This window comes from Frondihabitans sp. VKM Ac-2883 (genome assembly GCF_015350875.1).
Classification (GTDB): Bacteria; Actinomycetota; Actinomycetes; order Actinomycetales; family Microbacteriaceae; genus Frondihabitans.
Window position 1 is genome coordinate 1 of record NZ_JADKSF010000008.1, and the last position, 57,671, is coordinate 57,671.

At 67.7% G+C, this 57,671-nt stretch carries 52 protein-coding genes (1 of these 52 running past the window's edge); 41 read left to right on the forward strand and 11 right to left on the reverse strand.

What is annotated here, in order from left to right:
* Positions 1–366 precede the first annotated feature (366 nt).
* From ITJ49_RS14175 to ITJ49_RS14190, 4 genes are all read left to right on the forward strand, one after another.
* Positions 367–2,835 (forward strand): hypothetical protein, encoded by a 2,469-nt coding sequence (locus ITJ49_RS14175; protein WP_194606270.1) that lies wholly within the window; start codon positions 367–369, stop codon positions 2,833–2,835.
* Positions 2,836–2,955: 120 nt separating this feature from the next.
* A complete protein-coding gene (locus tag ITJ49_RS14180) occupies positions 2,956–3,336 on the forward strand; it encodes a hypothetical protein (RefSeq protein WP_055957423.1) in 381 nt (126 codons plus the stop codon).
* Positions 3,337–3,513: 177 nt separating this feature from the next.
* Positions 3,514–5,670 (forward strand): alpha-galactosidase, encoded by a 2,157-nt coding sequence (locus ITJ49_RS14185; protein ID WP_370544533.1) that lies wholly within the window; start codon positions 3,514–3,516, stop codon positions 5,668–5,670.
* Positions 5,671–5,745: 75 nt separating this feature from the next.
* Positions 5,746–7,206, forward strand: coding sequence for an NCS2 family permease (locus tag ITJ49_RS14190; RefSeq protein WP_055957428.1), 1,461 nt, complete (start codon positions 5,746–5,748; stop codon positions 7,204–7,206).
* Positions 7,207–7,324: 118 nt separating this feature from the next.
* Here ITJ49_RS14190 and ITJ49_RS14195 read toward each other — a convergent pair whose 3' ends face one another.
* Positions 7,325–7,867 carry a YbhB/YbcL family Raf kinase inhibitor-like protein gene (locus tag ITJ49_RS14195; protein ID WP_194606271.1) on the reverse strand — a complete coding sequence of 181 codons (543 nt, stop codon included), beginning with the start codon at positions 7,865–7,867 and terminating at the stop codon, positions 7,325–7,327.
* A gap of 197 nt (positions 7,868–8,064) precedes the next feature.
* Between ITJ49_RS14195 and ITJ49_RS14200 the strand changes: the two genes are divergently transcribed.
* The 3 genes from ITJ49_RS14200 (at position 8,065) to ITJ49_RS14210 (ending at position 10,923) form a co-directional block, all read left to right on the forward strand.
* Entirely contained in the window at positions 8,065–8,982 is a 918-nt protein-coding gene (locus ITJ49_RS14200; RefSeq protein ID WP_194606272.1) for a DUF559 domain-containing protein, read from the forward strand.
* A 137-nt stretch (positions 8,983–9,119) separates the two neighbouring features.
* Positions 9,120–9,788, forward strand: a complete 669-nt coding sequence (locus ITJ49_RS14205; protein ID WP_194606273.1) for a DUF1345 domain-containing protein — start codon at positions 9,120–9,122, stop codon at positions 9,786–9,788.
* Between the two features lie 130 nt (positions 9,789–9,918).
* Complete coding sequence (locus tag ITJ49_RS14210; RefSeq protein WP_194606274.1) at positions 9,919–10,923, forward strand: aldo/keto reductase family protein; 1,005 nt, start codon at positions 9,919–9,921, stop codon at positions 10,921–10,923.
* Positions 10,924–10,981: 58 nt separating this feature from the next.
* Here ITJ49_RS14210 and ITJ49_RS14215 read toward each other — a convergent pair whose 3' ends face one another.
* The 3 genes from ITJ49_RS14215 to ITJ49_RS14225 all read right to left on the reverse strand — a co-directional run bounded on the left by ITJ49_RS14215 (position 10,982) and on the right by ITJ49_RS14225 (position 13,441).
* Positions 10,982–11,383 carry a DUF3224 domain-containing protein gene (locus ITJ49_RS14215; protein WP_194606275.1) on the reverse strand — a complete coding sequence of 134 codons (402 nt, stop codon included), beginning with the start codon at positions 11,381–11,383 and terminating at the stop codon, positions 10,982–10,984.
* 155 nt (positions 11,384–11,538) lie between these two features.
* Positions 11,539–12,423, reverse strand: coding sequence for an aldo/keto reductase (locus ITJ49_RS14220; RefSeq protein ID WP_194606276.1), 885 nt, complete (start codon positions 12,421–12,423; stop codon positions 11,539–11,541).
* A gap of 46 nt (positions 12,424–12,469) precedes the next feature.
* A complete protein-coding gene (locus tag ITJ49_RS14225) occupies positions 12,470–13,441 on the reverse strand; it encodes an aldo/keto reductase (protein WP_194606277.1) in 972 nt (323 codons plus the stop codon).
* Positions 13,442–13,545: 104 nt separating this feature from the next.
* Between ITJ49_RS14225 and ITJ49_RS14230 the strand changes: the two genes are divergently transcribed.
* The gene (locus tag ITJ49_RS14230; RefSeq protein ID WP_199726209.1) at positions 13,546–13,920 is read left to right on the forward strand and encodes a TIGR02611 family protein; all 375 of its coding nucleotides are present in this window, start codon (positions 13,546–13,548) and stop codon (positions 13,918–13,920) included.
* Here ITJ49_RS14230 and ITJ49_RS14235 read toward each other — a convergent pair.
* Entirely contained in the window at positions 13,917–14,471 is a 555-nt protein-coding gene (locus ITJ49_RS14235) for a hypothetical protein (RefSeq protein WP_194606278.1), read from the reverse strand. The genes ITJ49_RS14230 and ITJ49_RS14235 overlap by 4 nt on opposite strands.
* Before the next feature lie 122 nt (positions 14,472–14,593).
* Here ITJ49_RS14235 and ITJ49_RS14240 point away from each other — a divergent pair, with 122 nt between their 5' ends.
* The 3 genes from ITJ49_RS14240 (at position 14,594) to ITJ49_RS14250 (ending at position 17,026) form a co-directional block, all read left to right on the forward strand.
* The gene (locus ITJ49_RS14240) at positions 14,594–15,526 is read left to right on the forward strand and encodes a J domain-containing protein (RefSeq protein ID WP_194606279.1); all 933 of its coding nucleotides are present in this window, start codon (positions 14,594–14,596) and stop codon (positions 15,524–15,526) included.
* Between the two features lie 159 nt (positions 15,527–15,685).
* Positions 15,686–16,093: a hypothetical protein gene (locus ITJ49_RS14245; RefSeq protein WP_194606280.1), complete on the forward strand. Its 408-nt coding sequence runs from the start codon at positions 15,686–15,688 to the stop codon at positions 16,091–16,093.
* A 63-nt stretch (positions 16,094–16,156) separates the two neighbouring features.
* Positions 16,157–17,026 (forward strand): NUDIX domain-containing protein, encoded by an 870-nt coding sequence (locus ITJ49_RS14250; RefSeq protein ID WP_194606281.1) that lies wholly within the window; start codon positions 16,157–16,159, stop codon positions 17,024–17,026.
* Between the two features lie 325 nt (positions 17,027–17,351).
* Here ITJ49_RS14250 and ITJ49_RS14255 read toward each other — a convergent pair whose 3' ends face one another.
* Positions 17,352–18,980: a S1C family serine protease gene (locus tag ITJ49_RS14255; RefSeq protein ID WP_228514531.1), complete on the reverse strand. Its 1,629-nt coding sequence runs from the start codon at positions 18,978–18,980 to the stop codon at positions 17,352–17,354.
* 185 nt (positions 18,981–19,165) lie between these two features.
* Here ITJ49_RS14255 and ITJ49_RS14260 point away from each other — a divergent pair, with 185 nt between their 5' ends.
* From ITJ49_RS14260 to ITJ49_RS14270, 3 genes are all read left to right on the forward strand, one after another.
* Positions 19,166–19,642, forward strand: coding sequence for an FHA domain-containing protein (locus ITJ49_RS14260; protein ID WP_194606282.1), 477 nt, complete (start codon positions 19,166–19,168; stop codon positions 19,640–19,642).
* A complete protein-coding gene (locus ITJ49_RS14265; protein WP_055957478.1) occupies positions 19,642–20,340 on the forward strand; it encodes a MerR family transcriptional regulator in 699 nt (232 codons plus the stop codon). Before ITJ49_RS14260 ends, ITJ49_RS14265 begins: the two co-directional genes overlap by 1 nt.
* 243 nt (positions 20,341–20,583) lie before the next feature.
* On the forward strand, positions 20,584–21,066 hold the full coding sequence (locus ITJ49_RS14270) for a MerR family transcriptional regulator (RefSeq protein ID WP_123944210.1): 483 nt from the start codon (positions 20,584–20,586) through the stop codon (positions 21,064–21,066).
* Between the two features lie 84 nt (positions 21,067–21,150).
* Here ITJ49_RS14270 and ITJ49_RS14275 read toward each other — a convergent pair whose 3' ends face one another.
* Entirely contained in the window at positions 21,151–21,966 is an 816-nt protein-coding gene (locus ITJ49_RS14275) for a ParA family protein (RefSeq protein ID WP_055961752.1), read from the reverse strand.
* 75 nt (positions 21,967–22,041) lie between these two features.
* Here ITJ49_RS14275 and ITJ49_RS14280 point away from each other — a divergent pair, with 75 nt between their 5' ends.
* Positions 22,042–25,440 (forward strand): pyruvate carboxylase, encoded by a 3,399-nt coding sequence (locus ITJ49_RS14280; RefSeq protein WP_194606283.1) that lies wholly within the window; start codon positions 22,042–22,044, stop codon positions 25,438–25,440.
* Between the two features lie 32 nt (positions 25,441–25,472).
* Complete coding sequence (locus ITJ49_RS14285; RefSeq protein WP_055957485.1) at positions 25,473–25,964, forward strand: peptide deformylase; 492 nt, start codon at positions 25,473–25,475, stop codon at positions 25,962–25,964.
* Positions 25,965–26,131: 167 nt separating this feature from the next.
* On the opposite strand, the gene ITJ49_RS14290 is transcribed toward ITJ49_RS14285, so the two are convergent.
* Positions 26,132–27,340, reverse strand: a complete 1,209-nt coding sequence (locus tag ITJ49_RS14290) for an AMP-binding protein (RefSeq protein ID WP_194606284.1) — start codon at positions 27,338–27,340, stop codon at positions 26,132–26,134.
* Between the two features lie 128 nt (positions 27,341–27,468).
* On the opposite strand from ITJ49_RS14290, the gene ITJ49_RS14295 reads away from it, so the two are divergent.
* The 3 genes from ITJ49_RS14295 to ITJ49_RS14305 all read left to right on the forward strand — a co-directional run bounded on the left by ITJ49_RS14295 (position 27,469) and on the right by ITJ49_RS14305 (position 30,604).
* Entirely contained in the window at positions 27,469–28,434 is a 966-nt protein-coding gene (locus ITJ49_RS14295; RefSeq protein ID WP_194606285.1) for an ROK family glucokinase, read from the forward strand.
* Between the two features lie 47 nt (positions 28,435–28,481).
* On the forward strand, positions 28,482–29,171 hold the full coding sequence (locus ITJ49_RS14300; protein WP_055957495.1) for a 1-acyl-sn-glycerol-3-phosphate acyltransferase: 690 nt from the start codon (positions 28,482–28,484) through the stop codon (positions 29,169–29,171).
* A 98-nt stretch (positions 29,172–29,269) separates the two neighbouring features.
* Positions 29,270–30,604, forward strand: coding sequence for a class II 3-deoxy-7-phosphoheptulonate synthase (locus ITJ49_RS14305; protein WP_194606369.1), 1,335 nt, complete (start codon positions 29,270–29,272; stop codon positions 30,602–30,604).
* Positions 30,605–30,770: 166 nt separating this feature from the next.
* Here ITJ49_RS14305 and pknB read toward each other — a convergent pair whose 3' ends face one another.
* A complete protein-coding gene (gene pknB / locus ITJ49_RS14310; RefSeq protein ID WP_194606286.1) occupies positions 30,771–32,747 on the reverse strand; it encodes a Stk1 family PASTA domain-containing Ser/Thr kinase in 1,977 nt (658 codons plus the stop codon).
* Between the two features lie 78 nt (positions 32,748–32,825).
* Positions 32,826–34,148 carry a LysM peptidoglycan-binding domain-containing protein gene (locus ITJ49_RS14315; RefSeq protein ID WP_194606287.1) on the reverse strand — a complete coding sequence of 441 codons (1,323 nt, stop codon included), beginning with the start codon at positions 34,146–34,148 and terminating at the stop codon, positions 32,826–32,828.
* Between the two features lie 171 nt (positions 34,149–34,319).
* Here ITJ49_RS14315 and ITJ49_RS14320 point away from each other — a divergent pair, with 171 nt between their 5' ends.
* Positions 34,320–34,676 (forward strand): Rv2175c family DNA-binding protein, encoded by a 357-nt coding sequence (locus ITJ49_RS14320; protein ID WP_370544534.1) that lies wholly within the window; start codon positions 34,320–34,322, stop codon positions 34,674–34,676.
* A gap of 104 nt (positions 34,677–34,780) precedes the next feature.
* On the opposite strand, the gene ITJ49_RS14325 is transcribed toward ITJ49_RS14320, so the two are convergent.
* Positions 34,781–35,902: a polyprenyl synthetase family protein gene (locus ITJ49_RS14325; RefSeq protein ID WP_194606288.1), complete on the reverse strand. Its 1,122-nt coding sequence runs from the start codon at positions 35,900–35,902 to the stop codon at positions 34,781–34,783.
* Between the two features lie 143 nt (positions 35,903–36,045).
* Between ITJ49_RS14325 and ITJ49_RS14330 the strand changes: the two genes are divergently transcribed.
* The 21 genes from ITJ49_RS14330 to dnaE all read left to right on the forward strand — a co-directional run.
* A complete protein-coding gene (locus ITJ49_RS14330; RefSeq protein ID WP_194606289.1) occupies positions 36,046–36,447 on the forward strand; it encodes a DUF3040 domain-containing protein in 402 nt (133 codons plus the stop codon).
* A gap of 316 nt (positions 36,448–36,763) precedes the next feature.
* Positions 36,764–37,195 (forward strand): division/cell wall cluster transcriptional repressor MraZ, encoded by a 432-nt coding sequence (gene mraZ / locus ITJ49_RS14335; RefSeq protein ID WP_123943673.1) that lies wholly within the window; start codon positions 36,764–36,766, stop codon positions 37,193–37,195.
* 101 nt (positions 37,196–37,296) lie between these two features.
* On the forward strand, positions 37,297–38,250 hold the full coding sequence (rsmH, locus tag ITJ49_RS14340) for a 16S rRNA (cytosine(1402)-N(4))-methyltransferase RsmH (RefSeq protein WP_194606290.1): 954 nt from the start codon (positions 37,297–37,299) through the stop codon (positions 38,248–38,250).
* Positions 38,247–38,879 (forward strand): hypothetical protein, encoded by a 633-nt coding sequence (locus tag ITJ49_RS14345; RefSeq protein WP_194606291.1) that lies wholly within the window; start codon positions 38,247–38,249, stop codon positions 38,877–38,879. Before rsmH ends, ITJ49_RS14345 begins: the two co-directional genes overlap by 4 nt.
* 82 nt (positions 38,880–38,961) lie before the next feature.
* On the forward strand, positions 38,962–40,743 hold the full coding sequence (locus ITJ49_RS18260; RefSeq protein ID WP_370544535.1) for a peptidoglycan D,D-transpeptidase FtsI family protein: 1,782 nt from the start codon (positions 38,962–38,964) through the stop codon (positions 40,741–40,743).
* A 66-nt stretch (positions 40,744–40,809) separates the two neighbouring features.
* Positions 40,810–42,372 carry a Mur ligase family protein gene (locus tag ITJ49_RS14355; RefSeq protein WP_194606292.1) on the forward strand — a complete coding sequence of 521 codons (1,563 nt, stop codon included), beginning with the start codon at positions 40,810–40,812 and terminating at the stop codon, positions 42,370–42,372.
* Positions 42,369–43,787, forward strand: coding sequence for a UDP-N-acetylmuramoyl-tripeptide--D-alanyl-D-alanine ligase (gene murF / locus ITJ49_RS14360; RefSeq protein WP_194606293.1), 1,419 nt, complete (start codon positions 42,369–42,371; stop codon positions 43,785–43,787). The genes ITJ49_RS14355 and murF overlap by 4 nt, the downstream gene beginning before the upstream one ends.
* Complete coding sequence (mraY, locus tag ITJ49_RS14365; protein ID WP_123943681.1) at positions 43,784–44,875, forward strand: phospho-N-acetylmuramoyl-pentapeptide-transferase; 1,092 nt, start codon at positions 43,784–43,786, stop codon at positions 44,873–44,875. Before murF ends, mraY begins: the two co-directional genes overlap by 4 nt.
* Positions 44,875–46,437 carry a UDP-N-acetylmuramoyl-L-alanine--D-glutamate ligase gene (gene murD, locus ITJ49_RS14370; protein ID WP_194606294.1) on the forward strand — a complete coding sequence of 521 codons (1,563 nt, stop codon included), beginning with the start codon at positions 44,875–44,877 and terminating at the stop codon, positions 46,435–46,437. The genes mraY and murD overlap by 1 nt, the downstream gene beginning before the upstream one ends.
* Complete coding sequence (gene ftsW / locus ITJ49_RS14375) at positions 46,394–47,680, forward strand: putative lipid II flippase FtsW (RefSeq protein ID WP_194606295.1); 1,287 nt, start codon at positions 46,394–46,396, stop codon at positions 47,678–47,680. Before murD ends, ftsW begins: the two co-directional genes overlap by 44 nt.
* Positions 47,677–48,777, forward strand: coding sequence for a UDP-N-acetylglucosamine--N-acetylmuramyl-(pentapeptide) pyrophosphoryl-undecaprenol N-acetylglucosamine transferase (locus tag ITJ49_RS14380; protein WP_194606296.1), 1,101 nt, complete (start codon positions 47,677–47,679; stop codon positions 48,775–48,777). Before ftsW ends, ITJ49_RS14380 begins: the two co-directional genes overlap by 4 nt.
* Positions 48,774–50,192 carry a UDP-N-acetylmuramate--L-alanine ligase gene (gene murC / locus ITJ49_RS14385; protein ID WP_194606297.1) on the forward strand — a complete coding sequence of 473 codons (1,419 nt, stop codon included), beginning with the start codon at positions 48,774–48,776 and terminating at the stop codon, positions 50,190–50,192. Before ITJ49_RS14380 ends, murC begins: the two co-directional genes overlap by 4 nt.
* Before the next feature lie 25 nt (positions 50,193–50,217).
* Positions 50,218–51,288: an FtsQ-type POTRA domain-containing protein gene (locus ITJ49_RS18265; protein ID WP_194606298.1), complete on the forward strand. Its 1,071-nt coding sequence runs from the start codon at positions 50,218–50,220 to the stop codon at positions 51,286–51,288.
* A gap of 191 nt (positions 51,289–51,479) precedes the next feature.
* On the forward strand, positions 51,480–52,631 hold the full coding sequence (ftsZ, locus tag ITJ49_RS14395) for a cell division protein FtsZ (protein WP_055957541.1): 1,152 nt from the start codon (positions 51,480–51,482) through the stop codon (positions 52,629–52,631).
* Positions 52,632–52,634: 3 nt separating this feature from the next.
* Positions 52,635–53,369, forward strand: a complete 735-nt coding sequence (locus ITJ49_RS14400; RefSeq protein ID WP_370544536.1) for a YggS family pyridoxal phosphate-dependent enzyme — start codon at positions 52,635–52,637, stop codon at positions 53,367–53,369.
* 34 nt (positions 53,370–53,403) lie between these two features.
* On the forward strand, positions 53,404–54,009 hold the full coding sequence (locus ITJ49_RS14405) for a cell division protein SepF (RefSeq protein WP_123943694.1): 606 nt from the start codon (positions 53,404–53,406) through the stop codon (positions 54,007–54,009).
* Between the two features lie 72 nt (positions 54,010–54,081).
* A complete protein-coding gene (locus ITJ49_RS14410) occupies positions 54,082–54,402 on the forward strand; it encodes a YggT family protein (RefSeq protein ID WP_235480896.1) in 321 nt (106 codons plus the stop codon).
* Between the two features lie 201 nt (positions 54,403–54,603).
* Positions 54,604–55,443, forward strand: coding sequence for a DivIVA domain-containing protein (locus ITJ49_RS14415; RefSeq protein ID WP_194606299.1), 840 nt, complete (start codon positions 54,604–54,606; stop codon positions 55,441–55,443).
* Positions 55,430–56,074 carry a signal peptidase II gene (gene lspA / locus ITJ49_RS14420; RefSeq protein WP_228514533.1) on the forward strand — a complete coding sequence of 215 codons (645 nt, stop codon included), beginning with the start codon at positions 55,430–55,432 and terminating at the stop codon, positions 56,072–56,074. Before ITJ49_RS14415 ends, lspA begins: the two co-directional genes overlap by 14 nt.
* The gene (locus tag ITJ49_RS14425; RefSeq protein ID WP_194606300.1) at positions 56,071–56,994 is read left to right on the forward strand and encodes an RluA family pseudouridine synthase; all 924 of its coding nucleotides are present in this window, start codon (positions 56,071–56,073) and stop codon (positions 56,992–56,994) included. Before lspA ends, ITJ49_RS14425 begins: the two co-directional genes overlap by 4 nt.
* A 17-nt stretch (positions 56,995–57,011) precedes the next feature.
* Positions 57,012–57,671, forward strand: partial view of a DNA polymerase III subunit alpha gene (gene dnaE / locus ITJ49_RS14430; protein ID WP_194606301.1) — the beginning only. It continues 2,910 nt past the right edge of the window; only the first 660 of its 3,570 coding nucleotides appear in the window; the start codon lies at positions 57,012–57,014; its stop codon lies off the right edge, out of view.

Below are 57,671 nucleotides of genomic sequence, written 5' to 3' on the forward strand. Positions count from 1 at the left end.
CCCCCCCCCCCCCCCCCCCCCCCCCCCCCCCCCCCCCCCCCCCCCCCCCCCCCCCCCCCCCCCCCCCCCCCCCCCCCGCTGGCCCGGCCGGCGAAGTGACGCGGATCGGCCAATCCGACGCGGCGACCCACGCCGGATTGGCCGAACCGCGTCGGGTCTCAAGACGCGCCGGTAGCAGAGTGGCACCCAACCCCACCCAGAACGCCACAGTCAAGGATCCGCACCTCACCAGCCCCGGCGCTCGCAGCGGGCACCCGCCCCGGGCGCGGAGTTTCGAGAGAATCTCAGACTCCCCTAGACTCGAGGGCATCGTCGGGGGGCGCAGTGTGACGGATCGCATGGGTGACCTCGACTCGAGAGGACACCATGAGCGACACCCCCTACCCGCCGAAAACCGGCGCCGACGACACCGGAACGCCGGGCACCACCGCGCCCGCTCTCGGCCGGCTGGACCGCGCCGTCCGCGATCTCCGACCGGTCGACTGGATCGCCGCGGCGCTGACCGGGGTCGGCGCGTTCGTTGTCGCCTACCTCGTCGCGGTCGTGTCGCTTCTGCTCACCACCGCTCTCGTCGTCGCCAGCTCCGGCTCGTCGGGATCGACGGGGTCCGGCAGCGCCGGCGGATCGATCGGTGATACCGGAGGCGACGGCATTCCGGCGATCTCCGGTCTGATCACCGCCGTCACGGTGATTTTCGGCGCACCCGCACAGCTCGTCGCCCTGGCCGACTTCGGTCGTCTGTCCATCCACGGCAGCGTCACCGTCATTGCATCGGTCAGCGGGTCGATTCACATTGGCGTCGTTCCGGTTCTAGTGCTGGTGGCTCAACTCGTCGCACTCGTGCTCGGCGTGCGCCTGTTCCGCAGCCGACGGCTCGACCTCCTCCAGAGCGCAGTCGCCTCGGCGGTCACCGGAGCTAGCCTCGCCCTCGTCGCACTCGTCGTCGGGCTCGCCCTGGCCATCCGCCTGCCGAAGGCGACGGGCTTCGACATCTCGGGCATCACCGCGGTGAATGCGCTGGCCGTCATTGCGGCGTTCGTCCTCGGATCCTTCGTCGCGCTCCTCGCTCGCCCCGCCTGGTTCGCCCGGATGCACCCGGTCCTGTCGCAGCTGCTCGGAACGGTGCGTGTCGCAGCCCTGCATTTCGGCGTCCTCCTCGTCGTCGTCATGGTCGGCGTGATCATCTACGCGGCCGTCGCTCACCCCGACGGCGCGTCCGCTCTCCCGCTCGTGATCGGCAACGTCGCCGTGATAGCGATCGCGATCGGGTTCTTCGGTGGAGTCTCGGTCTCCGAATCGGCTGGGTCGCTCATGTCGACGCTGTCGGGAAGCTCGAGCGGCGCGGGTGCCGGAAGTGGCACGGCGACCGTCTTCTCCGGAGGATCCGTCACCGCCTGGCTGCTCGTCCTCCTGGTCGTTCTGACCGCCGTCGTCTCGGGCCTCGCACTCGCGGTACGACGCAACCGACGCGATCGCACGGTCGCCGACTGGGTCGCCACCGCCGTTGTCTACGCACTCCTCGGCCTGATGCTCCAGGTGTTCGGCACGGCTGTCTTCTCCGTTCAGATCGCCGGGGTCGGGGGCGCAGGATCCGCGGGAGTCACACCGTGGACGATCGCCGTTCTGGCCGCCTGGGGCATTGCCATCGAGGCCGTCGCTCGGTACCTGGCGCCGCTCGTGCTCCCCGCTGCGACACCCGGTCTTCTCCGCGTCACCCGGAGGTTCATCGGGCGAGACCTTACGGCGTCCGGGCCCGGTGCGTCGGCTGGCACGGGGCAGATGGGCGCCGGCCAGATGAGCGACGGCCAGATGGGCGCTGGCGAGGCAGGTGCGGAGCCCGCGATCGCGGCCGAGCCGATGTCGCCGCGGAAGCGTCGGATCCTTGTTCGCTCGCTCATCGCCGGGGGAATCGTGCTCGTCCTCGTCGTCGGGGGAGCGATCACCGCCGGCACTCTGCGTTCCACCGTTTACGGCCCGGGCCACGCCGCCGAGGCGTATCTCGCGGCACTGAGCTCGGGCGACGCCGACGCGGCCGGCCGTCTGTCAGGGGCCACCGGAACCGGCAAGGGCATGCTCACCACCAAGGTGCTCTCGTCGGCGAAGGATCGGATCCGCGACGTCGCCGTCGGAAACGCGACCGTCTCCGGTGACCTCGCCTCGGTGAAGGTCAGCTACCGTCAGGGCGGCGAATCGCACGACTCGACCCTAAAACTGACCCGGACCGGCACCTCGTGGCTGATTCACGACAAGTGGGCGGTGACGAGCTCGCTCGCCGCGCCGGTCTCGATCGCCACCGCCAGCGCACTCGGCGACGCGGACGTCACTGTCGACGGCGTCAAGGTCGGAACGACCAAGGAGGGCACGCTCACCCTCTCCGCCTTCCCGGGAACGTATTCGATCGCGGTCGCCGGCACGAAGTACTTCGAGGCCTCCTCGAAGAGCGTGACCGTCACGGCAGACGGGTATGCGGGCAGCCGCCTCGAGTTCGCCGCGGCACCCACCTCCGAGCTGAAATCCGATGCCAAGACGCTCGTGACCGATCTCATCGCGAAGTGCGCCAAAGCCACCACCGGTGAACTCGACGATGCCTGCCCGTTCTACGGCCCGGGAAGCGACGCCACCAAGGTCTCGTACAAGGTCACCTCGAAGCCGACCCTCTCGGTCGATCTGACCTACGACGGCACCGTCGTCGTCACGGGTGACGGGGGCAAAGTCGACATGAAGTACACGAGAGACTTCTTCGGTTCGAACTACAAGGGCGGCTACGAGCAGTCGATGTACATCTACAAGTCGCTGACGATCCAGGGTGACAAGCTGGTGCTCATCGACCGCTGACGCTGCGGCGGGGGCCGGCCCTGAGACCGACACGACGAGGATCCGCGACTCACTAGATTCGGCCGGCACTGGAGACCCAGCCGGCACAGGAGACCCAGCCGGCACTGGCAGAGTTGCACCATGCCCCGTCAGAACCCCCGCCGCACCGCCCTCATCCTGAGCACCGCGCTCGCCGTCAGCGGCGCCCTGCACTTCGCCCGTCCGAAGACCTTCGACGGCATCGTGCCGGAGTCGCTTCCCGGCGAACCGCGCACCTGGACCCTCGTCTCCGGCGGGGCCGAGCTCGCCTGCGCCGCGGCCCTGGCGATCCCGCGCACCAGGTCGGTCGGGGGGATCCTCGCCGCAGCGCTCTTCGTCGCGGTGTTCCCGGCGAACGTCAAGATGGCGCGCGACGCTCTGCGGAGCCGTCGAGCCGCACCGCGCCGCAAGGTCATCGCTGTCGTTCGGCTGCCGTTGCAGGTGCCGCTCGTTCTCCTCGCTTTGCAGGCGCGACGCGGCTGACGCCCGACGGCACACGCCCGACGGCACACGCCCGACGGCACACGCCTGACGGCACACGCCTGACGCTCCTCAGCTGAGGGGCGGTACGCCCGGATACCGCGCGAGCCTCTCGCACCCCGATGCTGACGTCGCCATACTGGATGCGACCGCCACCGCAGCCGATCCACAGGAGTACCAGTGCCGCAGTTCGTCCACCTCCGCGCCTCCGGCGTGAGCCTTCTTCTCGACCTCACCGACCGGCAGCTGCCCGCTATCGTGCACTGGGGTGCCGCCCTCGGCGACCTCTCGCTCGATGAGGCCCGTGCTCTCGCGCAGGGCGACGTCGAGCCGCTGGCCGGAAACGCCGTCGACGACCCGGTGCGCCTGTCGATGCTGCCCGAGCACCACATCGGCTGGGTCGGCAAGCCGGGCGTCGCCGGGCACCGCGAAGGCCGCGGCTGGTCGCCGAAATTCGAGGTAACCGACGTGCTCGTCGACGGAAGCAGCGTCGAGGGCGACTTCGTCGAGACCGGTGCCGGTCTCGTCACGGTGACCGCTCAGGATCCTGAAGCGGGGCTCCAGATCCACCTCGACGTCGAGATGCTGCTCTCCGGTCTCGTCCGGGCGCGCGCTGCCCTGCGCAACAAGGCGGCCGGCCCGTACACCGTCACCGAGTTGACGGTCGCTCTGCCCATTCCTCCCCGGGCGCGCGAGATCCTCGACTTCGCCGGCCGCTGGGGCAAGGAGCGCACACCCCAGCGCAGCCAGCTCGTCGTGGGCATCCACGAGCGGGAGGGCCGCAAGGGGCGCACCGGTGCCGACGCGGCCACCGTGCTGAGCGTCGGCGAGCCCGGCTTCGGCTTCGCCCGCGGCGAGGTGTGGGGCGTGCACACGGCCTTCAGCGGCAACCACCGGCACTATGCCGAGCGTCTGTTCTCGGGCATGCAGGTGATCGGCGGCGGCGAACTGCTGCTGCCGGGCGAGGTGCGTCTGGCCGAGGGCGAGACCTACACGGCTCCCTGGATCTACGCCGCCTACGGTGACGGGCTCGACGATCAGGCGCACCGGTTCCACCGCTACCTCCGGTCGCGTGACGAGCACCCGACCAGGCCCCGCCCGATGACCCTCAACGTGTGGGAGGCCGTGTACTTCGACCACGACCTCGCGCGCCTCACCGACCTCGCCGACCGTGCCGCAGCCCTCGGCGTCGAGCGGTACGTGCTCGACGACGGGTGGTTCCGTGGTCGGCGTGACGACTTCCGCGGGCTCGGCGACTGGTACGTCGACGACGAGATCTGGCCGAACGGGCTGTCGCCGCTGATCGACCGCGTCACCGGCCTCGGCATGGAGTTCGGGCTCTGGTTCGAACCCGAGATGGTCAACGAAGACAGCGACCTCGCTCGGGCGCACCCCGAGTGGATCATGCAGACGGGGGGCCGCCTGCCCATCCGCAGCAGACACCAGCAGGTGCTCAACCTCGGCATCCCCGAGGCCTACGAGTTCGTGCTCGAGCGCATGACCGCGATCCTCGGCGAGTACGACATCGCCTACATCAAGTGGGATCACAACCGCGACCTGATCGATGCCGGCACCTGGCCCACCGGAGTCCCGGGCGTGCACGAGCAGACGCTCGCCACCTATGCCCTGATGGACGAGCTGAAGGTGCGATTCCCCGGTCTCGAGATCGAGTCGTGCTCGTCCGGCGGCGCGAGGGTCGACCTGGGTGTGCTCGAGCGAACCGACCGGATCTGGGTCAGCGACTGCATCGACCCGCTCGACCGCCAGCAGATGAACCGCTGGACCATGCAGCTACTGCCGCCCGAGATCCTCGGCTCGCACATCGCCTCCGGGGTCAACCACACCACCGGGCGCTACCACGAGCTCTCGTTCCGCGCCGGCACGGCGCTCTTCGGGCACCTCGGCATCGAGTGGGATCTCGCCAAGGCCTCCGAGGCGGAGAACCGCGACCTCGCGGCGTGGATCGCGCTCTATAAGGAGAAGCGCGCCCTGATGCACTCGGGTGACATGGTCCGGGCCGACGCGCTCGACCCGACGGTCAACGTCTACGGGGCTGTCGCCGCCGACCGATCCGCCGCGCTCTTCTTCCTCGCGACTCTGGGCCGCAGCGAGGTGTCGCCGCGGGGTCGATTCACGCTGCCCGGTCTCGACCCGGCTCGTCGCTACCGAGTCGCCCCGATCGTCGTCGGCGATCCCGACGATGGATTCGTCGCGCCCGCCTGGTGGAACGGCGGCTCCGGCACTGTGCTGTCGGGCCGGTCGCTCGGGGTCGTCGGCCTCCACCTTCCGGGGCAGTACCCCGAGCGTGTGACCGTTCTGAGCGTCACGGAGGAGTAGTCGCGCGGGCTTATGCTGTGACTTTGCGTTTTGCGGCCTTGCACGTCGCGCACGTTCAGTTTCAGAGCTCGAGGAGTGACTGTGTCGAATTCGACGACCACCCGGATCCTGCCCACCCTCGATCGGTTCTTCGAGATCACGAAGAGGGGCAGCACCTGGGCGACCGAGGTGCGTGGCGGTCTCGTCACGTTCGTGACGATGGCGTACATCGTCATCTTGAACCCGCTGATCCTCGGCGGGTTCTCGGCCGACCAGGCGGCGAAGGACATCGCCGGCAACTGGCTGCAGAACGCCCAGGTCGGTGCCGTCACGGCACTCACCGCCGGTGTGATGACGATCCTGTTCGGTCTCGTCGCGCGTCTTCCGTTCGGCCTAGCTGCGGGGCTCGGCATCAACTCCTTCCTGGCCGTCAGCGTCGTCAAAGACGTCACCTGGCCCGAAGCGATGGGTCTCGTCGTCATCGAGGGCCTCATCATCGTGATCCTCGCCGCGACCGGCCTGCGCACGCTGATCTTCAAGGCGGTGCCGCAGGCCCTCAAGACCGCGATCAGCGTCGGCATCGGCCTCTTCATCGCTTTCATCGGGCTCGTCGACGCCGGCTTCGTGCGCACGTCGGGGGAGGCGTCGCCGCCGGTCCAGCTCGGAATCGCAGGATCCGTCGAGACGTTGCCCACCATCGTGTTCGTCATCGGACTCGTCGTGATCGGCGTCCTCGTCGCTCGCAAGGTCCGTGCCGCGATCCTCATCGGCATCGTCGTCACCACGGTCATCGCGATCATTCTCAATCTCATCTTCAAGGTGCCCGAGTCGCTCGGCACGAACCCCGCGGGGTGGAACCTCAACGCACCGGGGCTCCCGACCAGCATCGTGTCGCTGCCCGACCTCTCGCTCGTCGGTCAGTTCGACCTCTTCGGCGCTTTCTCGCGTATCGGCGGAGTCGCGGCGACGATGCTCGTCTTCACCCTGGTCTTCACGAACTTCTTCGACGCGATGGGCACGATGACCGGCCTCGCCCGCCAGGCCGGAGTCGCCGCCCCCGACGGCACGTTCCCGCGCCTTCGCCCCGCCCTGATCGTCGAGGGCATCGGAGCTGTCGCCGGTGGCGCGTCGAGCGGTTCGTCGAACACGGTGTTCGTCGAGTCGGCATCCGGCGTCGGCGAGGGCGCGCGGACGGGGCTCGCCTCGGTCGTGACCGGCCTGCTGTTCGTGCTCGCGATGTTCTTCACGCCGCTGACGCAGGTCGTTCCGCTGGAGGTGGCCGCGGCATCCCTCGTCGTCGTCGGTGCGCTCATGGTGTCGCAGATCAAAGACATCGTCTGGACCGACTTCAGCGTCGCGCTCCCGGTCTTCCTCACCATCATCGTGATGCCGCTCACCTACTCGATCTCGAACGGCATCGGTGCCGGATTCATCTCGTGGGTGCTGCTCCGGTCGCTCTCGGGCAAGGGCAAGGAGATCAGCCCGTTGCTGTGGGTCGTCGCTCTGGGCTTCGTAATCTACTTCGCGCGCGGCCCGATCCAGGCCTGGATCGGGTAGCTTTCAGCCCTGCCGATGCCTTCGCCTGCAGTTCGGCAAGCCCTTCACCGTCGCGACGGCCGCCGAATGGACGGCCGCCGCGGGGGTCGAGCGGAACAGCAGGTTTACTGCTCGGTGACTACTTCGCCTCCCACCACGGCGCGATGACGGCGCGCGCGAGGGTGTGCGAGAAGAGGTTGAAGCCGAGGAACGCCGGCGACGCGGTGTCGTCGATGCCGAGGGTCTCGACGTCGACGGCGTGCACGGCGATGAAGTAGCGGTGCGGGCCGTGCCCGGCTGGCGGTGCGGCTCCGAGGAAGTGCGCTAGACCACCGTCGTTCTTCAGCTGGAAGGCACCGTCGGGCAACCCGGAGCCCTCGGCGTCGCCCGCTCCCGACTCGAGCGAGGTGACCGACACGGGCACATCGACGACGGCCCAGTGCCAGAAGCCTGCAGCGGTGGGCGCATCGGGGTCGTACATGGTGACGGCGAAGCTCTTCGTCTCATCGGGGAAGCCCGACCACGACAGCTGCGGGCTGACGTCGCCGCCGCCGGCCCCGAAGATGCCCGAGACCTGAGGCGTCGAAAGCGGGGCGCCGTCCTGAACGTCGCTCGAGGTGAGAGTGAAGCTCGGAACGTCGCCGATGGCGTCGTACGGCGAGGGGGTCGAGGTGCTGCTCATGAAAACTCCTTCTGTTGCGTCTGTCGCCTTCGTTCTACACGAGCCCCCCGGCTTTCCGCTCAGCTGCTGCGGCCCCGCCGCGAGATGGCCCAAAAGACAAGGATCCCGGTGGCTGGCTGCAGACTGAGCCATCTCGCGATGTCGGCACCTGTGGAGAACGTCCCCGTCGGATCCTTCACCTCGGTCATCCTGTCGGCATGAAACCGGACGCCTTTCCCTCTCCGCTCGCTCAGGAGTCGTTCCGCGTCGGCGGTGGCCTGGAGCATGTGCCGTACTCGCGGTTGCGCCGGGTCGACTTCGTCGCGCTGGCCCATGGCCTGCGGGTCCATCAGAGTCGACTCGATCTCCAGCGAGCTCGACTCGCCGCTCCGCTGCTGGGAGCCAATCAATTCTTCAGTCACACCACAGCGGCTGAGGTGTGGGGGATGCCCGTGCCGTTCGATGCGGCCCTGCATACGACCACGATCGGGGCAGGCTCGGTGACTCGTCGTCCCGGTTTTGTCGGTCACCGGGTCTCGCCTGAAGGCGTCAGCGTGGAGGTTGTGCGAGGCATACGGGTTTCGCCGCGCCTGCAGACATGGGGCGAGTGCGCAACCGTTCTCACTCAGGAGGAGCTGATCATCGTCGGCGACTACCTCGTGGGGCCGAGATGCGGTCACTCTCTTGACGAGCTGGAGGCCGAGGTGGCACGCCGCCGGGGCCAGCGAGGGGCTCGAGGCCTGCGGCGTGCCCTCGCGTCGGTGTGTGTCGGCGCAGAGTCGCCGCGCGAAACGCGGCTTCGGCTCCAGTTGCTCGACGCCGGCTTCCGCCTTCCGTTGCTCAATTGCCCCATCCACGACGAGCCAGGGCGCTTCATCGCTCGTCCTGACATCATCTACGGCCGAGAGCGCGTTTGCGTCGAGTACGACGGTGATCATCACCGGACGGATCGCAAGACGTACCGAGACGACAAGCGACGCCGTGAAGCCCTTGCCGACGCAGGATGGCGCGTGCTGTATCTCTCCGACGACGACCTCTCCGGTCGCAACTGGGAGGCGTTCGTCGTCCGCTTGGGCCGCGCGCTGGCACAGGGCGAATCGGACTATCTGGCGCGGCGGGCCGTGCGGCACTCGTAACGGCCAGCGAGATGGCCGAATCTACGCCTGACGCGCTGCAAAGACGTAGGCTTGGCCATCTCACGGGCCAGGGCGGTCTCGGGTCTGCGCGCCAGGCGACGCCGGCCACACTTGCCCGCACGTGCCACGATCAGACCATGAGCACACTCGCGACCGCAGCAGCAGCCGACGCCGTCAAGGGCCGCTCCCGGCTCCGGTTCGCCGCGATGATCGCGATCGGCGTCGTCGCCGGAGGAGCCGCGGGCCTGCTCGGAGCCGGCATCTCCTCGATCGTGATCGGCTGGGCCGCCGCGTGCCTTAGCTATCTCGTCTGGGTGTGGCTCGCCGTCGGCCGCTTGAGCGGCGAGCAGACCCGTCAGCATGCGACGCGCGAAGACCCCTCGCGTCCGACCAGCCACCTGCTTCTGATCGTGGCGTGCACCGCGTCGTTGGCCGCGGTCGCCACGCTCGTCGTGTCGGCCAACCGCGCCACAGGCGGGGAGGCCGTGCTCCTCGCCGGGCTCGCGGTCGTGAGCGTGGCGCTCTCGTGGTTCCTCGTGCACACGCTCTTCATGCTCCGTTACGCCGTGCTCTATTACAGCGGCACCGCCGAGGGCGGAATCGACTTCAACCAGCCCGAGCCGCCCGACTACGCCGACTTCGCCTACCTCGCGTTCGATCTGGGGATGACGTTTCAGGTGAGTGACACCACGGTGTCGTCCAGCGCGATTCGCCACGTCGTGCTCCGGCACTGCCTCCTGTCATACCTGTTCGGCACGGTGATCCTGGCGACCTTGATTAACCTGGTCGCCGGTCTCGGATCCTGACGGGCGACGCACGGAGTATCGCTCCATCCGCTCCTGTCAACCCGTGCGGCCGCACCCGAGTGAGCGCTCACCCGCGGAGTAGCGTTGGCGCGGGCGCACCGACGCGCCCACGACAAGGAGCATCGTTCGCATGGAATTCAGGTATCTCGGCAACTCGGGCCTCAAGATCTCCGAGCTCACCTACGGCAACTGGCTGACTCACGGCTCCCAGGTGGAGAACGACACGGCGACCGCGTGCGTGCGCAAGGCGCTCGACGTCGGCATCTCGACCTTCGACACCGCCGACGTGTACGCCAACACTCAGGCCGAGACGGTTCTCGGCGAAGCGCTGAAGGGCGAGCGCCGCGAGTCGCTCGAGATCTTCACCAAGGTCTACGGGCCGACCGGGCCGAAGGGTCACAACGACACCGGTCTGAGCCGCAAGCACATCACCGAGTCGATCAACGGGTCGCTGAAGCGCCTCCAGACCGACTACGTCGACCTCTACCAGGCGCACCGCTACGACGTCGAGACGCCGCTCGAAGAGACGATGCAGGCGTTCGCCGATCTCGTCCGCCAGGGCAAGGTGCTCTACATCGGCGTCAGCGAGTGGAACGCCCAGCAGCTGCGCGACGGGTCCGCCCTCGCGAAGGAGCTCGGCATCCAGCTCATCTCGAACCAGCCCGAGTACTCGCTCCTCTGGCGTGTCATCGAAGACGAGGTCGTCCCGGCGTCGAAAGAGCTCGGCATCTCGCAGATCGTCTGGTCGCCCGTGGCTCAGGGAGTGCTCACCGGCAAGTACAAGAAGGGCGCAGAGCTGCCCGCAGGATCCCGCGCGACCGACGAGAAGGGCGGCGCCGGCATGATCTCGCGTTGGATGGGCGACGACGTGCTCGACGCCGTGGCTCAGCTGGAGCCGATCGCGAGCGATCTCGGTCTAACCCAGGCGCAGCTGTCGCTCGCCTGGGTTCTTCACAACGACAATGTCGCGTCGGCGATCATCGGCGCGTCTCGCCCCGAGCAGGTCGAGTCGAATGCGGTCGCGGCCGGCGTGAAGCTCGAGGCCGACGTCGTTGCGCGCATCGAGGCGGTGTTCGAGGGGCTGGCCGAGACCGACCCATCGAAGACGCAGATGCCGGCGGGCCGCGAAGCCTAGCGAGTTCGGGTTCGGCCCCGGCGCATGATCCGGGGCCGAGCCCGAGGATCCTTCGGGGTCACGAAGAAAGAAGGCTCAGCACGAAGAACGGACCGCCGTTGTCGTGCTGGATCGCCGCACTCCCCGCAAACCGAGCGAAGTCGCCCGTGCCCGAACCCGGCACGATGTTGCCGAACTGGCCGGAGTCGCTCGGAGTCTGCATCGCGCCGTGATGGATTGTGATGGCACCCGCTCGACCGTCGTCGAGGGTTCCCGACAGGCGCTCGACGGCGACGTAGCCACGACCGGTCTCTTCCTCGCCCGAGGTGAGAAAGACTAGGTCGCTCTGCCCGACGAGCCCGGCCGTGAACGTCTTGTGCATGGCCAGGCCCTGCACCCACGACGCGTCGGCGCCCGGGATCTCGACCGGTGTCGCGGCCGTGACGTCGAAGCGGAGGGTCAGGGTCTCGACGATGTCCATGCGCTCACGCTACCCGACACCACAATTCGACCCCGACGGCGAATCAGGCCCGATGGCGAACTGGGCGCGACACCACAATTTGGCCCTCACACCGCAAATCGGGCCCGACCCCGCCGAAAGGCGGTGCCGGACCCGAGTCACGGTGCCGTGCGGAGCTACGCGGGAACGTTCGCCGCTTCGAGGCGGCCGAACTCCTCGTCGCTCAGCTTGATCGACGCGGCTGTCGCCGAGTCCATGATCGACTGCGGACGCGACGACCCAGGGATCGGGATCACGACCTCCGACTTCTTGAGCTCCCACGCGAGCGTGAGCACCTGCGGGCTGACCCGGCGGGCGTTCGCGATCTCAGCGAACACAGCGTGGTTCTGACCGAGGTCGGCCGCGTTGGTGATGCCGCCGAGGGGGCTCCAGGGGAGGAACGCGACGCTCATCTCGTCGCAGAGCTCGAGCTCGGCCGTCGACGACAGGAACGCCGGCGAGAACTGGTTCTGCACGCTGACCAGTCGACCGTCGAGGATGTCGTTCGCCTCGCGGATCTGGTCGACGTCGGCGTTCGAGATACCGGCCATCCGGATGACGCCCTCGTCGAGCAGTTCGACCAGTGCGCCGATCGAGTCGGCGTAGGGCACCGAGGGGTCGGGTCGGTGGAACTGGTAGAGCCCGATCGACTCGACGCCGAGCCGCTTAGCCGAAGCCTTCGCGGCCTCTTTCAGGTGCTCGGGGCGGCCATCTTGATCCCAGCCGCCGTCTTTGTTGTGGACGCGGGTGTGGCCGCCCTTGGTCGCGACGAGGATCTCGTCGGTGTTGCCGTGCCAAGTCTTCAGGGCTTCGGCGATGAGGATCTCGTTGTGGCCCTCGTCATCCAGCTTGCCCGACAGGCTGTAGGCGTCGGCAGTGTCGATGAACGTGATGCCGGCTTCGAGAGCGGCATGGATCGTGGCGATCGACCGCTTGCGCTCAGGGCGCCCCTCGATCGACATGGGCATGGCGCCCAGTCCGATGGCGCTGACGGTGACGTCTCCGATGGTGCGTGTCTTCATGAGTTCTCTTTCGACGATGAAAAGAAGGGGTTGAGGATCCGGCTGGTCACCACGCGTAGTCCTCGGGAGCGGGCTGGTGGCCGGGGAAGATCGCGTCGAGCTTATCGAGGGCGTCCTGGTCGAGCTTGATGTCGACGGCGGCGACGGCCGAGTCGAGCTGCGCCATGGTGCGCGGCCCGGTGATCGGGCCGGTGACTCCGGGCTGGTGCAGCAGCCAGGCGAGAGCGAGCTCGCCGGGCTCGTGGCCGAGCTCTTTCGCCAGGTTCTCGTACGATTCGAGCTGAGTGCGGTGGCTGTCGACGAACTCCTTCGATCGGCCTTCGAGACGACGCTTTCCGCCGTCTTCTTTGCCGATGATGCCGCCGAGGATCCCGCCCTGCAGCGGCGACCACGGGATCACGCCGAGGCCGTAGTGGCGCGCCGCCGGGAGCACCTCGAGCTCGATGTCACGGGCGATGAGGTTGTACAGCGACTGCTCGCTGACCAGCCCGAGGAAGTGCCTCGACTTCGCGGCCTCCTGCGCCTGGGCGATGTGCCAGCCGGCGAAGTTGCTCGACCCTGCGTAGAGGATCTTGCCCTGGGCGACGGCCACTTCGATGGCGCCCCAGATCTCGTCCCAGGGGGTGTCACGGTCGACATGGTGGAACTGGTAGACGTCGATGTAATCGGTCTGCAGTCGCTTCAGGCTTGCGTCGAGAGCGCGACGGATGTTGAGGGCGGAGAGTTTGCCGTCGTTCGGCCAATCTCCCATGTCGCCGTAGAGCTTTGTGCCGAGCACCGTCTTCTCACGACGTCCACCGCCCTTGGCGAACCAGCGGCCGATGATCTGCTCGGTAATGCCCTCGCCCTTGGCCCAGCCATAGACGTTGGCCGTGTCGAAGAAGTTGACGCCCTTGTCGTGGGCGGCATCCATGATCGCGTGGGAGTCGTCTTCGGTCGTCTGCGGGCCGAAGTTCATGGTGCCGAGAATGGTTCGGGAGACGGAGAGTCCCGTGCGTCCGAGATGTGTGTAGTCCATAACCTCCTGCCTAGACCCTCGGGTCGGCGTTCGCCCGTCTCGCGCACAGGCGCTGTTCACCCGGCGTGCCGGTTGTTCCCACGCAGGATCGGTACGATCCCCGAATGTCGATGCACGAGGAGAACCACCCCGCGCACCACCACCGACTTCGCAACTCGAAGGTGGCGAAGCGGGGTCGCCTCTTTCGCGCGCGCCTCAACCTCTACCCGCGCCTTCGTCTCGCCTACAAGATCCTCATCGGCGTGCTCGGGGTCACCGTTGTGATCATCGGGCTGATCCTGATCCCGCTTCCCGGTCCGGGCTGGCTCGTCGTCTTTCTCGGCCTGGCGCTGCTCGGCACCGAGTTCCCTGCCGCCCACCGGTTCAACATGTGGGTACAGCGCAAGGTCAAGGCGGTCATCGCCTCTTTCCAGGCCCGGCGTCGCCGTCGGGCGGCCGAGCGAGCGCAGCGCTCTCAGCGGGCCACTGCCCAGCGCTAGACCTCAGCGGTCGCTTCGGTGCCCCACGTCGTGATCTCGCGGGGAACGGCGAGTTCGTGGCCGCCGGCCTCGGCGAGCACTTCGACGGCCCGCACCCGGTCTGACACCACTCCGCCCGTCGACACCATCCACGATCCGACCAGCACGCTGTCATCGACGGTCGAGTGCACGGCGACACCGGCGATGTCGAACACCCCGTAGGCGGGTTCCGCGAACGTGACGCGCAGCAGCGCCCCGTGCGCCACGGTGTCGCCCACCGCGGGTGGCGAGGTCGGCAGTGCCTCTTCCGCCGCTGCGCGTTCGGCCGAGTGGTACGTGCGCAGCAGCTGAAGGGTGCGCTGCGGCTTCTTGTTCGAGTCGAGCGGGTGGCTGCCGAGCGTCGAGCCGGCGAGCGACGTCGAATACATGACCGAGCCCCGCACGGCGAACACGCCGTACCGCTCGGTCGAGAAGGTCGCGACGACGGCGTCGCCCTGCTCGAGGTCGGCGAGGAATGCCGTCAGAGCCTTGACGTTGCGCTTCGCCGGGGGAGTGAGGTCGTCGTCAGTCACGGAACGAGCCTAACGAGAGATCGGTGGGCCGCGCTGACGTCGGGCCGGATCCTCGGTGTTGGCAGACTCCCGGGCTGCGCGCCGATGGTTACCAGCGACCGCCCGGTATTCTCTCGATACTCATGTCTGACAGCCCCGCCGCCGCCACCCCGTACGAGGTTCTCGGCGTCCACGCGAGCAGCAGTCAAGACGACCTCCGCAAGGCCTACCGGCGCCTGGCCCGCGAGACGCATCCCGACCTCGGCGGCACCCCCGAGCGGTTCCGGCAGGTGCAGATCGCCTGGGAGCGCATCGGCACTCCCGAAGACCGGGCTCGCTACGACAACGGCACCGCGCGACCTCGCTCGTCGGCGTCATCCGAGGGCTCCGGCCACACCTGGGCTCCGCGACCCCCGCGACCGCGCGCCGAGTCGAAGCCGCGTGCCCGCGCCTTCGGGCACCCGGGCGGCCAGGAGCGCGTGAGGTTCCTCGAGCTGATACGCGAGTGGGTCGGCCGAGGAGAGCCGCTCGACGATCCGTACGATCCGGTGCTCGTGCGGTCGGCCCCCTCAGAGATCCGCAGGATCCTGGCGAAGGCCGTTGCCGAAGAGACCACCGCGACCGCTGTCGTCGACCTGGGCATCGCTTACACGATCTGGAGCAATGTCGCCTGCGGGCGCGAGCCCGAGCTCGACCACATCGTTCTCGCCCCTACGGGCCTCTATGCGATCAACTCCGAAGACTGGGGTTCGTCGGTGCGACTCGTCAAGGGGGAGGTCGAGACGGCCAACCTGGTGGCGGGGGAGCAGCCGGTGCGAACTCTCACCCGCAGTGCGCGGGCCTTCGAGAAGTCGAGCCGGGTGCCCTTCACGGCGCAGCTCATCGTCGTGCCCGACGAGGCTCTCGACGACCCGATCGAACCGGCGGGCAAGGGTCGGCGCAACTCGACGTTCCTCGTGCGACGGTCCGTGCTCCCGCATGTGCTCCGTGGCGCTCTCACCGGCGGCGAGAGCACCGACCGCGTCGACGTGTTCGAGCTGCGGGACCGACTCCAGCAGGCCGTGCGATTCGTCTGATCCGCCTCTGGCTCGCAACGCTCCGCCCTCGGCTCTTCGGCACCGCCACGGTCCGGTGAGTGGCCCCGATCTGCTGGTGTGAAGCGAGCCGCATCATCAGATCCAGCACAATCACCCGGTGGAGCGACGGGTAGCCTGGAGGGCGAACCAGGAGGATCCGTGCCAGACGCCGACGACGAGCTCGCCAGCAAGCCCGCCCGGCCCGTGACGTCGATGACGCTGCGTGCCGAGAGGCTGCGCCGACAGTTCGCGCAGGCCGCGGGGGCGAAGGTCGACGCGTCGGATCCTGGTCTGTCGGTGGCGCCGACTCCCCGCGATCCCGAGCTCACCAACGTTTTCGCCGTGATCGGCTTCGTCGCCGGGATCGTCGCCATCTTCCTCGACTTCTACTTCGTGCCGACAGTCGTCGCGGCGGTGTTCTGCGTGCTCGCGCTCCGCCGTGCGCACGAGCTGGACGCTCGGGGCAAAGGCCCGTTCGGCCGCCGTCGCGCTCTCTGGGGTTTCGGCCTCGCCGGTTTCGGGGCGCTCGGCATCCTGTTTCAGCTGTTTGTCCGTCCGCTCTTCTAAGACCACGGGAGCGGGAGGCTTCGGGCGGCTTCTGCCTCTCCCGGAACGTGGCAAGCTCGTGTCGTGAGCATCCACGGACCCGCCGACGGTTGGGTCGTAGCGCCCGACGGCCGTAAATTCTGGGGCAAGGCCGGTGCGGCCGGTTTGCTGATCGTCGATGCGTCCGGTCGCGTTCTCCTTCAGCACCGCGTCGAATGGAGCCACTTCGGTGGCACCTGGGGTATCCCCGGCGGGGCGAGGGCGTTCGACGAATCCGCTGTCGACGGTGCCCTGCGCGAGAGCGCAGAGGAGGCGAGCGTTCCGGCGTCGGCGCTTCGGCTCCTGTTCACCTCGGTGGTCGACCTGGGCTTCTGGTCGTACACGACGGTCGTGGCCGAGGCCGTCGTCCCGTTCGAGCCGGTCATCGGCGACGGCGAGAGCGAGGCGCTCGAGTGGGTGCCGATCGACTCCGTCGACGATCTGCCCCTGCACCCCGGCTTCGCGTCGTCGTGGGCTCGGCTTCGGCCCCTGCTCTCGTCGCGGCTGACGCTCGTCGTCGATGCCGCGAACGTCGTCGGATCCACCCCAGACGGCTGGTGGAAGGATCGCGCCGGGGCCACGTCTCGCCTGGTCGGGCGGCTGTCCGCGCTCACGTCTGACGGACTCCCTGCGGCTTCGGTGGCCGACGACGACTCGGTCGCCGTCCGCTGGCCGTCGGTCGTCGTCGTTGTCGAAGGGCAGGCGAAAGACCTCGAGGATCCGCCGGCCAACCCCGCTTTCCGCATTCTCCGGGCCGCCTCAGACGGCGATTCCGCTATCGTCGCCGAGGCCGCTCGTGCTGTCGGCTCGGCGCGCACCGTCGTCGTCACCGCCGATCGCGGCCTCGCCGTGCGTGTCGAGGCCCTCGGTGCCGCTGTTATGGGCCCCCGCGCCCTGCTCGACCTGCTGCCCTAGCCCTGCCCTTGGGCCCGGGCCCGGGCCCAACGTCGCTGACGCACCCCTGCCTGGCCAGATCGACCCCGGCATTCGGGGGTTATTTGGCCATCCGGGGGTGCCTCACGCTCATGAGGATGCGGGTTAGCCAGTTCGCCGCTGGTTTCACCGCCGCTGCCCGCGAGCATCGCCGCGAGACTCCGCAAATGGCCCATGGCGGCCGCCCGCATGGGCACATTGGGGAGTCTCGCGAGCAGGAGCAGGAGCGGAGTTGCGGCATCGACCCCAACACACAACACGAGGCCGCCCTCCCGGCAGGGAGAGCGGCCTCGGAGCGACGCGGGGGTCAGGCGGCGGGGCCCTCACCGAGCGTCACGGTGACGGTCTTGCTGGCGCCGTTGGCGTCGGTGTAGGTCACCTTGACCGAGTCGCCCGGGTTGTACGACTGGATGGTGGATGTGAGCGAGTCGGCGTCGGTGACGGCCTTGGAGTCGATCGCGGTGATCGTGTCTCCGGCGACGAGACCCGCCTTGGCGGCGGCGCTGCCCGAGACGGTGCCCGCGATGGTGACACCCGAGCCGGTCGTGCCGGTGCCCGTCCCCGATCCGGTACCCGTCGACGAGATCTGCGCGCCCAGGAACGCCGGGAGCCCGATCTGGATCGTGCCCGACTCGTTACCGTCGAGGATGTTGCTGGCGATCGACAGCGCGCTCGAGATCGGGATCGCGTACCCGGTCGTGTCGGAGGTGCCCGACGACGCGGCCGTGATGATGCCAATGACGTCGCCGTCGGCGTTGCGCAGCGGCCCGCCGGAGTCACCCGAGACCACGTCGGCGCTGACCTCGATGAGGTTCTTCAGCGACTCGGTGCCGGAGCCCGATTCGCTCTGCACGGTGATCGACTGGTCGGTGGCGAGCACGGTGCCCTTAGCCGTGACGAGGCTTCCGGTGCCCTCGGCGTTGCCGGTCGAGTGCACGGTGTCACCCGCGGCGACGGTGTCGTTCTCCCCGAACGAGACCGTCTGCAGCCCGCTGGCGTCTTCGAGCTTGAGCACGGCGACGTCGTTCGTGGCATCGGTGCCGACCACCTTGGCCGTGTACGTCTTGCCAGTCGAGACAACGGTCACCTGGATGCTGGTGGCACCCTGCACGACGTGGTTGTTGGTGAGGATCTCACCGTCGCTGGTCATGACCATGCCGGTGCCGGCCGACTTCGACGACTCGTTGTAGTCGAGCGTCGACACGATGGTGACGACACCCTGCTTCTCGGTCGCGGAGGCGCTGGTGGCGTCGCTCGGGGTGGTGCCGGTTCCGCTCGAACCATCGGAACCAGAGGATCCGTCGGTCCCGTTGCCCTGGCCGAAGCCGTAGGCGCCGAAACCGCCCGAGGAGTCGCTGCCGCTCGAACCGGAGCCGCTCGAACCGCCCGGCAGCTGCAGGGTCTGGCTCTGACCGGCCGCATCGGCCGCCTTCTCGCCGGTCGAGTGACCGATGGCGTAGGCACCGCCGCCGGCGGCTCCGGCGATGATCACACCGGCGGCTGCGGCGCCGGCGATCGTCATCCAGCGCTTCGGGCGTCGCTTCGGGTTCTGGAACGCCGGGGGCACCGGTCCGGTGCCGTACGGCGACTGTGCGTACGGGCCGGCGGGGGAGCCACCCTGGTTCTGCGTGGCGTAACTGTCGTGGCCCATCTCGGCCCACTCGGATCCTGGTGTCGCCGACTGGGTCGGGTGCGCCTCGCTGACGAAGTGAGCGGGCGTCGGTCCGGTGCGGTACGGAAGCGTGTGCGCCCTCGGAGCCTCGACGGTCGGAGCCTCGACGGTCGGGGCGTCGTCGCCCGGCGTCGCTGCGAGGGGCTCGGTCGCCTGGTTCTGCTCGTTGGTTACGTTCTGGTCGTCGCCGGTGCCGTGGGATTCGGGGGTTCCAGGTGCACCGGGAGTGGTGTTGCCGCTGTCGTTCTTGCTGCTGTCGGTCATGATTGCCTTCCTGGGGCGGGGTGGTGACGTGCATTCATCCAATGCGCCCATGCATGGAAATCCCTATGACGACTCTGAGTGGCAGTGGTGAAGAGCGCAATAAGAGCCTTGGAGCCCAACCCGTGAATTGGGTGCTGAAGGCGCGTAACGATTCCGCTACGCTTGGTGGCCACAGGAGGTCCACGATGGCAGAGTCAGCCACCCCACCGAACGACGCGCACGATCAGCGTCGAGAGGTAGACACGACCCTCAGCTTCAATGAGGAGTTCCAAGCCCAGCTCGCCGCGCTCGAAGGGGGCGTCTCGTCCGACGAGCGCGAGGCGGTTTCGTCCCTCCCGTCGGGCTCAGCGCTTCTCGTGGTCCGCCGTGGGCCGAACATCGGTGCGCGGTTCCTCCTCGACGCCGACGTCACCGTCGCCGGTCGTCACCCCGATGCGGGCATCTTCCTCGACGACGTCACCGTCAGTCGCAAGCACGCCGAGTTCCACCGTCACGGCACGTCGTTCAGCGTCAAAGACCTTGGTTCGCTCAACGGCACCTACTTCGACGGCGTTCGCATCGACGAGGCCCTCCTCAGCGATGGCGCCGAGGTCCAGGTCGGCAAGTTCCGCCTCACCTTCTACGCATCTCGAGTCGATCTCGCGAACCTGGCGACGAGGTAGTGCCCCGCGCACTGGCTCGGGCGGTCTCGGCTCCGGGCTCCTCCGACCTATTGACGATCGGTCAGGTGCTGGCCCGTCTGAAGCCCGATTTTCCTGATCTGTCGAACTCCAAGCTCCGCTTTCTTGAAGAGCGCCAGCTGGTCACTCCGGTTCGCACCGAGTCCGGTTACCGCAAATTTTCGGGCGACGATGTCGAGCGGCTGCGTTTCATCCTGGGTCTGCAGCGAGACCACTACCTTCCGCTGAAGGTCATCCGTCAGCACCTCGACGACCTCGATGCCGGTCGCCCGCTGTCTCTGCCCACCGGTGCGGCACCAACGTCGATGCTTTCAGGCGGTCGCCGACTCGGTCGCGACGAGCTGATCGCCGAGTCGGGTGCCTCCGCGGCTCTCGTCGACGACGCCGTCCAGACCTCCCTTCTTCCGGCCGCCGACTACTACGGCGACGATCACGTCAAGGTCATGACCGCGCTCGTCGAACTGGCTAAAACCGGTATCGAACCGCGGCACCTCCGGCCGTTCCGAGCGGCCGCCGAGCGTGAGATGGGTCTTATCGAGAGCGCTGTCGCACCGACGGCCAGACGCCGCGATGCGGCGGGTCGCGCCCGCGTGGCCGAGATGGCCCGCGAGATCTCCGAGCAGCTCGAGATCGTCCGCACTTCGCTCATTCGCTCGGCGCTCGGCCGCCTCGACGCTTAGACTTCGTTCGGGTTCGAGCCAATCCGAAGACACGCCGTTGTGTCGGAGCGGATGTGGCCCGGTCGGGTCGGGGTTGTCGCTACGGTTGACCTCGGTACAACCATCAACCCGATGTTGAACCTTAAAGTTGGAAGGCGCTTAATGAGTGAGTCAGGTTCCCCCGAGGAGTCCCTCGGCGACGCGCCGCACCAGGCATCAGCGCCCCGCTCGTCGTACGGCGAAGAGCTCCTCTTCACCGACGGCATGATCGAGCTCGAAGACGACCACGGCTACCGCGGCACCGCCGCCGCTCGCGCCGCCGGCATCAGCTACCGTCAACTCGACTACTGGGCTCGCACCGGTCTCGTCGAACCGACCGTCCGCGGAGCGGCAGGATCCGGCACGCAGCGTCTCTACGGATTCCGCGACATCCTGGTGCTGAAACTCGTCAAGAGGCTCCTCGACACCGGCATCTCCCTGCAGCAGATCCGCACCGCGGTCAACCAGCTCCGCGAGTCGGGCGTCAATGACCTTGCACAGACCACCCTCATGAGCGACGGTGCCTCCGTGTACCTGTGCACGTCGAACGACGAGGTCATCGACCTCGTCTCGCGCGGTCAGGGCGTCTTCGGCATCGCCGTCGGCAAGGTGCTGCGTGAGGTCGAGAACAGCCTTGTCGAGCTCGACTCGACGCCGGCCGCCGACCCCGCCGACGAACTCGCAGCAAGAAGAACTCGCGCCTCCTAGCGCAAGACCTCAAAAAAGACCGCCCGGCGAGCTGCCAGGCGGTCTTTTTGGAGGTCTCGGCGCGCGAGCGCGAGGCCCGAGGCGCTAGCGCTGAACGGCAGGCTCGGCGTAGTCGCCGATCTTCGCCGTGCGCATGATGCGCTCGAGCAGCTGGTCGAAGTTGCGCGCCATCTCTTGCGCGCTCTCGCCCGGCCACACGTGGAGCGGCTTCGCGGCTCCCTGAGCCTGCTGAAGCGAGGTGCGCTCCGGCAGCTGGGGGGAGAGCACGAGGGGCCCGAACATGTCGCGCAGCTCTTTGATGCGGAACTGGTGCTCAAGCGACTGCACGCGAGCGCGGTTCACGATGATGCCGAGAGGCTGAAGACGGGGGGAGAGGCCGCGACGGATTTCTTCGATGGCGCGGAGCGCGCGGTCGGCTGCGGCGACGGAGAAGAGGCCGGGCTCGGTGACAACGGTCACGCGGTCGGAAGCGGCCCAGGCAGTCCGTGTGAGCGCGTTCAGCGAGGGAGCGCAGTCGATCAAGACGAGGTCGTAGTCGGCTTCGACGTTCGCGAGAGCCTCTTCGAGCTTCCAGATGTCGCGGATCGAGGGGTGGGGCCCGTCGAAGTTGATCGCCGAGGGGCTGCCGATCATCACGTCGATCTTGCCCGTGCGGCCCTTCGTCCAGCCCGACGGAGCGATGGCCGCGCGGACCGTCTTCTCCTTCGGCGAGGCCAGGACGTCGGCCACGTTGAGGTGCCCGGCTACGTTGATGTCGAGACCCGTCGACACGTCGGACTGGGGGTCGAGATCCACCACGAGGGTCCGGAGACCCTTGGCGAAGGCAGCCGACGTGAGTCCGAGCGTCACGGTCGTCTTGCCGACGCCGCCTTTGAGAGAGCTGACGCTGAGTACATGCACGAACAAGACGATACCTTCACTACTGTTGAAGCACCTAAAAGCGGGCCGCGAGGCGCGGCGAAGAAAGGCTCCTCCTTGTTCTCCAAGATCCTTGTCGCAAACCGCGGAGAGATAGCGATCCGGGCCTTCCGAGCCGCTTTCGAGCTGGGTGCGAAAACCGTTGCTGTGTATCCCTGGGAAGACCGCAACTCCATGCATCGGCTCAAAGCCGACGAGGCCTACCAGATCGGCGAGGTCGGGCATCCGGTCCGCGCGTACCTCGACGTCTCCGAGATCATCCGGGTGGCCGTCGAGTCCGGCGCCGACGCGATTTATCCCGGCTACGGCTTCCTGTCCGAGAACCCCGAGCTGGCCGAAGCCGCGACGAGGGCGGGCATCACGTTCATCGGACCGGGCCAGCACGTGCTCGAGATGGCCGGCAACAAGGTCACCGCGAAAGAGAAGGCCATCGCGGCCGGAGTACCGGTCTTGAAGTCGACGCCTGCGAGTCGCGACGTCGAGGCTCTGATCATCGGTGCCGACGAGATCGGCTTCCCCGTGTTCGCCAAGGCCGTCGCCGGCGGCGGAGGGCGCGGCATGCGCCGGGTCGACAAGCCGGAAGACCTCCGGTCCGCCCTCGAGGCGGCGATGCGCGAGGCCGACAGCGCCTTCGGCGACCCGACTATGTTCATCGAGCAGGCGGTAGTCCGCCCCCGCCACATCGAGGTGCAGATCCTCGCCGACGCGACCGGCGAGACGGTTCACCTGTTCGAGCGCGACTGCTCGGTGCAGCGGCGACACCAGAAGGTCGTCGAGATCGCCCCGGCACCGAACCTCGACGAGACCACCCGCCAGGCGATGCACCGCGATGCGATCGCCTTCGCCCGATCGATCGGCTACGTCAATGCCGGCACCGTCGAGTTCCTGCTCGACACAGCGGGGGAGCGCCGCGGCGAGCACGTCTTCATCGAGATGAACCCGCGCATCCAGGTCGAGCACACCGTCACCGAAGAGGTGACCGATGTCGACCTGGTGCTCTCGCAGATGCGCATCGCGGCAGGGGAGACCCTGCACGAGCTCGGCCTCACCCAGCCCGAGATCCACCTCCGCGGCGCCGCTCTCCAGTGCCGCATCACGACCGAAGACCCGAACGCCGGTTTCCGCCCCGACACGGGTCGCATCACGACCTACCGCTCGCCGGGCGGCGCCGGCATCCGACTCGACGGCGGAACGATCAACCCGGGCACCCAGATCAGCCCGCACTTCGATTCGATGCTGGCCAAGATGACGGCCCGCGGCCGCGACTTCCCCGCCGCCGTCGTGCGAGCCAAGCGCGGTCTCGCCGAGTTCCGCATCCGCGGCGTCTCGACGAACATCCCGTTCCTCCAGGCGGTGCTCGAAGACCCGGCCTTTGCTGCGGGCGACCTCAGCACCTCCTTCATCGAGGAGCGCCCCCAGCTCTTCGAGGGCCACGTCTCGAAAGACCGCGGCACGAAAATCCTCACCTGGCTCGCCGACGTCACCGTCAACAAGCCGAACGGCCCCGGCGAGGGCGCCATCGACCCGGCTGTGAAACTCCCGTCGATCGACCTGCGGTCAGAACCGACCGAAGGATCCCGGCACCGCCTGCTGACCCTCGGCCCGGTCGGCTTCGCGTCGGCCCTCCGCGCTCAAACCGCCCTCGCGGTGACCGAGACCACGATGCGCGACGCCCACCAGTCTCTGCTCGCGACTCGTGTCCGGTCGAAAGACCTCCTCGCCGTCGCGCCCCACGTGGCGCGCATGACGCCGGAGCTGTTCAGCGTGGAGGCCTGGGGTGGTGCGACCTACGACGTCGCTCTGCGGTTCCTCGGCGAAGACCCCTGGCAGCGTCTGGCGAGCCTCCGGGAGGCCCTGCCCAACATCGCCATCCAGATGCTCCTGCGCGGCCGCAACACGGTCGGCTACACGCCGTACCCGGTCGAGGTCACCGACGCCTTCGTCAAGGAGGCCGCGGCGACCGGTGTCGACATCTTCCGCATCTTCGACGCCCTCAACGACGTCTCCCAGATGCGTCCGGCCATCGACTCCGTGCTCGACACCGGCACGACGGTCGCCGAGGTGGCGCTCTGCTACACCGCCGACCTTCTCGACCCGGCGGAAGAGCTGTACACGCTCGACTACTACCTCCGGCTCGCCGAACAGATCGTCGAGGCCGGCGCGCACATCATCGCCATCAAAGACATGGCGGGCCTGCTCCGAGCCGGCGCGGCTGAGAAGCTCGTCGGCGCCCTCCGGGAGCGCTTCGATCTCCCGGTGCACGTGCACACCCACGACACCGCGGGCGGCCAGCTCGCGACCCTCCTCGCCGCCAGCCGCGCGGGCGCCGACGCCGTTGACGTCGCAAGCGCGCCGATGGCCGGTACGACGTCTCAGCCCTCGGCCTCGGCGCTGGTCGCCGCCCTCGCCCACACCGAGCGCGACACCGGCCTGTCGCTCGACGCCGTCAGCGATCTCGAGCCGTACTGGGAGGCCGTCAGGCGCGTCTACAAGCCGTTCGAGTCGGGTCTCGCGGGCCCGACCGGCCGGGTGTACAAGCACGAGATCCCCGGCGGGCAACTGTCGAACCTGCGGCAACAGGCGATCTCCCTCGGCCTGGGTGACCAGTTCGAGAAGGTCGAGGACTGGTACGCCGCGGCCAATCGGATCCTCGGCCGCCCGACAAAGGTCACGCCGTCGTCGAAGGTGGTCGGCGACCTCGCTCTGCAGCTCGCCGCGGCAGACGCCGATCCGGCCGAGTTCGAGCGCGATCCGGCGAAGTTCGACATCCCGGACAGCGTGATCGGGTTCATGGCCGGTGAGCTCGGCGACCTGCCGGGCGGGTGGCCCGAGCCGTTCCGGAGCAAGATGCTGGCGGGCCGCGACGTGAAGATCGGTGTGGAGCCCGTGGATCCTTCGGATCTTGCTCTGCTCGCGGAGCCCGGCCGCGTTCGCCAAGAGACGCTGAACCGTCTGCTGTTCGCGGGGCCGACGAAGCAGCACCGCGACATCGTCGACTCGTACGGAGACCTGTCGGTCGTCTCGACGCCCGACTACCTGTATGGGCTCAAGCCCGGTGTCGAGCACACGGTGCCGGTCGCGAAGGGCGTCAACCTCTACATCGGGCTGGAGGCGATCGGCGAGGCCGACGACAAGGGCGTGCGCACGGTCATGACGACGCTTAACGGGCAGCTGCGGCCGGTGTTCATCCGTGACCGGTCGATCGAGGTGTCGGCCCGTGCCACCGAGAAGGCCGATCGCACTGCTGCCGGCGAGATCGCCGCGCCCTTCTCGGGCGTCGTCACGCTCAAGGTGGCTGCGGGAGACCGCGTCGAGGCAGGCGCCCCGGTCGCTACCATCGAGGCGATGAAGATGGAGGCGGCAATCACGACACCCGTCGGCGGAATCGTGGAGCGTCTCGCGATCCCGACCACCCAGCAGGTCGACGCCGGCGATCTGCTCGTCGTCGTCAAGTAGCCCCGCACCACCAGCACCAGGAGAATTCTGCAGTGACCGACCGCCCCATCCGCCTTTTCGGCGACCCGATCCTCCGCTCGCCCTCCGACCCGGTCAAGCTCGATGACCCCGGGCTCGCCGGCCTCGTGAAAGACCTGATCGACACCGTGACCGTGCCCGGCCGCGCCGGAGTCGCTGCCTGCCAGATCGGCGTCGGACTCCGCGCCTTCAGCTACAACGTCGACGGTGAGATCGGTTACGTGCTGAACCCGGTGCTCGTCGAGGTGCGAGGCGAGGCCGATCTGGTCGACGAGGGCTGCCTCTCGGTGCCCGACTTCTACTTTCCGCGCCGTCGATACCCGTGGGCGCGAGTCGAGGGGGTCGACCTCGACGGCAACCCGGTCGTGCTCGAGGGCGAAGGGCTGATGGCTCAGGCGCTACAGCACGAGACCGACCACCTCGACGGAAAGCTCTACGTGATGGGCCTCGACCCCGAGATCAAGCGCGATGCGATGCGTCAGATCCGCGAGTCCGACTGGTTCTGATCGGACCGATTCCAAATCAACGGGTTCTGAGCCGAACCGGGCCGGAAGCACCCTTCGAAAAAGCCTGATTGACTCCAGAGTCAATTAGGAAAAACGACGAGCGCCTTCCCGGCCAGCCCACCGAATGCGGCGACGCAGCCAACGTGTGGCGGCGCGCTGCGAAGAGCTCAGGCCTCGTCGCGCTCCGGAGAAGGCCCGTCGTCTTCATCGGCGTCCTGCGCGTCCACGATGACGAGGCTCTCGCCCACGAGAGTCACCTCGAGCGGCACGACGTCGAGACCCCGGATGACCCTGCGGAGCGGCTGAGGCAGTAGCGGATTACTGCCGATGGGCCCGCCGATCACAACGGCGGCACGAATGTGTCCGCCCACGGTCTTGCGGAGGCCCCGCAGCACGAGTGTGTCGGCCACGGCGTAGCGAGTCTTGAGCCCGCGTGACGCCGAGCCCTCGGCGTTGGCGTCGGCGTACTCGATCGCGACGTCGAGCGCCTGCCGGAGCGCGGGCCCCCGACCGGCCTGGTCGGCGCGCTCGTACGTCGCCGTTTCGATCTCGACGTAGGTGCCGGGGTGGGCGACGAGAAGCGTGGGGCGGAACGACGCCAGCGAGGCGATCAGCTCGTGGCCCAGCGCGAGATGACCGAGCCGGGTAGACGTCGCAACCGCGAGAGTGGCCGTCAGACGAGCGAACGGGTCGGTCGGAGCGAGAATCTGCAGGATCCCGGAGTCGTCTGCATCAACGGCGCCGAGCCCGTCGAGGGCGACTGCGAGGTCGGCCACTCGCGTGAGGATCGTCGAGTGGCTGACGGCCACGAGTCGATCGGCTTCGCGGACGAGCGCCGCAGCGGTGTCGGGCGTGACTATCAGGATTCGCGCGTCGAGGATCTCGTCGGCGACCGTGCGACCGAGGTCGGCGAGCTTGTCGAGGTCGGCGAGGCCGACCTGCCAGACGTCGGAGACGAGCGGGAGGTCGCCCTGGATCTCGTCAACCCGGGCGAAGTCGCGCACCGACTCGACGATCACGGCTCGGGTTCGGCTGCTCTCGAGGGTGGCGACGAGTTCGGCCTGCTCGGCCTCCGGCTCGAGCGGGAGGACCGAGACGCCGATCGCGGCCGCGGCGAAGTCGATCAAGGTCGTCTCGTAGCGGTTCGAGCAGAGCACCGCGACGGTGTCGCCCACCTGGAGCTCGGCCGCCAAGAAGCCCTTGGCCAGCGCCCGCACCCGAAGCACGAACTCGGCACCGGTTAGGTCGAACCAGCCGCCGAACGAGTCGGGGATCGAGAAGAGCCGAGCCGCAGGATCCTGCTCGGCCGTTTCGAAGAGAAGGTGCGTCAGCGTTCCGGCGGCTGCCGTTTCGGCTGCTGTCTCGTGATGCTCCACCGGTGGCTCCTCCCGGGTCGGTGACGGGTCGACTCACTGTACCGAAGGGGGTGACCGGAACGTGTCCGGCCCGAGCTCTGCGGTCCGCGAACCGGTCGCCGTGGCGCTCGGAGGTAGAGTGTCTGCTCGTGCAGGCCATCGGAATCGACATCGGCGGAACCAAGATCGCGGGGGGCGTGGTCACCGAACTCGGTGACATCGTTGCCGAGCGGAGGGTTCCGACTCCCGCCGGAGACTCCGAGTCGATCGTCGCGGCGGTCGTGTCGATGATCCGCGAGCTGCAGGACGCCGCTCCGGCGTCGGGTGGCGAGGTCGTCGCCGCTGGGGTCGCAGCACCTGGCTTCATCGACGCCGCTCAGTCGACCGTCTACTACACGCCGAACATCCCCTGGCGGAACGAGCCGCTTCGAGCGCGCCTCAACGACCAGCTCGACCTGCACATCACGATCGACAACGACGCCAACGCGGCCGGCTGGGCGGAGTTCCGCTTCGGCGCCGGGCGCCTCGTGAGTGACATGACCATGTTGACCATCGGCACGGGCGTCGGCGGCGCAATCGTCACCCAGGACCGCCTCCTTCGCGGAGGCTTCGGCACGGGTGGCGAACTCGGGCATATGCGCATCGTCCCCGGGGGCATCCTGTGCGGCTGCGGTGCTCGCGGTTGCATCGAGCAGTACGGTTCGGGCCGCGCCCTGCTCCGGATGGCCGGCGAGGTCGCCGATCGCGGGGGTGCCGCAGGCAAAGCTCTGGCCGACATCCGCGCAAAGAACGGCGTGCTGACCGGGCACGACGTCGCCGGGCTGATGAGCGCCGGAGACGCGGGCGCCCTCGAGGCTCTCCGCGAGCTCGGCTCCTGGCTCGGGCAGGCGGCGGCCTCCCTGAGCGTCATCCTCGACCCCCAGCTGTTCGTCTTCGGCGGCGGCGTCGCACAATCGGGCGAGCTGCTGCTCGGCCCGATCCGAGAGGCCTACGAAGCGCACCTGCCGGCCCGGGGCTTCCATCCCGAGCCCGACTTCGTGATCGCCGAGCTCGTCAACGATGCCGGGGTCGTCGGGGCAGCCGATCTGGCCCGTCTTCACGTCGCCGCGCTCTAACCGGTGCTCCCGATAGACTTCGACCGTTCGGGCAGGAGGAGACGCCGTTGTTCTACTGGATCATGAAGACGTTCTTGTTTCGGCCCATCCTGCTTTCGGTCTTCCGACCCTGGGTCGTCGGCAAAGAGAACGTTCCCGAGTCGGGCCCGGTGATCTTCGCGAGCAACCACCTCTCGTTCGTCGACTCGATCTTCCTGCCGCTCGTGCTCGAGCGTCGGCTCTCGTTCCTCGCGAAGAGCGACTACTTCACAGGCCGCGGCATTCGGGGCATGGCCACGCGACTCTTCTTCAACGCGACCGGCCAACTCTCGATCGACCGCTCCGGTGGCAAGGCCTCCGAGGCTTCCTTGAACACGGGGCTCGCCGTGCTGGCTCGGGGCGAGCAGCTCGGCATCTATCCCGAGGGCACCAGGAGCCCCGACGGGCGGCTCTACCGCGGACGCACGGGAGTCGCGCGGATGATCCTGGAGGGCCGGGTCCGGGTGATCCCCGTAGCGATGATCGACACTCAGAAGGTCATGATCACCGGATCCAAGCGGCCGCACCTGCACCGTATCGGCGTCGTGTTCGGCGAGCCCCTCGACTTCAGCCGATTCGAGGGTCTCGAGGGCGACCGGTTCATCCTCCGGTCGATCACGGACGAGATCATGTACGAGCTCAACGTCCTCTCCGGCCAGGAGTACGCCGATGTCTACGCCTCGTCGGTCAAAGAGAGGCGAGCCGCCCTTTCGCGATAGGCTCCCAGGGTCGCGATCGATCGATCGCCGACCTTCAGCCACGCGATGAGGACACAGTGCTCCAGACCGACTACCCAGTTATTTCTGCTGATCCCGATGTGATCGCCGGACTGGATTATTGGCGCACCCTGCCCATCAAGCAGCAGCCGGAGTGGGCCGACCCCTCCGCGGTCGAGGCGGCCTCCGCCGAGATCGCCACATACCCTCCGCTCGTCTTCGCCGGAGAGGTCGACACCTTGCGAGATCGGCTCGCCGATGCCGCCGCCGGCCGGGCCTTCCTCTTGCAGGGCGGTGACTGCGCCGAGACCTTCGCCGGCGCGACCGCCGACAACATCCGCAACCGGGTCAAGACGATCCTGCAGATGGCCGTCGTCCTGACCTACGGCGCGAGCGTGCCGGTCATCAAGATGGGCCGCATGGCCGGTCAGTTCGCCAAGCCCAGGTCGAGCAACTTCGAGACCCGCGACGGCGTGACGCTTCCGGCCTACCGGGGCGACATCATCAATGGCTACGACTTCACGCCCGAGTCGCGACAGCCGGATCCTGCTCGCCTCGTCCGTGGCTACCACACGAGTGCCTCGACCCTGAACCTGATCCGCGCCTTCACGCAGGGCGGTTTCGCCGACCTCCGCCAGGTGCACTCCTGGAACAAGGGTTTCGCATCGAACCCGGCCAACTCGATGTACGAGCACCTCGCTCACGAGATCGACAAGGCCGTCCGGTTCATGGAGGCGGCCGGTGCCGACTTCGATGAGATGCGGCGCACCGAGTTCTACACCTGCCACGAGGCGCTCCTGATGGACTACGAGCGGCCCATGACGCGCATCGACTCGCGGACGGGCGCGCCCTACGCGCTGTCGTCGCACTTCCAGTGGATCGGCGAGCGCACCCGAGACCTCGACGGCGCTCACGTCGACTTTCTGTCGCGCGTCCGCAACCCGATCGGCGTCAAGCTCGGCCCCACCACGACGCCCGACGACATGCTGCGTCTGATCGACAAGCTCGACCCCGAGCGCGAGCCGGGTCGTCTCACTTTCATCACGCGGATGGGCGCCGGAAAAATTCGCGAGTCGTTGCCGCCGCTCCTCGAAGCGATCAAGGCGGCCGACGCCACGCCGCTGTGGGTCTCCGACCCGATGCACGGCAATGGAATGACGACTCCGTCGGGCTACAAGACGCGTCGCTTCGAAGAGATCGTCGACGAGGTCAAGGGGTTCTTCGAGGCGCACCGTGCGGTCGGCACCCACCCGGGCGGCATCCACATCGAGCTCACGGGCGACGACGTCACCGAGTGCCTGGGCGGGTCGGAGCACATCGACGAGGCCACCCTCGCAACGCGCTACGAGAGCCTGTGCGATCCGCGTCTCAATCACATGCAGTCGCTCGAGCTCGCGTTCCTGGTCGCCGAAGAGCTGTCGGCCGCAGCCGAATAGTCCTATTCAGCACTACCGAGAGTGCCCAGATGGTCGCTGTCCCTGCGGGTCAGCGACTACCTGGGCACTCTCGTCGCATCCGGCGTGGCAGCCCCATGCGCCACGGCGACTGACCGGTGGCGCGACGGCGACTGACTGGCGCCGCAAGCCGCCGGTGTCGCTACGCCTACTGGTTGTAGCTGAGCTTGACGGTGTCGCCCTTGAACGCTGTCGTGCCGGCACCCGGCTCCATCGACGACACTTTCAGCGTCGACTTCCAGTCGATCACGGCGCAGAGGATGTTGGTGCAGGTCGGGTACGACGCGATCAGGCCGAGCCCTTCGAGTTCGGTCTGGGCGCTTCGCAGGGTCTTGCCCGAGACGTTCGGCACCTCGATGGGCACTGGCCCCTTGGAGACGACCAGGTTGACGGTCGCTCCCTCGACGACCGGGCCGTCGCCGGCCATACCCTGCCGGATCACGAGGCCCTGCGAGACGCTGTCGCTGTATTCGCTCGACGTCTCGACACCCTTCAGGCCGACCTCGCTCAGAGTCGCTATGGCGTCCGAGAAGGCCTTGCCGCTCACGTCGGGCACGGGTCCGAGAGACACCGTGAGCGTGATCGGTCGTTTCTCTCGATACGTGGACGCGGATCCGAGATCCACCGTCGCTCCCGCCGAGTTCTTTCCCGAGATGGCCAGGACGGTGCCTTTTGCGGCCGCATCGAATCGATGGTTCGACTGCTGGAGGGTGAACGACGAGGAGAGTTTTGACTTCGCTGCGCTCTCGGACGAGCCGACGACGTCGGGAAGCGGAAGCGAGCGGGGCCCCTGCGAGACGATGAGAGTCACCGTCGAGCCCTTGCCGACGACCGCCCCACCGCGCGGCTTCGTGCCGGTGACCTTGCCCGAGGGGATGACGGCGTCGTAGGTTCTTGCGCGCGTCTTCGCGACGGTGAATCCGCGACTCTCGAGCACGGACGTCGCATTCGCGACGCTCGCATCGGAGATCGAGGGCACCGAGGCATGAGCGCCCGGGCCCGTGCTGAACCACCACGCCGTTCCTCCCGCGCCGAGGGCGAGTACGAGCAGAATGACGAGCCACACCACGCCGCGCTTGCGGCGGGCAGTGGCCTTCCGCGACAACGCGTCGGCGTTCGACGACCCCGCCGGGAGAACCGGCCCCGTGCGGTGACGCGCCCCCGAGAGGATCTGCGTGTCGCCGGTGGGCCCCTGGCCCGCCGTATCGCGCCCCGACGGGCCCACAGGAGCCATGGCCGGCGGCAGCACCATCGTGCGGTTGATCGCGGTGGCACCGGGCTCGACCCCGCCGCGCTGCAGCTCGAACAGGTGGTCGAGCATGGCGCGGGCGTCGCGCGGTCGCTGATCGGGGTCACGGGCCGTCGCCCAGAGGACGAGCTCGTCGAGCTCGGCGGGAACGCGGGGGTTGACTGCACTCGGCATCGGCACGGTGTCGTTCGCGTGCTGATAGGCGATTTGCATAGGCTGGTCGCCCTTGTATGGCTGCTCGCCGGTGAGCATCTCGTAGAGCATGATGCCGAGAGCGTAGATGTCGCTGCGGGTGTCAGCGATGCCGCGGGTGACGAGCTCGGGGGAGAGGTAGGCGATCGTGCCGAGCAGGGCCGCACCGGTGGCGGTGTTGGCCGAGGCGGCCCGAGCCAGACCGAAGTCGCCGATCTTGATGCGGCCGTCGTCGGCCAGGAGCACGTTCTCAGGCTTGAGGTCGCGGTGCACGATGCCGGAGCGGTGAGCGGCAGCCAGACCGGCGAGGACGGCCTCGAGGATGTCGGTGGCCTGCTCGGGCGTGAGGACCTTGTGGTCGTGGAGGAGCTCACGGAGGGTGATGCCCGGCAGGTACTCCATCACGATGTAGGCGGACTCGTCGTCTTGCCCCTGGTCGTAGACGTTTACGACGTTGGGATGCGCAAGACGCGCGGCGGAGCGTGCCTCCTGGATGAACCGCTCTTTGAAGTTCTCGTCGTCGGCGAGGTGGCCGTGCATGATCTTGACGGCGACGGGCCGTTCGAGCCGCAGGTCGGAGGCGAGATAGACCGTCGCCATTCCGCCGCGGGCGATGCGTGAGCGGACCTGGTATCGAGCGTCGATGAGACGTCCGATCATCGGGTCGGTTTGATTGGCACTCACCCGAGGAATGTTACGGACGCCACGCCGGGAGAGAGCAGAGGCTCACCGGATCGGCGCAAACCGTTATCGACCTGTCGACTAAAGAGTGGCGAGCCACAGGCGCGCTGAGCGCTCCCACTTGGCGTACGCGGTGGGGTAGGCCGAGATCTGGACTGCCTGTGCGGCCTGCGTGACGGTCATGCGAGACCAGCCGCTCACGTCGAGGAGGCCGGAGGTCTTGCCCGCGTTGGGGTTGTGAGCTCCGCCGAAGAAGAGTCGCGTCGCGTGGGCCGTGTCGAGCAGCTTGGCGCGCGAACCCCACCCCATGCTCGGGCGCTGCTGGAACAGCCCGACGGAGTCGCGGTCTCCGCGATTCAGGTTGTACAGGCTCGACTCCTGCGCGGCGGCCGAGAGAGCGATCACGATGCCGTAGTCGCTCACTCCGAGGGAGCGACCGACCGAGATGATCGTGCGGGCGTTTCCGCGCTGTTCGGCGTCGAGCGCGGAGGCCGAGACCGAGCCACTCGAGGCGATGGGCTTGGCGGGCGAGCTCGAGGCCGGGGCGACGCTGCCTCCGCGCCCGGGGATGGTGAGCTTCTTGCCGGCGTAGATCGTGCTGGTCCAGCTGAGACCGTTGGCCTTCAGCAGCTTCTCGACCGTGGTGGAGTGCTTCTTCGCGATCGACGAGAGGGTGTCGCCCGACTTGATCACGTAGGAGGAGGCACTCGACGACGATGCCGAGCCGCCGGATGCCGACGACCCGGAGCTCGCCACGGGCGAGGCTGTACCCGAGGATCCGGGGATCCTGATCTTCTGACCGGGGTAGATGATGCTCGTCAGCCCGAGACCGTTGGCCTTGAGGAGCGCCTGCGTCGAGACCCCGTGGCGGCTCGCGATGGCCGACAGGGTGTCGCCGCGCACGACGGTGTGGGTCGACGCCGTTCCGGTCGAGGAGGCGGGCTTGGCGGTCGACTTGGCGGGCGCCTTCGCCGGCGCCTTCGACGAGAGGTGGAGGGTCTGGCCGGGGAAGATCGTCGACTTCCAGCTGAGGCCGTTGAGAGCCAGAACCGAGGCGGTCGACAGGCCGTAGCGGCCGGCGATGGCCGAGACGGTGTCTCCGGCCTTCACCCGGTAGGTCGTCGGAGCGGAGGCGGTCTCGATGGTGGCGTCGCTCGTGACGGCGGTCAGCTCGATCGCGGCTCGCTCGTGCTCGACGGTGTTGAGGTCGATCGTGGTCTTGGGCGCCGGGCTGATACCGGGCTTCTTGGGCTGCGGCTGAGCCTGGTCGTGCAGAAAGAGGGGGCCGGTCAGATTCGCGCTGATCACCATCGACGAGGCGATCACGATCGGAACCGTGCCCAGCATGCCGCGACCGATGCGGTAGGCGGCGCTGCGGTTGACGGGAAGGTCGTGCTCGGTCATGTGATCCCCTGATCGTGGCGGTGCCGGTCGGCCGGGTCGGCGTGTCGTCGAAGGTCAACGCTGGCACACATGTATAGGCAAGTCAATTAACGAGGCTGGTGTGACTGGAGTGATCGAGGCCCCAAACCGGGGGAGTACAACACGCGACGCAGTCCGTGGCACAGTTATCGAGTGACAGACATCTCGACGCGCCCCTGGTTCTCCGACATCACCTGGTTGACCCTCCCCGACGCCGCAGACCGACTCGGCACGACCGCGAGCCGCGTGCGACGAATGCTCGACGAGCGGGTGCTCGTAGCCGCCTACGTCGACGGAGTCCGCAAGATCCCTGCGCTGTTCATCGTCGACGGCGAGCCGATGCACGAACTCCGCGGCACCCTGACCGTGCTCCACGACAACCACTTCAGCGACGACGAATCGCTCGACTGGATGCTCTCCGACGAAGAATCGCTCGGCACATCGCCCGTCGCCGCGCTGCAGGCGGGGCGCAAGGCCGAGGTGCGGCGCATCGCGCAGTCCTTGCTGTAAAGGCGTAGGTCAGCGCCGCTGAGAAGGAGTGACAGCCGGGCTTCGCCCGATGCGGAGCCCGTCTCGTGGTCGTGCTGAAGAAACGACAGCTCAGGATCCGGGCGCTACGCCGTGCGGGCCGTCACCGTCTCGGCCAGCTGCGACAGCTGGGCCCGGGCGCTCGGCGCGAGCGGAGCAGCGTCGATTGCCTGTCGCGCCTTCGACACCTGGTCGGCGATCGACTCCTCGATGGCGTCGACGGCCCCCGACTCGCGGATCGTCGCCTGGAGCATCGCAATCTGATCGTCGTCGAGCTCGGCGTCGCCCAGGAGCTCGTCGAGAAGCCGGACGGCGCTCGGCGGCAGGTTCTCGCGAGCGGTCGCTATCAGCACCGTGCGCTTTCCTTCGCGCAGATCGTCGCCCGCGGGTTTTCCGGTGACGGAGGGGTCGCCGAAGACGCCGAGGAGGTCGTCGCGGAGCTGGTAGGCGATGCCGAGAGGGAGTCCGAAGTGGCGGAGGGCCTCGAGCTGGTCGGGTGTTCCGCCGGCCATGGCCGCGCCAATGGTGAGGGGCGCCTCGATCGAGTACTTAGCCGACTTGTAGACGATGACCCGCTGCGCGCGGCCCAGGAGCATCTCGTCGTCAACGCTCCGCCACGCGTTTTCTTCGAGGATGTCGAGGTACTGGCCCGCAGTGACCTCGGTGCGCATGCGGTTGAACTCGCGCCGCGCGGCCTTCGCGGCGTCGCGGGAGGGAAGCGAGTCGAATGCGTCGGAGACGAGCTCGTCGCTCCAGGAGAGGAGCAGATCGCCGAAGAGGAGTGCCGAGTTGGTTCCGAAGGAGGCGGCGTCACCAAGCCAAGATTCGTCGCGGTGCAGAGATTCAAAACGTCGATGCGCGGCCGGGCGGCCGCGACGGGTATCCGAGTTGTCCATGATGTCGTCGTGCACCAGGGCGGCAGCGTGGAAGAACTCCAAGCCGGCCGACGCGGTGATGACGGTCGCCAGGCGGTCCGCACCGGGGGCGGGGGCGAGGGGATCGTCTGCAGTGTCAAGACCCGCGACGGACTGCCAGCCCCAGTAACAGAAGAGGGCCCGGAAGCGCTTGCCACCGTGGAGGAGGTCGGCCGAGAATCGGGCGAGCGGGTCGAGGTCGGATCCGATGGCGGCGAGATGCGGTCGCTGCCCCTCGAGGAAGGTGTCGATCCGCTCTTGAACGACGTCTACTAACCGCGTACTCTCAGCCACGCGCCTAGCCTAACCACAGGGGGCGGTCGTAAGATTCGTAGTTAGTCGGTACGCGTGAATCTCAGGCGTAGCCGGCCACCGCAGAAGGCGGAATCCGTTCCCTCCCTTCTAGTGAGTGGGCACAGCTTTTGAAGGGAACCAAGATGCCTCTTTCCGAACAGGAGCAGCGGCTGCTCGAAGAGATGGAGCGAAGCCTCTATAACAACGACTCCGATTTCGTCACCACGATGAACTCGCGGCGAGGGCGCCCGAGTTACACGCTGGTTGTTGTCGGGATCCTCGGGGCTCTCGCGGGTATCGCCGTCATCGTCGCCGGTGTCGCCTTCCGTCAGCCTCTCATCGGAGTAGCCGGTTTCGTTCTCCTCCTCGCGGGTGCACTTTTCGCAATCGCCCCGCCGCGTCGCCGCGGAAACCTGGGCCCCGCCCCGATCCCTCCCTCGTCCTCCACCGGAGGCTCCGGTCGTGCCAGAGGGTCCTCGGGTGGAAGCATGATGGACCGCCTCAACCAGCGGTGGGAGCGCCGCCAGAACCCCGACGAGCGCTGAGCGCGTCCGCGTAACACCAGTTCGATAGAGAGAGCCGACCTTCGGGTCGGCTCTTTTTTGTGCCCTCGGGCGTTCGATCACTTGCGGCGAAATGGCCGTATGTGCCGAGAATGCGGCGAAACAACGTCGAACGCGCCATCTCGCGCGGCGAAACCTCCCATTTGAGCCAAAAACGCTCCCTTTTCCTCCACCCCACGGATCCTTGTATTCGTGGGCTTTTTTATTCTCCTAAACCCCCTCTTTGGGGCAAACACTCGAATTGGTGGGGGAGCGTGGAGTAAAGTGGAGGAAACGGCGGGCGAGTGGGGGTGGTGGCATGTTCCTCGGCACCTATGCGCCCCGTCTCGACGAGAAAGGCCGCATCATCCTTCCTGCCAAGTACCGCGACGAGCTGGCCTCAGGCCTGGTCATGACGCGCGGGCAGGAGCGCTGCGTCTACGTGTTCAGCCAGCGCGAGTTCGAAGACGTGCACACGCAGATCCGCAAGGCACCGATCACGAGCAAGCAGGCGCGGGACTACCTGCGGCTGTTCCTCTCCGGTGCGTCCGACGAGATCCCCGATAAGCAGCACCGCGTGACGATCCCGGCGAACCTCCGCGAGTACGCCGGCCTCGGCCGCGACCTCACGGTGATCGGCGCGGGCAATCGGGCTGAGATCTGGGCCACCGAGGCCTGGAACGCCTACTACACCGAGCAAGAAGCGCACTTCTCCGACACCACGGAGGAGGTGATCCCCGGCGTCTTCTGACCCTTCGGCCCTGACTCCCAGCCGTCCACCCCTGGCGCACCTTCCCCGGTGCCAGGTGGGATGGATGGGGATCAGGGCCCAAGGATCCAGAGCCGGTCACCATGGCAGATGAACAGATCCACACCCCCGTGCTTCTCGAGCGATCGCTCGACCTGCTCGCCCCGGCCCTCGAAAAGCCCGGTGCCGTCGTCGTCGACACGACGCTCGGCATGGGCGGCCACTCGCACGCAATGCTCACGCGCTTTCCGGGCCTCACGCTCGTCGGGCTCGATCGCGACACCGAGGCCCTGGCGCTGGCGGGGGAGCGGCTCGCCCCGTTCGGCGAGCGCGCGAAGCTTGTCCACACGGAATACGACGGCATCGGCCGCGCGCTCGACGAGCTCGGCATCGACGAGGTGGAGGGCGTCTTGTTCGACCTCGGCGTCTCGTCGCTCCAACTCGACCGCGTCGACCGCGGGTTCTCGTATTCGAAAGACGCCCCGCTCGACATGCGGATGGATCCCACTCAGGGCGTCACCGCAGAGACGGTCCTCGCGACCTACTCCGAGGCGGAGCTACGGCGCATCTTCTACCAGTACGGCGAGGAGAAACTCGCCCCGCGGTACGCGCGCTTCATCGTCGAGCGCCGTGAGCAGAAGCCACTCGTGCGCAGCGGCGAACTCGTCGACCTGCTTCAAAAGGCCACTCCCGCCGCCCTGAGCCGAGCCGGCCACCCCGCCAAGAGGGTGTTCCAGGCCCTTCGAGTGGAGGTTAACGCCGAACTGGCGTCCCTCGAGTCGGCGCTTCCGACCGCACTCGACCGCATCCGTGTCGGCGGTCGCATCGTCGTGCTGTCGTACCAGTCGCTCGAAGACCGCCTGGTCAAGCGCGAGCTGGCGGCGCGATCGAAATCGACGGCACCGGCCGGTCTGCCCGTCGAACTGCCCGAGCACCGGCCCGAGTTCTCCCTGCTCGTCCGCGGAGCCGAACTGGCCTCCGATGAGGAGAAAGACCTCAACCCCCGAGCGACCCCCGTCCGCCTCCGCGCGGCCGAGCGAATCCGGAGACACGCATGAGCACGAACCTCGCCCTCGCGCACCTCGACGACGAACGCGACGAGCACGACGTCCTCTCCGATCTCGGGCCGCGGCGCCGGCTCATCGAGATCGTCACGTCGAGGGCGCAGCGTCAGTCGCGCCCGCGCCTCGTCTACGCGCTGATCGCGACTGCGGCGCTGTTCGCGCTGTTGCTCACCCAGCTCGGGCTGAGCATCGCGCTGAGCCGCGGTGCCTATCAGATCTCCTCGCTGCAGGGCGAGCAGACGTCCCTGGCCCGCACCCAGCAGAAGTACTCCGAGAAGCTCGGTGTGCTGTCGTCGCCCCAGAACATCGCCAATAACGCCACGGCGCTCGGAATGGTGCGCAACCAGAACCCGGTGTACCTCGACCTCTCGAACAACCACGTCTACGGAACGCCGACTCCTGCCGCGACCGACAAGGCGACTTCCGACAACCTGATCACGAACAGCCTGCTCGACGGCGTACCGGTCGTCACGAAGAAGGCTTCCGACCAGACCTCGTCGAAGAAGGAGTCGGGCACATCCACAGCTTCTACTTCGGCGACTTCGGGCGCGGCAGCCTCGAAGTCGACCGGTGACTCGGTAGCGTCGCGCACGAATCAGCTCGCGGCTCCCGAGACCCGCTAGCGACACGCGGCCAGAAGCACCGGCTCGCGTGTGACCCAGATGTGCGGCCCCGCCAGTCGGCGGCCGCGGTGAGGAATCTCTCGTGAGATCAGCCAGGCCAACACCCGCTACACGGCATCGTCGACACCGGACGACCATCGCCGCGATCGTCATCTTCGCCCTCGTGGCGGTGTTCGTGGTGCGACTCGTCGACATCCAGGTCGTGCAGGCATCGACGCTCAACAAGCAGAGTCTCGGAAAACGCTCGGTGCCGACGATCCTCTACGGCGATCGCGGTTCGATCGTCGACACGAACGGCAAGGTGCTGGCCAAGACCGTCGTGCGCTACGACATCACGGCTGTTCCGGCCTATGCCCAGAAGGGCTACAAGACGACGGTCGGCGGCAAGTCGGTCACGTACACGCTCTCGCAGACCGCCGATCAGATCGCGGCCGCCACGGGCGCCAAGGCCTCCGACATCGTGAAGGCGCTCACCGCCGACAAGAAGAGCGTCTATGCGAAGCTCGTCGGAAGCGTCGACGTCGACGCCTACGAGAAGATCCAGAAGCTCGGCATCTCCTGGATCTACCCGAAGCGGACCACGGCTCGCACCTATCCGAATGGGGCAGTCGCCGGCAACCTGACGGGCTTCATGGGCACCGACGGTGCTCAGGCCGGGCTGGAGCTCGAGTACAACAAGTGCCTCGCCGGGACGAATGGCTCCGAGACCTACGAGCGGGGTCTCGACAACGTCAAGCTGCCCGGCAGCACGGTGACGACGAAGAAGGCAGTCGACGGGGGCGTGCTCGAGACCACCATCGACGAGTACCTGCAGTACCAGGTGCAGCAGGATCTCGCCGAGCAGGTCAAAGCAATCGGTGCCACCTCGGGAACGGCGATCGTGATGAAGGTGTCTGACGGATCCCTTCTGGCGGTGGCCGATTCCGACAGCGTCGACCCCAACAACGTCGACGGGTCGTCGACGTCGAACCTCGGATCGAAGGCGTTCACCGACTCGTATGAGCCCGGCTCGACCGTCAAGTCGCTGATCGCGGCCGCCGCTATCGACCAGGGCGTCGCGACTCCGGCCACGCAAGAGACGGTGCCGTACAGCCGCACCTTCCCGTGGGGCGGCCGCATCGCCGACGCCGAGTTCCACGACACCGAGCAGTTGACTCTCGCCGGAATTCTGGCGAACTCGTCGAACGTGGGCATCACCCAGGTCGGCGAAAGACTCTCCAAACAGACCCGCTACGACTATCTGAAGAAGTTCGGCTTCGGCTCGAAGAGCGAGGTCAAGTTCAACGGCGAGTCGGTCGGGCAGCTCGGAACGCCGAGCAGCTGGGACAGCCAGACGAACATCAACTCGATGTTCGGTCAGGGAATCGGCACGAGCGCCATTCAGATCGCCAGTGCCTATCAGACCCTGGCGAACGGCGGTGTGCGAATGCCGGTCACCCTGGTCAAGGGATGCAAGCAGAGCGACGGCACGGTCACCGACACGCCAAGCACCAAGGGCACGCGCGTCGTCTCGGAGAAGGCGGCGAACGACGTCGTCGACATGCTCGAAAATACGATTCCCGAAGGAACCCTCGCCGGGATGACACCGATCTCGGGCTACAACGTCGCCGCCAAGACGGGAACGGCTCAGATCGCCGACGCACCCGGTGGTGGCTACGGAAGCGACTACATCATCTCCGTCGCGGGTATCGCACCCGCCGAGAACCCGCAGTACGTCGTGCTCGTCACCTTCACGAAGCCGACTACGCTGAAGACTTCGTTCGCGGCGGCACCCGCCTTCCGCGAGATAATGTCCCAGGTCCTCGAGAACTATCGGGTCAAGCCGTCGACCACCCCGGCGACGAACCTTCCCGATACGTGGTGAGAAGCGACCCGACCCGTTGCCCTTCCACCCGTTCCGACATATGACCAGGCAAGAAATGAGGATTCTTTGAGTGCCCGGATCCCCCCGGTTCTTCGACCGGAACATCCCTCGGCGAGGTCGCTCGGCCAACTGGCCAGCGAATTCGGACTCGAGCACATCGGCTTGCTCGACGGCATCGAGATCACCGGCGTCACACTGTCGACCAGCGATCTCCACCCCGGCGACCTCTACGTCGGAGTGCCCGGCGCTCACCGCCACGGCGCCGAGTTCGCCGAGAAGGCCCGCGAGGGCGGAGCCGTCGCCCTGATGACCGACGCCCGCGGAGCCGAGATCGCCAGCGGGTCCGGCCTGCCCGTCGTGCTCGTCGACTCGCCCCGTGCAGCCCTCGGCGACGTGTCGGCCTGGGTCTACCGCACCGCCGAGCAGACGCCGCTCCTCTTCGCCGTCACCGGCACCAACGGCAAGACCTCGACGTCGTACCTGCTCGAGGGCATCCTCAAGCAGCTGGGCCTCGTCACCGGACTCTCGTCGACCGCCGAGCGCCACATCGGAGACCTCACTGTCGTCTCCCGTCTCACGACCCCCGAGGCGAGCGAGATGCATGCGCTCCTCGCCCGGATGCGTGAGAGCGAGGTGCGAGCCGTCGCCGTCGAGGTAAGCGCCCAGGCCCTCAGCCGACACCGCGTCGACGGCCTCGTCTTCGACGTCGCCGGCTTCACCAATCTCAGCCACGACCACCTCGACGACTACGCCGACATGGAGGAGTACTTCCAGGCGAAGCTGCCCCTCTTCCAGCCGGATCGCGCCAAGCGCGCCGTCGTCTCGCTCGACTCGCCCTACGGGCAGCGCGTAGTCGAGGCGTGCCGGATCCCGGTCACCACGATCACCATCAAGCCCGCGGGCACCGATGAGCACCGCGACGCCGACTGGACCATCGAACTGCTCGATGAGCAGGCGGCCTACACGGAGTTCCGTCTGAGTGGGCCCGAGGGCCGCTCGCTCGTCACCCGGGTGCCCATGATCGGCTGGCACATGGCGGCCGACGCCGCCCTCGCCATCGTCATGATGGTCGAAGCGGGCTTCGAGCTCGAGGCCATCGGCCAGTCGCTCGACGAAGACGGCGGCATCGTCGCCTACCTTCCGGGTCGCACCGAGCGAGTCTCCGGCGACCGCGGCCCGAGCGTCTTCGTCGACTTCGGTCACAGCCCCGACGCGTTCCTCAACACGCTCGCCGCCGTCCGCCGGTTCACCCCCGGCAAAGTCATCATGCTGTTCGGCGCCGACGGCGACCGCGACACCACGAAGCGGCCCGAGATGGCTCGGGTCGCGGCAGAGGGATCCGACATCCTGGTCGTCACCGATCACCACCCCCGTTTCGAAGACGCGGCGTCGATCCGCACCACGCTCGTCAACGCGGCTCGCGAGGCGTACCCCGATCACGAGATCCACGAGGTGAGCCCGCCGGAGGCGGCCATCCGTCGGGCCGTTGCGATGGCGGGGGAGGGCGACTCGATTCTCTGGGCCGGCCCCGGCCACCAGGATTACCGCGACATCCAGGGCGTGCGCACGCCCTACTCGGCTCGCGACGAGGCGCGCGACGCCCTCCGCGAAGCGGGGTGGGCCGAGTGATCGCTCTGACCCTTGCCGAGATCCACGCCATCGTGGGTGGCACCCTGGCTCTCACGCCCGAGACAACCGATCAGCTCGTCGTCGACGGCTCGGTCGAGACCGACTCGCGCCTCGTCACTCCGGGGTCGATCTTCTTCGCGCTGCCCGGCGAGACCACCGACGGCCGCCTCTTCGTGCCGCAGGCCGTCGAGAACGGTGCAGCCCTCGTGATCTCGGAGGGCCAGGTCGAGGCGTTGGTGCCTCGGATCCTCGTCGACGACGGAGTGGCCGCGCTGTCGGCCCTCGCCACCGCGGTCGTACAGCAGGTGCGCGATGCCAAGACCCCGACCGAGCCCCTTCGCGTTGTCGGAGTGACCGGATCGAACGGCAAGACGTCGACCAAGAACATGCTTCGGGCCATCCTGTCCGACCTCGGCCCCACGGTGGCGCCCGAAGGGTCGTTCAACAACCACGTCGGCGCACCGATCTCAATGTTGCGCGTCGATTACGACACTCGCTTCCTCGTGGTCGAGATGGGTGCCTCCGGCGCGGGCGAGATCGCTCGCCTCGTCGCGATCGCCCGCCCCGACACGGGCGTGGTCTTGAAGGTGGGCCTCGCGCACGCCGGTGAGTTCGGCGGAATCGAGGCGACGCAGAAGGCGAAGTCCGAGATGGTCACCGACCTGCCGGGCACCGCCACCGCGATCCTCAACACCGACGACTTCCGGGTCGCGGCCATGGCCGACCTCACCCGGGCCCGCGTCGTCTCGTTCGGATTCGGCGACTCGGCCGAGTACCGCGCCTCCGACATCGACGTCACCGCTGAGGGCACGGCTTTCACCTTGAACGCCCCCGGCCTGACGAAGAACGTGACCCTCAGAATTCTGGGCGAGCACCACGTCATGAACGCCCTGGCCGCCCTCGCCGTCACCGGCGAATGGGGTCTCGACGTCGACCGGGCCGCCACCGTGCTCGAGGGAGTCACCCGTGCGGAGCGCTGGCGCATGGAGGTCCTCGACGGGGGCCCCGGCATCACCGTGATCAACGACGCGTACAACGCCAGCCCCGACTCCGTCGCGGCCGCGCTCAAGACGCTCGCGCAGATCGTCGGGCCCGACCAGCGGTCGGTCGCCGTCATCGGCGAGATGGCCGAACTCGGCGAGTACGCGCAAGAGGAGCACGACCGGATCGGCCGACTCATCGTGCGCCTCAACATCCACAAGCTCGTCGTCGTCGGCGACGCCGCGCGGCACGTTCACATGGCCGCGGGTCTCGAAGGCTCGTGGAGCGGCGAATCGACGCTCGTGCCCGACATCGACGCCGCCTACGAGGCTCTTCGCGCCGACCAGCGCGAAGGCGACGTCGTGCTCGTCAAGTCGTCGAAGTCGGCCGGTCTCCGTTTCCTCGGCGACCGCCTCGCGGGGGTGACGGCATGATCGCTCTCCTCGTCGGCGGCTCCGTCTCGCTGATCTTCACCCTGCTGCTCACGCCGCTCTTCATCCGGCTGTTCCACCACCTGGGGTGGGGCCAGTTCATTCGCAGCGATGGCCCGCAGTCGCACCACACGAAGCGGGGCACCGCCACGATGGGCGGCATCGTCCTGATCCTCGGCACGGTGCTCGGCTACTTCGTCGGGCACCTCGTCGGCGGAGACCGCCTCACCTCGAGCGGGCTCCTCGTGCTGCTGATGATGGTCGGTCTCGGTTTCGTCGGGTTCCTCGACGATTTCACCAAGGTGCGCAACCAGCGCAGTCTCGGGCTCACCGGCTGGGCGAAGATCCTGGGTCAGGTCGTCGTGGCGGTCATCTTCGCCGTGCTCGCGCTGATGATCAAGGGCCGCAACGGCCAGACGCCCGCATCGACCTTCATCTCGGGTGTCCGCGACATTCCCTGGCTCGACCTGGCGTTCGCCGGGTCGCTGATCGGAGCGATCCTCTTCTGCATCTGGGTCGTCATGATCACCGCGTCGGCCTCGAACGGCGTGAACGTGGCCGATGGGCTCGACGGTCTCGCGACGGGCGCCTCCATCCTCGCGATCGGCTCGTACATCTTCATCGGCTTCTGGCAGAACAACCAGCTCTGCACGAGCGCTCAGGCGGTTCAGAACGCCTGCTACACGACGACGAATCCCCTCGATCTCGCCGTGGTCGCCGCCTGCATCTCGGGAGGCCTCATCGGCTTCCTCTGGTGGAACACCTCGCCCGCGCAGATCTTCCTGGGCGACACGGGCTCGCTCGGTCTCGGCGGAGCACTCGCTGCTCTCGCCATCCTCAGCCGCACCGAGCTCCTCCTCGTGCTCATCGGCGGCCTGTTCCTCGTGGTGACCGGCTCGGTGATCCTCCAGCGGATCTACTTCAAGCTGACCCACGGCAAACGCATCTTCCTGATGAGCCCGCTGCACCACCACTTCGAGCTCAAAGGGTGGGCCGAGGTGACAGTGGTGGTCCGCTTCTGGATCATCGGCGGTCTCTTCGTCGCAGCCGGCGTCGGCACCTTCTACCTCGAATGGATCAGCAGGGTCTGATGCCCGATACGACACCCCTGGCCGACCGCCTCGCCGCTCTCACGAGCTGGCACGCCGACTGGAAGGGCCTCCGCGTCGCGGTGCTCGGCCTCGGGGTCTCCGGCTTCTCATCCGCCGACACGCTGGCCGAGCTCGGAGCCGAGGTGCTGGTCGTCGCGCCCGACGACTCGTCCGATCAAGCGCAGCTGCTGCCCGTGATCGGCGTGCGGTTGGTGACGCAGAAAGACCTGTCGGATCCTCCGCAGGAGCTCATCGAGTTCGACGCCGACGTGGTCGTCGTCAGCCCCGGCTTCGCGCCGCATCACCCGCTGGTCGTCTGGGCCCTGTCGAGCCGAGCGGCCGTCTGGGGCGACGTCGAGCTGGCGTGGCGCGTGCGCGACAAGGTGCTGGGGGCGAAGACCGGTCGGCCCGCCGACTGGGTGCTGATCACCGGCACCAACGGCAAGACCACGACGACCCAGCTCACGGCCGCCATGATCGCCGCCGACGACCGAAGCGTCGCCGCCTGCGGCAACATCGGGCTGCCGGTGCTCGACGCCGTCCGTGAGCCCGGGGGGTTCGATGTCTTCGCGGTCGAGCTCTCGAGCCATCAGCTGCACTACCTGCCGATCGAGGGGCCGGGTGCGCTCCACCCGATCGCGAGCGTCTGCCTCAACATCGAAGACGATCACCTCGAGTGGCACGGCGGAGCAGACGCGTATCGCCAAGCGAAGGGCCGGGTCTACGCGAACACGGTCGTCGCCTGCGTCTACAACCGGGCCGACGTCGCGACTCGACTGCTGGTGCAGGAAGCCGACGTCGAAGACGGGTGCCGCGCCATCGGCTTCGGCCTGTCGACCCCGCCCGTCGGCGACTTCGGCGTCGTCGAAGACCTTCTCGTCGACCGTGCGTTCCTGGACGACCGGGCCCACCGGGCGCTCGAGCTGACCACGCTCGACACGCTCGCGGCGTCGGGCCTCGGCGCCGACCACCTCGTCGAAGACGTCTTGGCCGCGTCCGCGCTCGCTCGCGCCCTGGGGGTCGCCCCCGACGCCATCCATCTCGCCGCCGCCGCGTTCCGAGCCGACCACCACCGCTCCGAGGTCGTCGCGTCCCGCTCCGGCATCACCTGGATCGACGACTCCAAGGCGACCAACCCGCATGCGGCCAAAGCTTCGCTGTCGGCGGCGGGCAGCGTCGTCTGGATCGTCGGCGGCCTCTTCAAGGGTGTCGATGTCGCCCCGCTCGTCGACGAGGTGTCCCGCACCGTGAAGGCTGCCGTGCTGATCGGAGCCGACCGGCAAATCCTCAGGGAGGCCTTCGCGCGACACGCGCCCGGCATACCCGTCTTCGAGGTCGACGAGCCCGACACTGAACGAGTGATGCCTCGTGCCGTGACGTTTGCGGCATCGGTGGCCGAGTCAGGAGACACCGTCTTGCTCGCCCCGGCTGCGGCATCGTTCGACCAATTTGCCGACTACGGCGCCCGCGGTGAGGCATTCGCCCGGGCCGTCCACGACCACCTGGCAGGAGACACCGATGGAGACCACCCCATCCAGCCTCCCGCGCCGACTGCGGGCTGAGCGCGCGGCCCGAAAAGCAGCAGGCGAAGGATCCCGCACGGCCGAACCCGACCAGACGCCCGGGGCGGCTCTCGTTGCCGTCCGGCGCCTCTTCGCCGCCGAGTCGACCGCGTTCTTCGTAATCCTCGGCACCGCCCTTTTCCTCGCCATCTTCGGCCTCGTGATGGTGCTGTCGTCGTCGAGCGTGGAGCAGTACGTCGAGACGCACGACTTCTTCGGCGCCTTCCTGCGCCAGGGCATCTTCGCCGCGATCGGCATCCCGCTCATGCTCGTGGTGTCGCGGGTGCCCGTCTGGGCCTGGCAGCGCTATGCCTGGCACCTGCTCGTCGCGTCGATGTTCCTGCAGCTGCTGGTGTTCACGCCTCTCGGCGTCGAGGTGGGCGGAAACCGCAACTGGATTCGACTCGGCTCGTTTAGCGCCCAGCCGTCGGAGTTCCTCAAGCTCGCCCTCACCATCTGGATCGGCATGATCCTGGTGAAGAAAGAGCGCAAGCTCGGCGAGTGGAAAGAGCTGCTCGTGCCGCTGGTCCCGGTCGTCGGGATCGCCCTGGCCCTCGTGCTCAAGGGCGGGGACCTCGGCACCACCCTGATCCTGCTCATGCTGGTGGCGGTTGCCGTCTTTATCGCCGGAGTCAAGCTCCGTTTCTTCCTCGTACCGCTCGCACTCCTCGCCGTCGCCATCCCGGTGATCACGGCTACAGCGAGTTCCCGTACCGATCGCATCGCCGCGTGGCTCTCCGGCTGCAGCTCAGAAGAGGCGTACCAGTCGACTTGCTGGCAGACGACCCACGGCCTCTGGGCGCTGGCATCGGGCGGTGTCTTCGGGGTCGGTCTCGGCAACTCGAAGGCGAAGTGGTCGTGGCTGCCCGAGGCAGACAACGACTTCATCTTCGCGATCGTCGGCGAAGAGCTCGGCCTCATCGGCGCGTGCGTCGTACTCGGCCTCTTCATCGTTCTCGCCGTCTCGTTCATCAAGGTGCTGCGCCGCTCCGACGACGCCTTCGTCCGTATCGTCACCGGCGGCATCATGACCTGGATCATCGGTCAGGCCCTCGTCAACATCGCTGTCGTCCTGGGCCTTCTCCCGGTGCTCGGGGTGCCTCTCCCACTCATCAGCGCCGGTGGTTCGTCGCTCATCTTCGTGCTGGTCGCGATCGGTGTCATCCTGTCGTTCCTTCACCGTCGACCGGGTGACGAGACGCCAGTTCGCGTCTCCGCCGAGACGGTAGGGTCTCTCCGGTGACGACGTACCTTCTCGCCGGCGGCGGCACCGCCGGGCATGTGAACCCCCTTCTCGCAACGGCCGACCGGCTTCGCCAGCGTGACCCCGGCGCGACAATCCTCGTGCTCGGCACCGCGGAGGGTCTCGAAGCCCGCCTCGTGCCGGCTCGGGGCTATGAACTGCTCACGGTTCCGCGTCTGCCCTTCCCCCGACGGCTGAACGGTGCGGCGCTGAGTTTTCCCGCCAAGATCCTCGGCTCGATCGGTGGCGTGCGGCGGATCCTGAAAGCGCACTCGGTCGACGTGGTCGTCGGATTCGGCGGCTACGCTGCCGCTCCTGCCTATCTCGCCGCGAGGCGTGACGGCGTGCCGATCGTCGTCCACGAGGCCAACGCCAAACCCGGCATCGCGAACGTTCTCGGGGCGTTCTTCACGAAGTACGTCGGCGTCGTCTTCGCATCGACCAAGCTGCGGCACTCCCGCCAGGTCGGCATGCCCCTCCGCGATGAGATCGAGAATCTCGACCGGGGTGCGGTGAAGAACGAGGCTCTGCAGTTCTTCGGCCTCGACCCACACCTGCCGACGTTGCTCGTGACCGGCGGCTCGACCGGAGCGCGCAAGCTCAACGAGACGCTCTCGCGATCGGCCGAGGTCGTCATCGGGTCGGGCTGGCAGATCTTGCACATCACGGGGGAGAAGTCCGAGCTGACGTCGACGTCGCTCGGCAATTACCACCTGCTCAAGTACTGCGACCGCATGGATCTCGCCCTCGCCGCGGCCGACTTCGTCGTGTCACGGTCAGGATCCGCCACCGTCTCCGAGCTCACCGCTCTCGGCCTTCCCGCCGTGCTGATTCCCTATCCGGTCGGCAACGGCGAGCAGCGCTTCAACGCCACCGACGTCGTCGAGGCCGGAGGCGCCGTTCTCGTCCGCGACGCCGACTTCACGCCCACCTGGGTGCGACGCGATCTTGTTCCGCTCCTTCTCGACCGGTCGCGTATCGCCGACATGGCCGCCCGAGCTGCATCGGTCGGAGTCCGCGACGGAGCCGACCGTACCGTCGATCTCGTCCTCGAGGCGACACCGGCATCCACTTCCTCACGAATCGCAGGCGCATGATCAAGCCCGACCTCACCCAGCCCCTTCCCGAGACCATCGGCCGAGCGCACTTCGTCGGCATCGGCGGTTCGGGAATGAGCGGGATCGCCCGCGTCTTCCTCGCGGCGGGGATCCCCGTCTCGGGCTCCGATTCGCGCGAGAGCGCCAACGTCGAGGCCCTCCGCGCGCTCGGGGCTCGAATCGCCATCGGCCACGCCGCGGAGAACGTCGGAGACGCCGACACCCTCGTCGTCACGGGTGCCCTGTGGCAAGACAACCCCGAATACCAGCTCGCTCTGGCCAAAGGGCTCCCCGTTCTGCACCGCTCGCAGGCCCTCGCCTGGCTCATCTCGGGGCAGCGGCTCGTCTCGGTCGCCGGCGCCCACGGCAAGACGACCTCCACCGGCATGATCATCACGGCGCTGCTCGAGGCAGGTCGCGACCCGAGCTTCGTCAACGGCGGTGTCATCGAGTCGCTCGGCGTGAGCGCTAAGGGCGGCTCCGACGACCTCTTCGTGATCGAGGCCGACGAATCCGACGGGTCGTTCCTTCTCTACGACACATCTATCGCCCTCATCACGAACGTCGACGCCGACCACCTCGACCACTACGGCTCGCGCGAGGCATTCGACGAGGCCTTCGTGACGTTCGCCGCGGCGGCGAGTGAATCCGTCGTCATCTCCAGCGACGACGCCGGAGCTGTCGCGGTCACTGCGAAGCTCGACCACGCCCACGTAGTCACGTTCGGGCGCGCCGAGGGGTCTGACGTGCGCGTGACCGACGTGACCTCCTCCGGCCCGGTCGCCTTCACGCTCGGGCACGACGGCGTCGACCGACGCGTTCAGCTCAGTGTGCCGGGTCATCACAACGCGTTGAACGCCGCCGGCGCCTACGCCGTGCTCGTGGGTCTCGGACTCACGCCCGGAGAAGCGATTTCGGGGCTCGAGATCTTCGGCGGCACCCAGCGCCGCTTCGAGCTGCACGGCACCGTCCGCGGTGTCAGCGTCTACGACGACTACGCCCACCACCCCACCGAGGTCGCGGCAGCGCTCCAGGCCGCCCGCAGCGTTGTCGGCGACGGCCGTCTCATCGCGGTCCACCAGCCGCACCTCTACAGCCGAACTCGCATGATGGCCGGCGAGTTCGCCGAGGCGTACGAGACCCTCGCCGACCACACCGTCGTGCTCGACGTGTACGGTGCCCGCGAAGACCCCGAGCCGGGTGTGACCGGTGCTCTCGTGACCGAACGCTTCCAGGATCCCGCACACGCCGACTTCGTCCCCGACTGGCAGAGCGCGGCCGACCGTGTCGCCGAGATCGCCCGCGACGGCGACTTCGTCATCACGCTGGGGTGCGGCGACGTGTACCGAATCGTGCCGCAGCTCCTCGCGAGCCTGGAGGCGATCACTCCCGCGTCCACGGAAGCCCGTTCGTGACGCTGGCATCCTCGCCGGTGCTGCGGTGAAGCGTCCCGAGGGGTTCGACCGGGCTCCGGTGGCCAAGGCGAAGGCAACGCCCGAGCCGGAGGTCGATGGCGCGTCGGCCGAGGCGTCTGCGGCGTCCGCGACGGCACCCGGCGACGAGGCGGTGCCACCTGCCGAGAAGCCGACGCGCACCCTGCCGAGGCTTCCGGCGCTTCCCTCCCTGCCCGCGCGTCCCTCGCGGCCGTCGCGGGAGTCGGGTCCCGAGCCGTCGGATCCTGCGGTCATCACACCGGCGTCGACCGGCGCTCGCGACGCTCGAGATCGAGCCCGCGACGCCCGGCGACTCGCTCGTCGTGCCGCTGCCGCTCGCCGTGCCGTCGAGCGCGTCGAGGTGCGTCGGTTCACCCGTCGCAGTCGGCATCGGCGTGCCGCCCTCATCACTGCGGCGGCGGTGGTGGTCGCCCTTGTCGGGTCGGTGGCCATCGCTGTCTTCTCGCCGCTGCTCTCGCTTCAGACCATTACCATCGAGGGCACGTCGCGGGTCGACGAGAAGGCGGTCTTGAAGTCGCTCGACTCGCAGATCGGCAAGCCGCTGGCCCTCATCGACTTCGCGGCGGTAAAGAGCGACCTGTCGGAATTCCCGCTGATCGAGTCGTACGTGACCGAGACGATGCCGCCGCACACGCTGGTGATCCGGATCACCGAGAGGTCGCCGATCGCCAGCGTCAAGATCGGCAAGACGTTCGAGCTCGTCGATCCGGCCGGCGTCGTCATCTCGTCGGCGACGAAGCGACCCGCGGGCGTTCCCGTCGTCAAGGTCACGGGCGACGCGCTCGATGGCAAGGTGTACCGCTCGACGGCCGAGGTGCTGCTCGCGCTCCCGTCGCAACTGCTCAAGCGAGTCAACTCGGTGTCAGCTTCGACGGCCGACGACGTCACGCTGAAACTCACGACCGGTGAGACGGTTGTCTGGGGGAGTGCCGACCAGTCGACGAAGAAGGCGCTGCTTCTGACGGGGCTCATCAAAGACCACACGGCGAGAGACCCCGAGCAGGCCGTCGAATACGACGTCTCTGCCCCCGATAACGGCATCATCCGCACGAAGTAGCGGTCAGAAAACCGCGACACGCGGCACACATCTGCGCGGCCCCCAGCCGGGGCACCTACCTTGGCACTGCGAGATATGCATACTGAGCATAACATTAACCCTCGAGTAAAGCTTGAAGGTTTGTGGCCTCAGAACCATACAGACCGCAACAACCAGACAGCACCACCCAGTTCCTGCAGGCGGAGGCCGACGTGACAACGAACCATAACTACCTAGCCGTGATCAAGGTCGTCGGTGTCGGCGGCGGTGGCGTCAACGCCGTCAACCGCATGATCGAGCTCGGGCTCCGCGGAGTCGAGTTCATCGCGATCAACACCGACGCCCAGGCGCTGCTTCTCAGCGACGCCGACGTCAAGCTCGACGTCGGTCGCGAGCTGACTCGCGGTCTCGGTGCCGGTGCCGACCCCGAGGTAGGTCGCCGCGCCGCCGAAGATCACGCCGAAGAGATCGAAGAGGCCCTGGCCGGGGCCGACATGGTCTTCGTTACCGCAGGAGAGGGCGGCGGAACCGGCACCGGTGGTGCTCCCGTCGTGGCCCGCATCGCGAAGTCCATCGGCGCGCTCACCATCGGTGTCGTCACCAAGCCCTTCGGCTTCGAGGGTCGACGCCGTCAGGCTCAGGCCGAAGCAGGCGTCGCCCAGCTCAAAGAAGAGGTCGACACCCTCATCGTGGTGCCGAACGACCGTCTCCTCGAGATCTCCGAGCGCGGCATCTCGATGGTCGAAGCCTTCGGCACGGCCGACCAGGTACTCCTCGCGGGTGTCCAGGGCATCACCGACCTCATCACCACGCCGGGTCTCATCAACCTCGACTTCGCCGACGTCAAGAGCGTCATGCAGGGCGCAGGATCCGCCCTCATGGGTATCGGCTCCTCGCGCGGCGCTGATCGCGCTATCAAGGCCGCTGAGCTCGCAGTGGCGTCGCCCCTGCTCGAAGCGTCCATCGACGGTGCGCACGGCGTCCTCCTCTCGATTCAGGGTGGGTCGAATCTCGGCATCTTCGAGATCAACGACGCGGCGCGTCTCGTGCAGGAAGCAGTGCACCCCGAGGCCAACATCATCTTCGGTGCCGTCATCGACGACACCCTGGGTGACGAGGTGCGGGTCACCGTGATCGCGGCCGGCTTCGACGGCGGCGAGCCCACCACCAAGTCGGCCGAGCGCCGGTCGAGCTTCGTCGAGACCGACGCCCCCGCGACGACGACGGTCGCGGGCGTCAGCGCGATCGCCGACAGCGGCACCGTGCCGAGCTACCAGCGCCCCGCGGAGCCCGTCAAGCAGGCGTCCGACCCCGTCTTCGACGACGGCGACGACGACCTCGACGTACCGGACTTCCTGAAGTAGAGCGTGACCGACGACACTGTGTCTCCGGGGGAGGCGGCAGCCCACCAGGCTGCCGCGCCCTCCCTCGAGCTCTCGGGCCGCGTCGACGAAGTCTTCGGACGCATCGCCGACGCGGCCCGTTCGGTGTCTCGCGACCCCAATGAGTTGACGACGATCGTCGTCACGAAGTTTCACCCTTTGTCGCTCGTGCGCGAACTGCACGCGCTGGGTGTTCGCGACGTCGGCGAGAACCGGCACCAGGAGGCGCAGGCGAAAGCCGCTGAGACCTCCGACCTCGACGGCCTCCGGTGGCATTTCGTCGGCCAGCTGCAGTCGAAGAAGGCTCGCCAGGCTCGAGCGTATGCGCACGCCGTGCACTCGCTCGACCGCGACTCGGTGATCGACGCACTGGCGTCCGACGACGGTCTCGTCGTCGACGGGTTCGTTCAGGTCAACCTGACCGACGACGAGGGTCGGGGCGGAGTGGCGGAGGCCGATCTCGAACACGCGGTGACTCGGATCCTCGGCTCGCCCGGCATCCGACTCCGGGGCGTGATGGCTGTCGCGCCCCTCGACGAAGAGCCCCGCCGGGCCTTCGCCCACCTTCGCGATCTCTCGGAGCGGCTGCGGGCCATCGCCCCCGAAGCGGACCAGATCTCGGCCGGCATGTCGAACGACTTCGCCGATGCCATCGCCGAGGGTGCGACACACCTACGAATAGGCACGGCAATCACGGGAAACCGGCCGGTGGCTGGTTAATGTCGAGTCAGACGATCCGCGACCGGAGGACACCATGGCGAACCCGCTGAAGAAGAGCCTGATCTACCTAGGCCTGGCCGACGAAGAACTCGAATACGACGACCAGTCGCGTACCGAGACGCCTGCCCGGGCCGCGCAGGCCGAGCCCTCCTCTCGCCAGCAGACCGCGCCGTCTCCGGCCGCGGCACCAGCCCAGGCTGCCCCCGCGCAGGCCGCGCCGGTTCACAAGCGCGACGCGACGTCGCCGGTGCAGCCGGTGTCGACTCCCACGGCGAATCGCGCTCCCGTGACGCCCCTGCGTCGCACCACGTCGACCAAGAATGTGGTCCCCACCGAAATGGCAGCGTCCTCCGAAATGAACGAAATCCTCACTGTTCACCCCCGCGAATACAAAGACGCGCAGTCGATCGCGGCGAGCTTCCGCGACGGCATCCCCGTGATCATCAACCTGTCGCAGATGACCGAGAGCGACGCCCGTCGTCTGGTCGACTTCGCCAGCGGACTCTCGCAGGGTCTCTACGGCAAGATCGAGCGCGTGACCAACAAGGTGTTCCTGTTGTCGCCCGCGCACATCGCAGTGAGCGGAGATCCGGCTGAGGTAGAGTCCGACATCGAGGCGTCTTTCTTCGCCCAGTCCTGAGGGCTTCTGCCCCCGAGATTCTTCCTCCGCGGGCCGCGCCCGCGCCTGAACCGTGCGAGTTGAACGCCCCGTGTGCTTGGTAGTTTCGTGATCGTCAACCTGATAGCGACCATCGCCTATGTCGCGCTCCTCATCTTCTTCCTCCTGATGTGGGGGCGTTTCATCTTCGATCTGACCCAGTCGGTCAGTCGTTCGTACCGCCCGAAAGGGCCCCTGCTGGTGCTGGCCGAGGTGACGTACACCGTCACCGATCCACCCATCCGGGCCATCCGACGGGTCTTGCCTCCGATCCGACTCGGAGCCGTCGCGCTCGACTTCGGCTGGAGCATCGTGATGCTCGCCGTCGTAATCCTGATGAGTGTCGCGTCCGGCCTGAGCCGCGCAGCCCTGTAATCCGTCCTCTCCTCGGCGCCCAGCACGACAGCGCGACACGGCGTGACCCTCACCCTGCAGGTCAACCACACGGTTGACGTTGTAGGCTCTTGGCGCACGGTGTCTTCACGGCGCGCGTCGTTGTCTGTTAGGCAACATGCGCAGAATCGGGGGAGGGCATCATCCCAGACCATGTTCCAGAAGATTCACGAGGTGACGGCAATGGCTTTGACGCCTGAAGACGTAGTCAACAAGCGGTTCCAGCCGACGAAGTTCCGTGAGGGCTACGACCAAGACGAAGTAGACGACTTCCTCGACGAGGTCGTCGTTGAACTCCGCCGACTCGGCCAGGAGAACGACGAGCTCCGCCAGCGCCTCGCCTCGAGCGACTCGCAGGTCGAAGAGCTCCAGGCGAAGTCCGCCGCGGCCCCCGTCGCAGCGGCGCCGGCAGAGCCCGCTCCCGAGCCGGAGCCAGAGCCCACCCCCGAGCCGGTCGCCGCCGCTCCCGAGCCCGAGCCGGCCCCCGCGCCCGCCGCGGTGTCGGCAGCGCCCGCGTACGCGGCGCCGACCGACGACGAGACCACGAGCACCAACAACCTTCTCCAGCTCGCTCGTCGACTGCACGAAGAGCACGTCCGTGAGGGTATCGAGAAGCGCGACTCTCTCATCGCCGAAGGCCACGCAACGGCCGCGCGCATCGTCTCCGAGGCCGAGGCCGCACAGAAGGCCCAGGTCGAGCAGTTCGAGAACGAGCACCGCGCCCGCGTCGCTCAGCTCGACAACGAGCAGAAGGCCAAGGCCGATCAGTTCGACGTCGAGTTCCGTGCCCGCCAGGAGAAGATCGAGAACGAGCAGCGCGCTCAGGTCGAGCGTCTCGACAACGAGCGCATCGGCCTCGAGCACCGCATCGACGAGCTCCGCAACTTCGAGCGCGACTACCGCCAGAAGCTGAAGAGCTACATCGAGGGTCAGCTCCGCGAGCTCGACGGCGACAACAATCCCGAGCCCGTCGCGGCGCAGTCGTCTGCACCCGCCAGCTTCCAGGGTTTTGGCTCCAACTAACACGACAGCCACGAAGGCCAGTGCCCGCATCTTGCTGGCACTGGCCTTTGTCGCTGTCACCGTCTACGTGCTCGACCAGGGCACCAAGTTCCTCGTCGTGTCGAATTTGACGCTCGGCCAAGACGTCGACGTTCTGGGCCCGGTCCTCCGCTTCCACTTCGTCAAGAACCCCGGCGCAGCTTTCTCCTTGGCCACCGGCTCCACCTGGATCTTCTCGATCGCCGCCGCCGCCGTCGTGGTGGCGATCGTGGTCTTCTCGAGCCGCATCCGCTCGTTGCGCTGGGCACTGATGCTCGGCATGCTTCTCGGCGGAACCCTCGGCAACCTCACCGACCGCCTGTTCCGCGAGCCGGGCTTCGGAGTCGGCCACGTCGTCGACTTCATCTACCTCCCGTGGATCCTGCCCGCCATCTTCAACATCGCCGATACGTTCATCGTGACGAGCATGGGGCTCCTGATTCTGCTGACCCTTCTGGGTGTCGGTCTCGACGGAAAGCGGGCGCCCCGCAAGGGCGAAGAGCCGAACACCATCGACAACGACGGCAGTGACGCCAAGGATCCAGCGGCCGTCTCCTCGACCACCGACCCGTCGGCCACCCCGTCAGCTGCCACCGGACGGGATGCCTCGTGAGTGAAACCCGTTCGCTGCCCGTGCCTGACGGCCTCGCCGGCGAGCGCGTCGATGCGGCCCTCGCGAAGCTGCTCGGCTTCAGCCGCACGTTCGCGGCGGAGGTCGCGTCGTCCGGGGGAGTCACGGTCGACCAGCGCGAGGTCGGCAAGTCCGATCGACTGGAGGCCGGATCCTGGTTGGAAGTGACCTGGACTCCCAAAGGGGGCCCGACGGTTCAGGCCGTCGAGGTGCCCGGTATGGGCATCGTCTACGACGACGACGATTTCGTCGTCGTCGACAAGCCGGTCGGTGTCGCCGCCCACCCTGCCATGGGTTGGACCGGCCCGACGGTGCTCGGCGGGCTTGCCGCGGCGGGTTTCCGGATCTCGACGAGCGGTGCCGCGGAGCGCGCGGGCATCGTGCATCGGCTCGACGTCGGCACCTCCGGGCTCATGGTCGTTGCCAAGTCGGAGCACGCCTACACCGTTCTCAAACAGGCGTTCCGCGAGCGCACCGTCGAGAAGATCTACAACGCGGTCGTCCAGGGTCACCCCGACCCGCTGAAGGGCACGATCGACGCACCTCTCGGCCGGCACCCCTCATCGTCGTGGAAGTTCGCGGTCGTCGTCGACGGCAAGCCGTCGGTGACGCACTACGAGACCGTCGAGGCGTTCCCGGCCGCGTCGCTTCTCGAGGTCCACCTCGAGACGGGCCGGACCCACCAGATCCGCGTGCACATGGCGGCGCAGCGGCACCCCTGCGTCGGCGACGCTCTGTACGGCGCCGACCCGACCCTGTCGACCAAGCTCGGCCTCACCCGGCAGTGGTTGCATGCGGTCCAGCTCGGCTTCGCCCATCCGGCGACGGGCGAGTGGGTGTCGTTCACCTCGGAGTATCCGGCCGACCTTCAACATGCACTTGAGGTGCTTCGCAACGCCTGACGCCGACACGCCGATCGATGTCGGCGGCCGCGGTTAGGCTTGTTCAACCGCAGCAACCATCAGGAGAAGACTTGCCGTCGAGCGCCGATTCCTTCGTGCATCTGCACGTCCACAGCGAATACTCCATGCTCGACGGCGCAGCTCGTGTCGGGCCTTTGATCGAAGAGGCCGTCAAGCAGGGCATGCCTGCGGTGGCCGTGACCGACCACGGCAACATGTTCGGCGCATTCGACTTTTACAAGACCGCCACGGCGGCCGGTATCAAGCCGATCATCGGCACCGAGGCCTACATCACGCCGGGCACGGCGCGCGGCGACAAGACGCGCGTCAAGTGGGGCGACGGCGGGCGAGACGACGTCTCGGGCGCCGGGTCGTACACCCACATGACGCTGCTCTCCGAGTCGACCGAGGGCATGCACAACCTCTTCCGCCTCTCGTCGAGGGCGTCTCTCGAGGGCTACTACTTCAAGCCCCGTATGGATCGCGAGATTCTGTCCGAGCACGCGAAGGGCCTCATCGCGACGACCGGCTGCCCGAGCGGCGAGGTGCAGACTCGCCTTCGCCTCGGCCAGTACGACGAGGCGATCAAGGCGGCCGCCGATTTCCGCGACATCTTCGGCAAAGAGAATTACTTCGCCGAGATCATGGATCACGGTCTGGGTATCGAGCGTCGCATC

What these genes read in the sequence shown, in the direction of transcription:
- ITJ49_RS14315 (WP_194606287.1), bottom strand. Translation starts at nt 34,148, where the DNA reads ATGACCGAGCACGACCTTCCCGTCAACCGCAGCGCCGCCTACCGCATC.
- ITJ49_RS14180 (WP_055957423.1), top strand. Translation starts at nt 2,956, where the DNA reads ATGCCCCGTCAGAACCCCCGCCGCACCGCCCTCATCCTGAGCACCGCG.
- murD (WP_194606294.1), top strand. Translation starts at nt 44,875, where the DNA reads ATGCCCGATACGACACCCCTGGCCGACCGCCTCGCCGCTCTCACGAGC.
- ITJ49_RS14225 (WP_194606277.1), bottom strand. Translation starts at nt 13,441, where the DNA reads ATGGACTACACACATCTCGGACGCACGGGACTCTCCGTCTCCCGAACC.
- ITJ49_RS14240 (WP_194606279.1), top strand. Translation starts at nt 14,594, where the DNA reads ATGTCTGACAGCCCCGCCGCCGCCACCCCGTACGAGGTTCTCGGCGTC.
- ITJ49_RS14210 (WP_194606274.1), top strand. Translation starts at nt 9,919, where the DNA reads ATGGAATTCAGGTATCTCGGCAACTCGGGCCTCAAGATCTCCGAGCTC.
- ITJ49_RS14330 (WP_194606289.1), top strand. Translation starts at nt 36,046, where the DNA reads ATGCCTCTTTCCGAACAGGAGCAGCGGCTGCTCGAAGAGATGGAGCGA.
- ITJ49_RS14175 (WP_194606270.1), top strand. Translation starts at nt 367, where the DNA reads ATGAGCGACACCCCCTACCCGCCGAAAACCGGCGCCGACGACACCGGA.
- ftsW (WP_194606295.1), top strand. Translation starts at nt 46,394, where the DNA reads ATGGAGACCACCCCATCCAGCCTCCCGCGCCGACTGCGGGCTGAGCGC.
- rsmH (WP_194606290.1), top strand. Translation starts at nt 37,297, where the DNA reads ATGGCAGATGAACAGATCCACACCCCCGTGCTTCTCGAGCGATCGCTC.
- ITJ49_RS14220 (WP_194606276.1), bottom strand. Translation starts at nt 12,423, where the DNA reads ATGAAGACACGCACCATCGGAGACGTCACCGTCAGCGCCATCGGACTG.
- mraZ (WP_123943673.1), top strand. Translation starts at nt 36,764, where the DNA reads ATGTTCCTCGGCACCTATGCGCCCCGTCTCGACGAGAAAGGCCGCATC.
- ITJ49_RS14345 (WP_194606291.1), top strand. Translation starts at nt 38,247, where the DNA reads ATGAGCACGAACCTCGCCCTCGCGCACCTCGACGACGAACGCGACGAG.
- murC (WP_194606297.1), top strand. Translation starts at nt 48,774, where the DNA reads ATGATCAAGCCCGACCTCACCCAGCCCCTTCCCGAGACCATCGGCCGA.
- ITJ49_RS14195 (WP_194606271.1), bottom strand. Translation starts at nt 7,867, where the DNA reads ATGAGCAGCACCTCGACCCCCTCGCCGTACGACGCCATCGGCGACGTT.
- ITJ49_RS14205 (WP_194606273.1), top strand. Translation starts at nt 9,120, where the DNA reads ATGAGCACACTCGCGACCGCAGCAGCAGCCGACGCCGTCAAGGGCCGC.
- ITJ49_RS14255 (WP_228514531.1), bottom strand. Translation starts at nt 18,980, where the DNA reads ATGACCGACAGCAGCAAGAACGACAGCGGCAACACCACTCCCGGTGCA.
- mraY (WP_123943681.1), top strand. Translation starts at nt 43,784, where the DNA reads ATGATCGCTCTCCTCGTCGGCGGCTCCGTCTCGCTGATCTTCACCCTG.
- ITJ49_RS14260 (WP_194606282.1), top strand. Translation starts at nt 19,166, where the DNA reads ATGGCAGAGTCAGCCACCCCACCGAACGACGCGCACGATCAGCGTCGA.
- ITJ49_RS14200 (WP_194606272.1), top strand. Translation starts at nt 8,065, where the DNA reads ATGAAACCGGACGCCTTTCCCTCTCCGCTCGCTCAGGAGTCGTTCCGC.
- ITJ49_RS14215 (WP_194606275.1), bottom strand. Translation starts at nt 11,383, where the DNA reads ATGGACATCGTCGAGACCCTGACCCTCCGCTTCGACGTCACGGCCGCG.
- ITJ49_RS14405 (WP_123943694.1), top strand. Translation starts at nt 53,404, where the DNA reads ATGGCGAACCCGCTGAAGAAGAGCCTGATCTACCTAGGCCTGGCCGAC.
- ITJ49_RS14415 (WP_194606299.1), top strand. Translation starts at nt 54,604, where the DNA reads ATGGCTTTGACGCCTGAAGACGTAGTCAACAAGCGGTTCCAGCCGACG.
- ITJ49_RS14230 (WP_199726209.1), top strand. Translation starts at nt 13,546, where the DNA reads ATGTCGATGCACGAGGAGAACCACCCCGCGCACCACCACCGACTTCGC.
- ITJ49_RS14270 (WP_123944210.1), top strand. Translation starts at nt 20,584, where the DNA reads ATGATCGAGCTCGAAGACGACCACGGCTACCGCGGCACCGCCGCCGCT.